The organism is Pseudomonas sp. NFACC32-1, from assembly GCF_900101215.1.
Lineage (GTDB): Bacteria > Pseudomonadota > Gammaproteobacteria > Pseudomonadales > Pseudomonadaceae > Aquipseudomonas.
This window is the reverse complement of the sequence record NZ_FMUL01000003.1, coordinates 1-56,266: the sequence shown is the minus strand read 5'-3', so window position 1 is coordinate 56,266 and position 56,266 is coordinate 1. Positions and strand designations below refer to the sequence as shown.

Here is a 56,266-nt window from a genome sequence, read left to right as displayed (position 1 = left end):
CTTCGCTTTCTCCAGCTACACCTCCGAGTTGATCGAGAAGCGCCAGGCGCAGACCCTGGCCGATGTGCTGGCCAGCGATCCGGGCGTGCGTCAGTCGTTCGGTTTCGGCAACTTCTCCCAGGTGTTCGTCGTGCGCGGGTTCCAGCTGTTCAGCGACGACATTGCCTTCAACGGCCTGTACGGCATTCTGCCGCGCCAGATCATCTCCACCGAGTCGGTCGAGCGGGTCGAGGTATTCAAGGGGGCCAACGCCTTCGTCAATGGCGTATCGCCGTCGGGCAGCGGTGTCGGCGGGGCGATCAACGTGGTCTCCAAGCGTGCCCAGGACACCCCCACGCGCAGCGCCACCCTGGACTATGCCAGCAACAGCCGGGTAGGCGGCCACCTCGACCTGGGCCAGCGCTTCGGCGAGGACAACCGCTTCGGCGTGCGGGTGAACCTGGCCCAGCGCGAGGGCGAGACCGCGGTGGACGATGAACACTCGCGCTTCAGCCTGGCCACCCTCGGTCTGGACTACCGCGGTGACCGTCTGCGCCTGTCTGCGGACTTCGGTTACCAGAAGCAGCGGGTCAACGAAGGGCGCTCGGTGGTCTACCTGACCACGACGGGGCCGACCAGCCGGCTCAATGGCAAGACGCCGTCGGCACCGGACTCCGACCACAACTACGCGCAACCCTGGAGCTGGTCGCAGCTCGAAGACACCTATGGCATGTTCAGCGCCGAGTATGACCTCTCGCCCAGTTGGACGGCCTACCTGAGCGCTGGCGGCAAATACACGCGGGAGAACGGTGTCTACGCCTCCAACTACGTCTATGGCGCGAATGGCGACGCCCGTATCGGCCGCCTCTATTCGCCGCTGGACCAGGAAACCCTCAGCGCTGTCACCGGGCTGCGCGGCGAACTCGCCACCGGGCCGGTCAGCCACCGCATCAACCTGGCCGCCAATGGCATCTGGCAAGAGAAACGCAACGCGTTCGAGTCCACCGCGGCAGGCAGTCGTGGCTTCGGCAACCTGTATGAGGGCCAGCCCGTGGCCGAGCCGCCGGCCACCAGCGTCTCCGGCGATATCCACGACCCGGACACCACCGCCAAGGTGCAGAACCGTAGCCTGGCGGTGTCCGACACCCTGGGCTTGCTCGACGACCGCGTGCTGCTGACCCTGGGCGTACGCCGCCAGTCCATCGGCGCCGATGCCTGGAACGCGGCCAGCGGTGCTCGCACTTCGAACTATCAGGAAAGTATCACCACGCCGGCCTATGGCCTGGTGATCAAACCCACCGAGTACCTGTCGCTCTATGCCAACCGCGTCGAGTCTCTGCAACAGGGCCCGACTGCGCCTGCCGCCGCACTCAACAACGGTGAGATGTTCGCGCCTTATCGCTCCAAGCAGACCGAGGTGGGCGCCAAGCTCGACTGGGGCACCTTCGGCGGCAGCCTCAGCCTGTTCCGCATCGAGCAGCCGCAAGGCGTGCTCGGCGGCGACGGCTACTACCGGGTGGATGCCGAGCAGCGCAATCGCGGCGTGGAATTGAGCCTGTTCGGCGAACCGCTGGACGGCCTGCGCCTGCTGAGCGGCGCCACCTGGACCAAAGCCGAACTGCGCGGCACCGCTGGCGGGCGCGACGATGGCAACCAGGCGGTGGGGGTGCCCAAATTCCAGTTCAATCTGGGCGCCGACTGGGATGTGCCCGGCTTGCCCGGGGTGAGCCTGAACGGCCTGCTACTGCGCACCGGCGGCCAGTTCGTAGACAGCGCCAACGAATACAGCATCCCCGCCTGGACCCGCGTCGACCTGGGCGCACGCTATCGAACAAAGATGGATGGCCGCGCGCTGACCTTCAACGCGATGCTGGAGAACGTCGCCGACGAGAACTATTGGGCCTCGGCCAATGGTGGTTATCTGACCCAAGGGGCGCCGCGTATGCTGAAGGTGTCGGCTACTGTTGATTTCTGAGGTTGCCGGCGATTAACGAGGCGCCGTCGCAAGTTGTGTGATTATGCGAAAGGCGGTTTTGCCAGACGCTCCGAGAGGCTGCATTTGCGGCCTCTGTTGTTATTGATTTGATTGGAGTCTTGCGCGCTAGACAGGAATCGGTCAATAGCGGTCATCAAACGTCTACAAAAGAAAATGAACACTTTTTCATCACAGTTTCGCCCGCATCTTGAGTTGGTTTGGAAGGCGTGAGGCTGAAAACGGAAATAATCAAAGCCTGCATCAATGGCACCAAGACTCGCATTTACAGATCAGATAGACGCTGATGCAAGAAGTCTATAAATCGCTGTGTCTTGGCTGGAAGTAATCGAGTTTCGGTGACTGCATAAACAGGTATCGGCGTTGCTTTCCAGTCTGGCAAAATTCTACGAAGTCGCCCACTAGCAACGTCTTCTACCACGATGCGCTCCGCAAGCATTGCGATCCCCATGTCCAAAGTGGCCAAACGCTGAGTCATGGCTACGCTGTTTACCGTAAGACTGCCATCAACAGAAATCTGAGCCGTTTCGCCCTCATGTTGCAATGTCCATGAACTTTCGCTTGGTGCACGCATACGGAGGCACTTATGTCTCTGTAGCTCATCAGGATGACTAGGCTCTCCGGCAAGTTCCAGATACTTAGGCGACGCATAGAGGTATCGCGGCAGAGAAGCAAGCCGCCTCGCGATCAGATTTGAATTCGCTGGATATCCCATTCGGATGGCAACATCTAGGGGCTCACTGACCAAATCGGCTAGCCTTGACGTTAAATCGAATTCGAAAGTTATTCCTGGATAAAGCAAAGAAAACTCTGCTATCAGCGGGGCTAAAAAAACTATCGCAAAACCTTCCGGTACTGACGCGCGCAACACGCCTCTTGGCTGAGCGAGCATATCGCCCAACTGCTCATGCACCAGCCGCGCCTCTTCCACGATGCGCCTACTGCGCTCGTAATACAGTTGTCCTGCCTCCGTCGGTTCGACCTTGCGTGTGGTGCGATGCAATAGCCGTAACCCTATCGCTTTCTCCAATGCACCAATACGCCTGGACAAAGTCGAGTTGGGTATGCCCAAGGCGTCGGCCGCTCCCCGAAAGCCCTTAGCTTTCACCACTTCGACAAATAGTGCCATGTCATCAAGATGGCTCATGCCTTTGCTCCATTAATGGATCAGTGAATTCCGTAGACACCTATTTATCCCAAAAGAGAGCAGGGTCATCATGAGTTATAGCAATTTCTAGGAACTAGCCATGAGCCAAGATTCGTCCTCCGATACAAGCTATCTTCTCAACCACCGACGGCAGGACTTGGACGACGAGCTCGATACGCTGGCCTTTGCGCAAGCAAAACCTGTTGTCTCTCCGGTAATTTGCCGCCTGCGTCCGATGAACTTGAGCAGTCATTTTCGCGCCTATTCGTTGCGCGGTGATGGACCCAGTGGCGAGCCGATTGACCCGATTCTGGGGGTTGATCATGCGTGGATCAGCGCGCCTCAGTTTCCGGCCCATCCGCATGCAGGTTTTTCCGCAGTGTCCTATCTCTTCCTCGATTCGGAAACCGGCATCGACAACCGTGACTCACTGGGTAATCACAACATAATCCAGCCAGGAGGTCTGCATTGGACCGCCGCCGGCCGCGGGGTAGTGCACGAAGAATTCCCTGTTGAGAAAGGGAAAACTGTCCACACACTGCAGATCTTTGTGAACCTCTCTGAGGAACGGCAGCAAAATGCGCCATTTGCGTTGAGCTTAGAACCGTCGGATGTCCCGGTGGTAGATGGTTCTGGCACCAAGGTGCGAGTACCGCTCGGGACCTTCGGTGGGGCTAAGTCTCCCCTGGAGACCCCGACCGAACTGATCCTCCTTGATATTGCTCTTGAGGACGGAGCTGAACTCTGCGTGCCGATCATCCCCGGCAACACGGCTTTCGTGATGCCGATCCACGGGACATTGGCGGTAAATGGACAAATTTTCGAGCACGCCAAGTTCGCTGTGCCAGCGTTCCCTGAGCAGCAGACTGTACATGAAGTCATCCTTTCGGCACCGAAAGGTAATGCAAAAGCGGTGCTTTTCAGTGGATCGCCATTACGCCAACCGGTCTATTGGCAAGGGCCGATGGCAATGGCATCGACCGCCGCTCTGGCATCCGCGATAGCCGCCTACCAGCACGGCGAATTCGGCACATTGGATTCCCCCATCATGACGACAACTCACCTCTGATTTAGACGGATTCCCCCCAAATTTATCGAGCCACACAAGGAGTACATCATGACTTTCCAACGACTCACCGGCGACAGCTCGGCCTTGCTCCTAATTGACCACCAAGTCGGGACTATGAGCTGGGTAGCGTCTACGACCTTTGATGAAATGAAGAAGAACGCAATCATTCTTGCCAAGGCTGCCAAAATCCTAAAAATACCGACGGTGCTTACTTCGAGCATGGAAGACGCTGCCCAGGGCCCTTTACTGAGCGAATTTGAAGACATCTTGCCCAATGAGTTCGCCGCTCGCATCCAGCGCACAGGCATCGTCAATGCCATGGACGACGAAGCGTTCGCTGCTGCCGTCAAAGCGACAGGTCGCACGAAGTTCATCCTGGCTGGGGTCACAAACGATGTCTGCACGGTGTATCCGGCGCTGAGTCTGGTTGGGCAAGGCTTTGAGGTTCAGGTGGTCGCAGATGCTGGCGGGTCGCCCACCAAAATCGCGGACGACATAGCGCTGCGCCGCATGGAGCGCGCCGGCGTGGTCCTGACGAGCACTAATCAGCTTATTGCTGAATTGGCGGTCAGTTGGAGCACCCCTGAAGGTGGCCAATTGGTTCAGGCATTGAACATCGGTTGAGCGCTTCCCTCCTAACCAACGTCGGGCTGTTGATCTGCGAGGGTCGCAACCGTCCGAAAATGGCCATTGTTTGAGCCCCCCTTCGGAATGCTCAAACAATGTATGGGCGCGACGCATTTCCTCACTCAAGAGCTGGTCGAAGTCTGCGCTGGGACGAGTCTTAACGTGCTCGCTTACAACGTAAGCGAGTCATGAAAATCGTCGGTGTCGAAGGTTTGAGGCTCCGCTCACTATCCAGGGTATCTGGTATGGCGTGGACTGATCGAGAGGACCGCCTGCAGCAACCCGTTGCCTGGGCCTCGAATGGTGGCCTACGGATAGATTTCGTCGATGAATATCGACTGATTGCAGTCACGCTCCGCGGACGTGACGGCTCAATCGAACCTGGTCGCCGACAAATCAAATTTGCCTGGTTCGACGCCCATCTGTCATCGCCAATGACCGGTCGAGGCTTCCTCACAACCGTGGAGGATGCAGCGCTGCTGGCCAGTTTAGTTGCCGAAAGATGCCTGGCGAGTAGATGAGCACCTTGTTCGCGGCTTATGAAACGACTCGATTGCCCTTCATACGACTTGATCACCCATTCGAAGCAGCTTAGCGCCGAGTACCTTCGAGTATCGTCCTTATTTAACTGCCAAGTGCCAGCCGTATATTGATGGCGTGGCGGAGAGAATCCATGGCGTATTCCGATCTTTTGCCGATCCGCTTCGCACTATTTGTTTCCAGCCTCGGCGCCGTTGCAGGCACTACCTTCTCTGTGATGTCGATCCTCACCATCGGTGATGTTGGTGGTGGGTTGTCAGTGAGCAGCGATGACGCTGCATGGTTGAACACGCTATACAACGTGGGCGCGATCTGCGGTTTGCCCATCGTTATGACGATGGCAGAATCATTGGGCAGAGGTCGAGCGATGTTGCTCGCCGGGCTGTTCTACACCCTCAGTTCGATCGCCGTTGCCGTTTCCCCCTTCTACGAATGGGCCTTGGTCGCACGCTTCATTCATGGCTTCTTCGGGGGAATGCTCCCTGTGCTAATGATGCAGCTTGTCATGACCAGCCTTTTTCCTGGGCGCGGTCAGCTCGAAGGTATGACCCTGTTTGCACTTGCCACGTCCATCGGTTCGGGTATAGCGGCTTTCATCGGTGGCTACCTGCTTACCGAATCCGGCTGGCGAGGCCTGTTCTGGATACAAGCAGTGGTCGGTGGCATCTATACCTTGCTGGCGTCCAAGGTACTGCCAGATGAGCGCGGCGATCTCGAGTACCTCAGCAGCAAGGACTGGCCGAGCTATGCCTTTCTAGCCGCTGGACTAAGTGGCCTTATGGTCGTGATGGCAGAAGGTGAGCGTCGGTTCTGGCTGGAAACATGGTGGATTCTTGCCCTATTACTCAGCAGCCTGGTTGGCCTTGCTTACGGTGCACACTCATTGTGGATCGCACAGCGTCCGCTGCTGGTCCTGAAGATCTTCAGAAAACCGACCTTCGCCTGGGCGATCATTCTGTCGTTCATCTTCCGCTTTGGCACGCTGCTTACAGTCTGGATTGCCCCACAATATCTGGCTCGTATGCGCGGCTTCAAAGCGCAGCAGACAGGAGAACTGTTGCTGGTGATGGTGCCCGGTACAGTACTGGGTTTCATGCTGGCATATTGGCTCGTCAGGCGCATGGACGCCCGTGTAGCGCTTTGCATTGGCTTGTTGACGTTTGCCTGGGCCGCTGCACTATGCAGTGACCTGGCGCCCGACTGGGCTCTCGATGAGTTCCGCATCCCTATTGCGCTGGTCGGCTTTGGCCAGGCTTTCGTCCAGGTGGCTTTGCTTCGATACGCTGTGTTTGGAGTCGGCAAGGAGGAAGGGACGACGTGCGGCATTATCTTCAACCTGGCCCGAATGTATGCCCTTTTAGGTGGACTCGGAGGCCTTTGGCATCTGGTCACAGAACGCGAGAAATACCACTACGCGCGTGTAGCTGAAGCGCTGGGTAGCACCGATCCCCTGACGACCCAGCGTATCGCCGAAAGCCAGTCACTCTATACACGATTTGTCACCGATGGCGCTGCTACCCACGGCACCGCTTTGAGCAAGCTGTCAGACAGCGCAATGAATCAGGCTTATACATTGGCTTATGGCGACGCTTTTCTAGTAACCACGCTGGTGATGCTCGTGGGCGCCATCCTGGTATGGGCTTTGCCCACGCTCCCTTTTGCGGCACCCCAGGCTGCTCTCCCCATTCAACCCGCCAAGCCCGAGACCACCCGATGAATGCAATTCCAGAAAATGAACAGAAGCCTGCTACGCGTTGGGCCAGTGGTCGCAGAATACTAATTGCAGGGGTGGTCGCTAATGTGTGCTTTGTCACCGTGGCGTTTTCGTATGCGCAATGGCACAAGGCAGTTGACTTCGAGCGTACCGATAACGCCTACATCAAGGGCAATCTAACCTACGTTTCACCTAAGGTCAGTGGTCACGTGACTGCCGTCGAAACGGAAAACAACCGCCAAGTCGTGCCGGGAGATGTCCTGATCCGTATAGATCCGTCGGACTATCAGGTAGCAGTCCAAACGGCAGCGGCCTCCGTTGCGCAACAAAATGCATCTCTGATGCAACTGGATCAAGAACAACGGCTGCAACAAGCTCAGATCAAGGTTTCAGAAGCCGGCGTGATATCTGCTCAAGCTTCCTTAAGCGAAACGTCAGCGGACTTTAATCGAGCACAAGCGTTGGTCGATAAAGGAGCAATCAGCCGGAAGGTATACGATCAGTCCAAAGCCGCCTGGACACGTGCGCGTGCGGACTTGGCGCAAAACCAGTCTCAGGTCGTTTATGCCCGACAACAAATGGAAGTACTGCGTGCTGAGCGAACCGTCATCGACGCTCAGCTTGATTCCGCACTAGCGACGCTGCAACGGGCTAACAATGATCTGTCCTGGACACAGATCAAAGCGCCGCGTGAGGGGCTTGTGGCTGCGCGTAATGTTCGCTTGGGCGAATATGTAACCGCGGGTACCAGACTTATGGCGATTACACCGACCAATGATTTGTGGATCGAGGCTAACCTGCGAGAAACCCAACTGGCGCGGATGCGCCAGGGGGATCGCGTACAAGTCAAAGTGGATGCCGTGCCAGATCATACGTACTGCGGATATGTGGAAAGCATTTCCGGAGCGAGTGGATCTGAGTTCGCTGTAATACCACCGGACAACGCCTCAGGAAACTTCACCAAGATCGTGCGTCGCTTCCCGATCCGTATCTTGCTGGATGCAGAGCAACCAGGTTTGGAACGGTTGGGGGTGGGTATGTCAGTTGAACCCCGCATTGCTCTGGGGTCAAGCAACGATGGAGAAGCGCGGTTCGGGCTGCTCTCGCGGATCTTTCTAGGGTCTTTTATTTGTAATCGTAAACAGCCCAAGCCTGCTGATTGATCAACATGCACCCTTCATCCAGGCAGGATGGAGAGTGCATGTATTCCGATTAACTTCTGCAGATTGGCGTGGGGACAGGTCAATGCCGCCGATCATGGATCGCACTGAACCGCTGCGTCTTCGCCCCGTACTACTTACGCAAGGCATAGCTGAAGGCTATGCTTGAAGCTCAGTTCGCGAGGCAAGCAGTGGTGGTTATTTGACCCAAGGGGCGCCGCGTATGCTGAAGGTGTCGGCTACTGTTGATTTCTGAGGTTGTTGGCGATTAAAGAAGCGCCGTGGCAAGTTTGTGTTATTACGCTAAAGGCGGTTTCGCTAGGCGCTCTGAGAGGCTGCATTTGCGATCTCTGTTGTTATAAAAAGGGGCAGCCTGTTGTTTTCCAACAAGCCTGCTATTACACGCCACAGGCTCGGCTCAGCCCCGTCAAGCTCGACGAGCACAGGTATTACACGTTCAGTTGAACGGCTACCTCTTTAGCCACTTCGATGAAAACTCGCATCGCTGCGCTCTGAAAGGCATCCTTGCGCCGCATCAGGACGGCGGTGCGTTGCAAGCGCTCGGGCTCCAGTGCGATAGCCACCAGATCATCATGGGCCAACGCGATTTTGGCAGGCAATAAAGTCGATAGATTGGTCCTGCGAACAATTTCGATCACGGCGCCGAGGGCATTGGCCTCCATCTGCACGTGAGGGTGAATCGCGTGTGTGCGGAAGTAGCGGTCGATTTGTTCGCGGGTTGCAAACTCTGGACTGAGCAGAATCAGGGACTCAGCATTCAGGTCCTGCAATCCAATGGACCGCTCCTCGGCCAAGCGGTGTTTGCGACTTACCACCAAGGCAAGGGTTTCGTTCAGCAAGGGGATGGCATCAATGTTCGGTGTATTTATTTCATCGAACGCGATTCCTGCGTCCAACTCGCCTGCCAAAAGCAGCTCCTCAATGCGCTCCTGGGAAATCTCCTTCAGATTGAGGGTGATTCCAGGGTACCGGGAGTGAAATGCTTCGATTACCGGCCCTACCAGATAGGTCGTGAACGTCGGCGTCACGGCCAGGCGCAATGAGCCGCGGGTGAGGTCGCTCACATCATGGATGGCGCTTTTGGCCTCCCGCAGTTGCTGATAAGCACGGCGCGCATACAGAAGATAGACGTCCCCCGCGTCAGTCAGACGGGTGGTGCGTCCTGAGCGGTCGAACAACTGGGCTCCAAGGCTTTCTTCCAACTGCCTCACTTGCTGCGAAAGGGCCGGCTGAGAGACGTGCAGCGCCGCCGCGGCCTTCGTAAAACTGAGATGTTCCGCCACCGCGAGGAAATATTGGACGTGTCGAGCAAGCATGGTTTTGACCATAAGGTAATCTGATCTATCTCATAATAAATGAGACTTTTACCTTATGTAACGCGTTGCTTAGTCTTTGTTTCACACCCGCGACATTGAGACAGCAACGATGAAAGCGATCATCGACGGTTTTCTGAAATTCCAAAAAAACGCCTTCCCTGAGCGGGCCAAACTGTTCAAGGACCTGGCCAATCAGCAGAACCCGAGAGCGCTGTTCATCTCCTGTTCTGATAGCCGCTTGGTGCCGGAGCTGGTCACCCAGCGCGAGCCAGGCGATCTGTTTGTCATTCGAAATGCCGGCAATATCGTGCCGTCGTATGGGCCGGAGCCGGGCGGCGTTTCGGCCTCCGTTGAATACGCAGTCGCCGCACTTCAGGTCGCAGACATCGTGGTATGCGGCCACTCAGACTGCGGCGCGATGACCGCCGTGGCCACCTGCAAGTGCCTGGATCACATGCCTGCCGTCGCCGGATGGCTCCGTTACGCCGACTCGGCCAAGGTCGTCAACGAAGCCCGCAAACACCCGGATCTGCCGAGCAAAGTAGCCTCAATGGTGCGCGAAAACGTCATCGCGCAGTTGGCCAACATCCAGACACACCCATCCGTTCGCCTGGCTCTCGAAGAAGGCCGCCTGACCCTGCATGGTTGGGTCTATGACATCGAGAGCGGGCGTATCGACGCCTTCGATGGCCGTACCGGGATCTTCGTGTCCCTCGCCGAGAACCCCGAAGTTCACGCCGTTTCCCAACAAGCCAGGCACGTTGCCTGAAGCCTGTACCTGCACCGTTGCTAACCCAGGAGATACGCCATGATCCAGACTCAAGCCACCCGCACCGCTCGCCAGGAGCTGACTGAAACCATCATTCTGGCCAAGGCTCGCAAAGACCTGTCCTTCGCCGAGATCGTTGACGGCACCGGCTTGTCCGAAGCCTTCGTCACTGCGGCCTTGCTCGGCCAGCATCCGCTGCCTGCCAGCGCCGCCAATGTCGTGGGCAGGAAACTCGACCTCGATGCCGATCAGATCGCCTTGCTGCAATCGATGCCAATTCGCGGCAGCTTTTTTGACGGCGTACCGTCCGACCCGACCATCTACCGTTTCTACGAGATGATCTCGGTATACGGCACCACCCTCAAAGCTCTGGTTCACGAAAAGTTCGGCGACGGCATCATCAGTGCCATCAACTTCAAGCTGGACATCAAGAAAGTCGAAGATCCGGAGGGCGGCCATCGCGCCGTGATCACCCTGGACGGCAAGTACCTGCCTACCAAGCCTTTCTGATGCAAGTCAGCCCGGCGTCTGGCGACGACCGGGCTACACCCGAAACCTTTATCACGACTGAGCACAAATTGAGTGCTTTGGCCTTCTCACGCCCTCATTACAGGTGATTGCTATGAAACGGTTACTCGTCTTATTCCTGGCCTGCCTTGGCTCTGTCGCCATGGCCGATGAACAGGATACTCGGGCTGCGCAAGTTACAGTCGAGCCCTATCAATACGCTCAGAAACTGGATATCGCGCACATTGTGGCGATGACGCCGATACCCAATATCTGCGATGTAGTGCCGGTGCAGATGACTTACGACGACTCCAGAGGCGATCGGCACATCATGGAGTACCAGGTTATAGGGACGGGCTGTACCAATTGACGCCTCTGCCGCCGACTCCCCTGGCGCTCGATCACTCGGCGCCGGGGGAGGGGGCTCAAACATCCGCCGACCCCTGTGCCTTTTGAGAACAATATACTTCGCTACCTGCACCTCGCGCCAAGCTTTGCTGCTTCTATTCGGACGGTATTCTGGAAAAAGAAACAGATTTGTTTTTCTGATAAAAAATCTGTTTCCTTTTTCGCGGGTGAACTCAAAATCGTGGCTTGTCCCAGCTTCACGTTATCCCTTTCGAAAAACGGTTCAGTCGTACGCTGACTTTCAGGAGAGATCCATCAGAGCCTTATCAATAGTTCGACCCAGTGGCGGTCGAATCGCTTCTGGCGAGAAAACACTTGAAGTTCGTCGTTGGCATCCAGATCTAGATCCCGCCGAGGATCTGCTGATTGTCGAAAACAAACGATTTCTCCACGCCGACGGAGACGAAGATGCTGACGGTATCGCTGTCGCAATCGTGCGCGTTAAAGTCGTGCGTCCTTTCCTCCTGGCTGACATGGAAGCAGCCTGTGCAAGCTATTTTGAAGAGGGCTGGTTAGCCTGGGAGCTGAGTCACGTGAGGCCAGTCGCACACCCTGCCATTGTCCGCGCGGCAAGGGGGATATACGAGGTAGATTTTCTTCTTCCAGGCAAGTACTGAAATATGAGCAAGTTGGGCTTGCGCAGACGCGATGCTGGACCACTGCTCAGCGGCAAACGGGCGGCAGTGAATATGTGTCTCATCCAGTCAGCACGCGAAGGAAAAAGAGGACCAAGTAAGCCCCAGTTCTTTAAGGCTCACAGGGATGATGCAATCAGGAAGTAGCCATAACGATGATTTTGGTTGTTGAAGGTATCAGCGCCAGCGGGAAAACCACGTGGTGCACCAAGCATGGGGGGCCGCATGTCATTCCTGAAAACGGCCGTTTTGAAAACGAGCCGGATCGAAAGCTGGATCCGGCGGGAGCAGCCGCTTTTTGGGCAGAGCGAAACGTGGACCGCTGGCGAGCGGCGCTGGCCATGGAAGAGATTTCTTCGTGGGCTTTGTGTGACAGTGATCCTCTCAAGCTCCACTATATCTGGAGCCTTTGGCAGATCGGCGAGGCGAGCGAACAAGACTGGCGAACAGAGTTGGACGCCACAAGAGAAACTATTTCACAAGGCCGTATTGGCTTCGCTGACCATTACATCATTGGCTGCATAGAACATCAGCTCGCCCGCGAGCGAGCCAAAGCGGACACGACCCGGCGCCGGAGTAGATTCGAGTTACACGTACGCCTGCAACACGCTCTGCTGACTTGGTATTCAGCCATGAGTGAAGTGCTTCCCGGAACCGTGCGATTTGGCTTTCCTTCAGAAATGCCCACCTTGAAAAACGTTGATCGAAGGTGTTCGGTGGAGGCCTTTGATCGAATGATCGCGTCGCTCCCGCAACCGCCTCACTTCTCATAGCGAGACGAAGCTTTATTGAAAGTTAAGCGGATCGACGCACCTGCCAGATTGGATTCATTAATGCGGAGTGGCCCGTGTGGACGCCGCTCTGGCACTTGGGTTAGCTTGCGTATCCGTTTATTTTGGGCTCCACAACCATGACTGATCGTCAGATCATTGTTCCAGATGCCATGAGATTGCTCTGCGAGCAGGCTGGTTATGCACCAGCGGTAAAGGTAGGAAAAACCCTTTACTGCGCTGGTCAGGTAGGCCGGACGCCGGACTTATCAGTTATCGAAGACCCCGAACAGCAGTTTTTGGCTGCATGGGAAAATCTCCGGATCGTCTTGAAAGCCGGCGGTTGCGAATTTGAAGATGTCGTCGAAATGACAACCTATCACGTCGATATGCACCGCCACATGCCGATTTTCAGACGCGTAAAGGATGAGGTCTTTCCCAGGAGCACATGTGCATGGACATGCATAGGTGTCAGTGAACTGGCTCGCCCCGGCCTTCTCGTGGAGATCAAATGTGTCGCTGTAGAGCGATAGCTTTTCTGATAGGCGCCTGATCTTGGATGGAGGTCTATCTATGCGGCAGTAGATCCGGAAAAAATGGGACAGACTTTTCTCTGATAATAAATCTGTCTTCTTTTTTCGTTGTAGATCGAACGTGCTGCTTATGGAGAGTTCGTCCGGCTGTGGAGCCGAGGGGCTTCGAGCAACAGCGACCGGGTCAAGTGTTCTGTGACCATTTCAAACCACACAAACTTACCGGCCAGGCTCCGTTGCGAAGCCTTTACGAGGCAGAAGGCGAAGAAGCTTCGGCTTGATCTTGAGGATTTACACCTTCACTGAGCAGCAGCTACCGACCCATAGCAGGCTTTGGATCCAGCAAAGATTGACCGACCCGATGCAATGATAAGAAAGGCGTTGGATGATGCCGGCGTTGTGCGCACAATCCTAATAATCGGACGTTTTACAATGACGCAGCAGCTACCATCGTATTCATCCGGACAACATTTATGATCAGCGTTTTACCAATGAATGAACTCAATAGGCTGGCGGTGACGGCGGAAGCGGAGGGTTTGGCGCTGAGCGAGATTGTCCCTATTTGTGAAAGGTACTGCGTTGCCCCCACAGACGTCCTGAACGAACTATCCATTGCGGTTGCGGAATGCTATCTGGATGGGTCGCTTACCTACGCATTTTGTGATGGAGTCATGAACGGGATCATAAATGCGATAGTTGACCTGAGCGTCACTGGGGTCATGCCACAGCCCGCCTTTTCGCTTTACCAAGCATTCGATGAAGGTGAGTGGTTACGCAGTGAAGACCCACCGGGGACTGATGCCGGTGCGAAATACACGAAGCCTGTGGTCGTGGAAATAATGCGTGTCCTGAAGGCGAGCTCAGAGGTTGGTTGACCACTTTGTTTAGCTTGGGAAATACGGTACAGACTTATTTTTTTGATAATAAATCTGTCCCGTTTTTCGAAACAAGCCGTCGTTCACTCCTGTGGATAAGGCGCTTCATCTGTCGACTGATGCCAAATAGAGCCATGGGCTCGGCTGAGCTCGACGGAATATCTGTTGCACAACATCTCGATGGCAGATTTATCAAGCGCCTGATCTGAAGAGGAAATCGCCCCACCACAGGTCAGGTACAGGTACAACGCACACAGCGCCTCCAGCCTCGACGAGTCGGACTGCACGGTAAACCTAGAGCCATCTACCTCGCTCGCTTGGATTTCTATGCAAGGGTCATCGCTCTCCCTGTCTTTCACATACAGGCATGTCCAGGAGCGGTTGTTCACAGGGTATGAATTACCCTCTGTGTCTACGTTTCGCCCAGGGCCATATAGCATATCCAGGAAGCACCTGAAGTCGGGTCGTTCGCTAACGACGGTCACTGTGTACATCGATTCTCCTCAGCCTCGTGCGTATCGTCGGCTACAGGTCAACTGTTCGCCAGCCACTCCCTGTCAAATCCAAAACGGGCGCCTTAAGCGCCCATAATCCCTTAACGTCCAACCTGTTCCTGAAGCCGCCGCCCAATCACCTCCAGCAAATCACACCCATCCCGCAACGGAATCACCAAAAGCTGCGCGAAATCCGAAAGCACCACCGTATCGCTTGTAATCTCGGAGCGAAACGCGATGTTTTCCAGTACCTGGGTCACCACACGAATGCGGTAATCGGCTGTCGCGTGTAGGACATCTAGCGGGGCTTCGGTATCGATGAGTAAGGAGGCGGGGGTGCAGTCGATGCCGGTGATGGGGATGTATCTCTGCATGGGATTGCTCCATTTGGTTAGAGGGCTTATCCGATACGCAGGTCGCCAAACCTGATCACCATGGTTGGCGACGGGACTGACTATAGATTTGCGCCCACAAGACGAACAAGGTGAGAGATTCCGACGCCTTCGTAGGAATCATGAGAATTCTCCAAGGAAACCAATCGACGTGATCCATTTCCGTAGGACCAATTGCTCACGCCGGAGAAAACCCCACCCGACCCCTGAGCCCTCCCGACATCGGGTATTCTCCGCCCCCTGAAACACCATCCCGGCCCGAGGCGTTCCGATCGTCTCCCAGCCCCTCGAACGGTCTGCAAAACAACGCACCAGGAGGCATGCATGTTGATAGGACATCGGTTCGAGCGCACCGCGCAGGGTGACTTGCACATCCATTCGCGCAACGTGGTGCAGAGCTTGGTCGTATGGGTGATAGGGGCGTTGGCCTTTATCTTGCCGATGGCGTTTGCCGTGTTCGTGATGGTTGATGGGGCCTCGTCGATGGCTGAGGTGCATCCACTGTCCGCTCTATTGATGGGGCTGCTGTGGCTGCTGATTCCTGCCCTTGGCCTGCTGCTGGTGGTGTACACCGGCGTCCACGAGACGTTGGTGTTGTCGCGGGTCGACGGCGAAGGCAAGCGCCTGACCCGTAACTTTTTCGGGCGCCGCGAGCGTGTGCAATCGGCCTTCCGGATCGACGCTGCCAAATCCCTCGAACTGCGTCGCTCCCCGCAGGTTGAGCGAGCTCGCACCCAGCTGTGGCTGATACTGCGCGATGGCACCGCGCATCGCCTGACCACCGACAACGTTCCGGTGGTGCCGGGCAGTCAGCGCACGGACGTGTGGCTGCGGGAGCTGGCCGACTACCTGGGCGTGGCGTTGCCCAACGAGGTCGTCGAGGGGGCGGCGCAGGTTGTGAAGGTGCCCTACAGGCCAACTCCGGCCCCTAGCAGCGGCAAGGCAGTAAGGGCAGCCCGTCAGCGCCGGGAAAAGGGCGACGCTGCTGCGCCTGAGCCGACCGAGAAACTGGGCGTGCCTGCACGTGCCTTGCTCACGCTATTGGGTGCCTTCTTTGCGGTGCTGGAACTGACCAACGTCATGACCTTGGTGCCGGCCATTTTTACCGGACGGCTGCGCGTCAGTGGTTTTCGAACGGGCTCGACGACGTTTTACTGGGCCGAGCAACCGCTCAGTTTTTCTTTCAACTTGCTGGTGGGTATCGCTGAGGGCGTGATCGTCGGCTTTATTGCCTGGGGTTGCCTGCGCGTGGCGATCCAGGGGCGCATGAATGCCAAGCCTTAAGGGCAGTGTCTAAGGAAACAGGCGTTGGAAACGATGTTGCTTCGAGTGGGTGAGCTGGAAGAACCCAGCCTCGCCGAAGGCACCTGGCTGGATGAGCACTGCCTGGGCTTTCTGGAGAAAGCGGTGGGCGGGCTGATGGGGGAGGCGCATTGACCACGAGGGTCATTGCGCTGATGCTTGCGCAGGCTGCGCCATCGAATGGGTGCGGCCTGCCAGGCTCTTGATCGGGCCGGTCCATTCACAGAACCGAGGGAACCTATGCCTGTGACTGTTCGTGTCGCCGTTGCGGACGACGCACAACACCTGCCCGCCATCGAGGCGTCCGCCGCCCTGGCGTTCGGAAGCATTGATGAGTTGAGCTGGGTGGCGCAGTCGCCGCCGATGTCCATCGAGCGACATCGCCAGCTCATTGCGCTATCGACATGCTGGGTCGCCCTCGATGACGAAAGCGCGCCGCAAGGGTTTCTCAGTGCCGAGCGCTACGGCGAGGCTCTTCATATCCATGAGATATCCGTCGCGCGGCCCTGGCAAGGCCGGGGCGTGGGGCGGCGTCTGATAGAGGTTGCCCAGGAGCATGCCCGCTCCAACGGGCTGCATCTGGTCACCCTCACGACATTCATCGACGTGCCCTGGAATGCCCCGTTTTATGCCCGCATGGGTTTCCAGGCTCAAGCCACCCAAGACCTGCAGCCGCGACTGGCGGCCCTGTTGAGCGCCGAATACCAACGCGGATACGCTCCGGGCAGCCGCTGTGCAATGGTCTGGTCAGTCACCTGAAGACGATTTTTCAAATACCTGCAACGGAGACAAGCATGGAACGCGACAACGACAGCAGCGCCTACATCACCACGACACAAGCGCTGGAAAGCCTCTATGGCGCCGTCGCGACGCCCTCGCTGCTCAAGGAAGTCGACCATATCCATCCGGTCTACCAGCCCTTCATCGAAGCGGCTTGCTTCGTGATCCTCGCTTCCTCGGGGCCCGGCGGGCTGGATGCATCCCCGAGGGGCGACGCGCCGGGATTCGTTCATGTCCATGACAGCAAGACGCTGTATCTGCCCGACCGGCGCGGCAACAACCGTATCGATTCGCTGCGAAATATTGTCGAGGATCCCCGGGTCGCGCTGCTTTTCCTGGTGCCGGGCGTGGGGGAAACCTTGCGGGTGAACGGTACGGCCAGGATATCGGTCGAGCCCGGGCTGCTGGCCCGGTTCGAGGTAAAAGGGCAGCGCCCTCGGACCGTTCTGGAAGTCACCGTTTCCAGCGTCTATTTCCAGTGCAGCAGGGCGGTGGTCAGGGCAGGGTTATGGGATAGGGAACGACAGGTCGAGCGCAACGCCTTGCCCTCGGCAGGCGAAGTGTTCAAACGCATCTGTCCTGCGCAGGTTGATGGCGATGCTTACGACAAGGCCCTGCCGGAGCGTGTCGCCAATACGCTTTATTGAGCGATTGACAATGCACTCGATACCCGGCTCGATAAGGCCTGGGTAGCGCCTGTTGTTTATTCCTGATGACCTTCGGACACTATGAGTGTGTAACGACGATGAGCGGTTTATGTCGGGCCGACACTTTTATGTTGGTTGCCGGCCAGGTCATCGTGAAAAAACTAAATTGACAGGGTGCTGCCGGAGGATTGACAGGCGTAGAAGGCGATCAACTCATCATGCCCAAAGGAGGCTGAACCGCCTCCTTTGGCACCGCCATTCAGACCCCGGCAACTGCCTGGCGCACGAAATCTTCATAGGTGCGCAGCGGGTGGCCGATAAGGGTCTGGAGTCGTTCCACCGTCCCTTCGGCTGCCCGCATGCCGTCTGCCTGGATTCCCTCCATCATCAAGCGCATGTCATAGGCCAGCCAGGCGGGCCCGTGTGATGCCAGTTGCCCTTCGAAAGCGACCACGTCATCCCCTCCATAAGCGACTTCGCGACCCAGCACGGCGCTCCAGATCTTCGCCACGCTAGCACCGGTAAGCGCTTGCGGCCCGATCAACTCCAGCGTGAGCCTATCCAGCGCGGCAGCGGCCTTGTCGCGGCGCAACAGCTCGGCCACGGCGACGTCGGCGATATCCCGCGCATCGATCATGCAGACGCCCGCCGCACCGATGGGCATCGGGTACACCGAATAGTCCTGGATCGTCTGTTGGACCATGCGATCGTTCTGCATGAAATACGCCGGTCGCAGGATGGTGGCGGGGATGTCGAGACGCTCGATCATGCGCTCGACCGTATATTTGCCGGTGAAATGCGGGACATTGCTGAACGTGTCGGCGTGAATCACCGACAGGTAGACGATGCGCTCGATGCCGGCCTCGCGAGCGAGGTTCAGTGTCATGAGGGCCTGGGTGACCTCATCGGGCGTCACGGCATTGAGCAGGAACAGCGTACGCACTGACGACAGCGCGGTGCGCATCGATGCGACATCAGTGAGGTCGGCGACGACTTCGGTGACGCCGGCCGGGAACGCCCGTTTGCCCGCTTGGCGCACGAGGGCCTTGACCTCGACGTTCGCGTTGGCCAGGCCCTGGGTGACGAGTGAACCGATGGTGCCCGTGGCACCGATGACGAGAATGCTCATTTTGACGCTCCTGTAGTGGGTCAGTGGAGCCGCGTTGACGGCGCGGCTCTGGACGCTTCGAACAAGTTCGATGTGGAGAAGGTATTCCGTTGCACTTGAAAAACGAAGACGGCAGAATCCAGACACCTCGTTTCAAAAACGGAACACCATGAACCTGAATGCGTTGCTGGATTTCTTTCTGGTCGCCACCCATGAGGGGTTGGGGAAGGCCAGCCGCGCGAGCGGTATCCCCAAGGCCACCCTGTCGCGGCGTATTGCGGAGCTTGAAGAGCAACTGGGGGTGCGGCTGATCGAGCGTAGCGCCCGCGGCCTGAAACTCACCGAAGCCGGCCAGGGCCTTATGGCTCGGGCCGAGGGGCCACTGGGTGAAGTGGCCGAAGCCATGACGGCAGCTCGGGAAGGCGTTTCGACACCTCGTGGCCGCTTGCGGGTCGCGGCCCCCGTGCTGTTCTCCCAGCTCGCGATGGGACGCATTGGAGCGCAATTCTGTAGGGCCTACCCGCAGGTCGAGATTGAAGTCGTGGCGGAAGATCGGAAGGTGGATCTGGTGGAGGAGCAATTCGATGTCGCCATCCGGATCAACCCGAGTCCGGACAGCAATCTGGTCGGCCGCTGCTTCGCCAGGGACCGGTTGGTGGTCGTGGCCGCGCCGGGCATACCCAAGCCCATGCCCGGGGACGTCAGGGTGGTTCCCGGCATCGTGACCTCGACCTTCCAGCCCACCCAGTGGGTTCTCGATGGTGGGCAGTTGGTGCTGGAGCCGAACCCGAACATGCGATTCTCCTCCTTCTTGATGGTCCGGGATGCCGCTGTGGCCGGTGGCGGTGCAGCGCTCATTCCACAATCCATCGCCTGGAACCAGCTTGCCCGTGGCGAGTTGGTTCAGTGGGGCACGATGGTGGGCGCCGAACCGGCGCTTTGGGTCTTGCATACCTCCAGGCGTCTTGCGCCCCCCAAGGTTCGCGCATTCGTGGACTTCATCTGCGCCCGATACCCGGACCTTTCCCTGACTTTCGAAGGCACCGAGAAGTCTTCAGCCTGACTGTGGCGAGCCGCCGATTCGAGAAACGTCGCCGTCCGCGACTGCATCGACTTGTCGATCACTTGTCCCGCGACCCGGTTTCATGAGGCTTGCCGAAGCACGATGAGCCGATGCGCAGGCTCGACGGTACGCGGTTACTACCTGGGCTGGGCGTACCGGCGCTGGATGCGCTCCAGCTCGCCCGAGCGGCGCAGTTGCTCCAGGGCGCGGGCCCAGGCGGCGACGACGCTGTCATCCGAGTCGCGGCTGAAGGCGATGTACAGGGAGGATCGATAGAGTTCGACAGGCACCTGCCGCAACAGGCCAGGCGGGATTTTCAACTGACGGCTGTAGTAAGCCATGCCCGCCGGGGTATCGCCGACGATGATCTCCGTTCGCCCGGCCAGGAGCATGCGGTAGAGCTGCAGGCTTCCGGTGGCGCTCTTGTCCAGATTCCTGAAGCCGCGTGATTGCAGCACTTCGGGAATCAGGCCGGCATTGCGCGTGGTGATCTGGGGCGCCTGCAACAGTTGCTCCAGTGTATTGACCGGTTGCTGTGCACTGGCCAGTTGATAGGGGTAAATGGATTCCTCGACGATGGGCCCGACCCACTTGTACAGCGGTTCGCGTTCGGCGGTACGGAACATGGAATACAGGATGGTCTTCGGCCGGGTCTTCAAGACCCGTGAACTGCGCATGCTGGGCAGCACTTCGATGGGGAAGTCGTCTGCGGTCAACGTCATGATGGCCCGGACGATTTCCGTGGTCATGCCCGTCAGTTGATTGTTTTCCAGGTAGTTGTACGGCGCCCACTCTTCGGTGACGACCAGGTACGACTCGGCCCTGACCGGCGTGCCGAGCAGTAGGCAGAGCAGCGCAACGGCGAATATGGAATATTTCAAGTGTTCTGCCTGGTGGCCTGGTCGGTATTCAAGAGCGCAGCTGACTGAAGGGACAAACTCAGTATAGACCCTGGAATGTCGCCAGACAGGCGCCCTGCCGCGATGGCGCCTATCCAATCATTCTCCCATCGCCAACCTGGCCGGACTCAGCGCACCCGCTCGCGACTCTGGGCGGCCAGGTCCAATGCCTTTTGCATGTCCAGCCGCGCCGAGCGGCCCACGTCTTTGTCGTTGAGCTGATAACGGCGCTCCGATGGCAGGATGGGCGCGGTGAGATCCTCGCCGTCCATGGCCTCGAAGTCGTGATTATCGCCAATGGTCATGGCGCTGCGGCGCAGCAGCATGCGCAACTGTTCGGGTTGCAGTTGCGGATTGATGGACAGCATCGCCGCCAGCAATCCCGCCACCATGGGGGTGGCATAGGAGGTGCCGCAATGCACCGCGCCTTCCTGGCCGGCCTGGGGCGTCGAGGCGTGGGCGCAGGCGGCGGCTGTGATATCGACACGCATGTCGATGTTGGAGGAGTCGCGCTTGACCGCATAGGCCGGGTCTTGGACGGCGACTCCGGTGCGTTCGCTGCGCTGGTGGCCGCCAACGACCAGCAGTTGCTCAGTGATGAAGGAGGAGGGCAGGCGGTATTCGTCCGTGCCCGAGAACGAAGACCCGTTGCCGGCGGAGTTCACCACCACCACGTCGGGATGGGCCTTGCGTAGCCACAGGAAAAATTCTTCCAACAGTTCCTCGTAGCCTCCCATGGCGATCCCCGAGCGCAGCAGCGAATCCACGTCGTCGCCTTTGACATCCTTGGCGCCGACCCGGTGAATGCCCCAACTCCAGTTGAGTACTCGCACGCCGTCTTCCACGAGGTTGACCGAGGCGGCGATGTTGGCGGTGATACCCGCGTCCGAATTGCGTTCGACGATGACCTCGAAACCACCGCTGGTCTTGTCCAGCCCCCTCAGAAAACCGGTATTGCCGCCGTCGTCCCAGCGTGCGGCGAGGATGCCGGCGACGGTGGTGCCATGGTTATCCGGCTTATCGGCATCGCGTGCGTAGACGCACGTGCGCGGCGCCGAGCAGGGACCGAGGTAATCGGCAAAATCCGCGGTGTCGAAGTCCACGTCGCGCTCGATCAGGCCGATGCGCACCGGCTGCGGCCGGATGGGCGCCTGCTGGCCGGGAATGCGCCGCTGGTAATAATTCACCGCATCGAGAAAGCGGTTCGCCGCCCATTCATCGGAGTCCTGGGCCGGTTTCTTCGGTTCTGCCGGGCGGGCGGTGGCCTGCTCGGTTTCTTCTGCGGCGGATTCTTCCACCACCACGGCATCCACGCTGGTCTCGCTGCCCAGGCGCAGCACCAGCGCGTCGCGCTGCACCAGGTCGCTGGCGGGCAAGCGCAGTTGGTACACGTTCAGCGGCGCGATACTGCCGACCACCTTCGCCCCATACTTGCTGGCCAGGCGCTGGGCCTCCGGCAAGCCTTCGCGATCTTCCTCGATCAGCACGCTGACCAGGTTGACGTAGGTGGTCAGGCCGTCCATGTTCTTCGCCACTTCGTCCGCTGTGGCGGCCAGGACGTGACTGTTGCGCAGGGTCAGCCAGGCTGCGTTGCTGGTGCGCGAACCCTCCTGCAGCCAGAGCGGTCCGCTCTGGTAGTCGGCGCTGTCCAGGCTCAACCGGAGGTTGGCCCCGTCGCGCTGGACGGCTTGCGCCGGTATCGCCTTGTCACCCAGCTTCAGTTGTGGGGCGTCCTGGCCCAGGCCGCGCACGGTCAGGCACCAGTCCTGTCGTTGGCTTTGCAGCAGGTCGCCGCAGCGCTTCAGGGCTTCCAGGCGCAGCGGCTCTTGCGCGGCAGCCAGGGTGTGGGTGGCCAGGGTGAGCAAAGCGGCGAGGGCAGCGGATCGTACGGGCATGAACCAGTGTTCTCTGGCAGGGATTTGTTGTTCCGACTGCCGCAGGGTGCGCTTCGTTCAGCGGCGCATCAGCTGGCGTCCTTGAGTCTTTCCGACATCTTCACCAACGTGGCCAACGAATCGGCGCCCATCTTGCGCATCAAGGCGCCGCGTCGCACCTTCACCGTCACTTCGCTCAACCCCAGCCGCCCGGCCACCTGCTTGTTCAGCAGACCGCAGACCACCAGATCCATCACCTCCCGCTCTCCGTCAGTGAGGGTGCGGTGACGACGTTTCAGCTCATCCATCTTTTCTGCGAGCTGACGTCGCTGCCGATCACGACTCAAGCCCAGGCCGATGGCGTCCAGCAGGTCCTGTTCACGAAACGGTTTGGTCAGGAACTCCAGTGCCCCGCCTTTCATGGCCTTCACCGACATGGGAATGTCGCCATGGGCGGTGATGAAGACAACCGGAACCTGGATGTTTAGGCGGGCCATTTCCTGCTGGAAATCCAGGCCGCTCAAGCCCGGCATCCGCACGTCGAGGATCAGGCACGCCGGCGTATCGGCAAGCGTGGCGTCCATGAATTCCCGCGCCGAGCCGAAGGCCATGCTCGGCAGGCCGACGGAAGCCAGGAGGTCCTGCAGCGAGGCGCGCACGGAACTGTCGTCATCGACGATATAGATCATCGATTCGTTGGGGTCATGGGCTGTCATCGGATTCTCGGGTTACGGCCGGCAGGGTGAAGTGGAAGGTGGCGCCTGACTGTGGATCGCTGCTGACCCAGAGGCGACCGTCATGGGCCTCGATGATGGAACGGCTGATGGCCAGGCCCATGCCCATGCCGTCGTGCTTGGTGCTGTAGAACGCGTCGAATACCCGTTCGTGGTCGTTGCCGCTGAGGCCCTTGCCCTGGTCTGACACACAAAAGAGCAAGCGCTGGGCCGATTCCAGTACGACATTGACCTCCAGGCTGCGCTGCTCGACATCGACCTGCCGCATCGCGTCGATCCCGTTCATCGCCAGGTTCAGGATGACCTGCTGGATCTGTACTTCATCCGCCAGCATCGGCGGCAGGCCTTCCTGGACATGCACCCGTAGGCTGATGTTCTGCTCGTTCAGTTCGCCGGCCAGCAGCCGCAGCGCGGCATTCACCGTGTCGGCGACGTTCAGCCACCGCTTGCTGGGGGCCTGGTGCCGGGCCATGCTCCGCAGGCGGGTAATGATTTCGCTGGCCCGATGGGTGTCGGCGATGATGCGTTCCACGGCCTGGCGGGCCTTGGGCAGGTTGGGCGGGTCGTTGGCCATCCAGCGCAGGCACGCGCTGCTGCTGGTGGCCACCGCGGCCAGTGGCTGGTTCACTTCGTGAGCGATGGACGCGGCCAGCTCCCCCAGCATGTTGACGCGAGCGATGTGCGCCAGGTGCGCGCGGGTTTTGTGCACCGTGCCGATGGCGGCGGACAGGCGCAGCGCCAGGTAGGTGGTACCGGCGATGGCGGCGAGGCTGATCAGGACGTTGACCAGCCCGGCCTCCGTATCGCCGAAGCGGGTGAGCCGATAACTGAGGATCGTCAGGAGCATGCAGGCGACCGACAGGCCGGCGACGGCGCGGGTCGGCAGGATTCGTACGGCAATCAGCACCACGACGATCTGGAAGACGCCCACCGCGATTTCAAGGTCGGTGACGGTGTCTATGGCCGCGATGCCGAGGGACAATCCCAGCAACAGCAGCAGGCGAAGGGTCAATTGAGTGCTTCTCACTGGATATTCATCTCGCATCGCGCAAATGGCCGGCCCAGGCACGCAGTGTATATCGCCTCTGTGCCCGTGGCTCAGGAAGGGTTGTCCAGGCTGAACCGGTCGGCCACTTCGTCGTAGGCGAACAGCTCTGCGTAGCGCCCCCATTGCGTGACGCAATCGAGGGTAGTCGCAGCGTCGTGCTCCGACATGAAGTCCTCCAGTTGGTCCCGGAAGCGCCTGGCGGGTGCCGTGCGGGTGGGACGGTCATCCAGCACCTTGCGCACATGGCCCACCAGGGGAACGTGCCTGAGCAGCTGCTGGGCGAACAATTGCTTGCGCTCGTCGACCGTCGATCGGGCATAGCGCCGCCCGGCCGGCAGCAGTGCGAGATGGCCGTCCTGCAGATCGGCCAGGCGCATCAGTTGCAGCACCTCGGCCACCGGGAAGAGATCGCTGGGGCTATAGCGCAAAGTGTCGGCCAGTTCACGCAGGTCCGCCTGACCGTCGTAGGGCTGCTCGTGCACCGCCTCGATCAGGCCGGCCAGGGCGTTCGTTGAAATCGAAGGCAACACCATGCCCACGCCAGTGCCTGCAAATGCACCCGTATGGGCTGAACCGTCCCGGCCACCGCCGGCCATCTGCACATAGATATGCTCCACCAACGCCTGGAACGCCGGGTCGGCGCGATTGCGCGGCTGGCTGAGGTCGACGACGATTTCCTTCATGATCCGCCCCGGATTGGAGGAGAAAATCAGTATCCGGTCGCACATCAGCACGGCTTCTTCGATGTTGTGGGTGACCATCAGGATGGACTTGATCGGCATCCGGCCTTCGCACCACAGATCCAGCAGGTCGGTGCGCAGGGTTTCGGCCGTCAGCACGTCCAGTGCGGAAAACGGCTCGTCCATCAGCAGCACATCCGGAGCGACCACCAGTGCGCGGGCCAGGCCGACGCGCTGGCGCATGCCACCCGACAGTTCCTTGGGAAAGGCGCTTTCGAAACCGTCGAGGCCGATCATGTCGATGGCGGCCAGGGCCCGTCGGCGCCGCTCGGGCGCCGCCACTTCCAGCGCTTCCAGGCCGACTTCCACGTTCTGCAGCACCGTCAGCCAGGGGAACAGGGCGAAGCTCTGGAAGACCATGCGTACCGAGCTGGCCAGCCCGCGGTCATCGGCAGGGAAGTCGACCACGCCGGCCGTGGGCGCGATCAGGCCAGCGATGGACCGCAGCAAGGTGGACTTGCCCGAGCCCGAACGCCCCAGCAGGCCGACGATCTCGCCATCGTTCAAGCGCATGCAGACGTCGTCCAGTACCAGTCGCTCGGCACCGCCAGCGGTACCGTAGACATGCCGAAGCTGTTGCACATCCACCAGGCAGCGTTTGTCCATGAGTGCTTGCATTGGCTCACCTCCCTCAATCAATTCGAAGCCGACGCTCGGCGAACCCGTACAACGGGCGCCACAGCAGGCGGTTGAAACCCACGACGAAAACCGACATGACCGTCACTCCCAGGGCCACCCGTGGCAGGTCCCCTGCGGTCGTGGCCTGGGCAATGAAAGCGCCCAGCCCGCGGGCGTAGAGATGCTCGTCGCCCCAGGACACGGCCTCGGCGACGATGCTGGCGTTCCACGAACCGCCGGCGGCAGTGAGGGCGCCAGTGACGTAATACGGAAAGATCCCGGGCAGTGCGACCACGCGCCACCACTGCCAGCCGCCCACCCGGAAGTTGCGCGCCGCTTCGCGCAGATCGTTGGGCAGCGCGCTGGCACCTGCGATCACGTTGAACAGGATGTACCACTGGGTGCCCAGCACCATCAGCGGCGACAGCCAGATATCCGGGTCGAGCTTCAGGGTGACGATGGCGATCACGGCAAAGGGAAACAGCACGTTGGCCGGAAAGGCCGCCAGCAACTGCGCGACGGGCTGCAGGCGTTCGGCCCAGCGCGGGTGCAGGCCGATCCAGACGCCGATGGGCACCCAGACCAGGCTGGCGAGGACGATGAGCACCGCGACCCGCAGCAGGGTGACCAGCCCCAGGCCGAAGGCCTCGATGACATCTTCCTGGCCCAAGGTGCTGGCGATGAAACCTGCCAATTGCAGCAGGCCGGCCAGACAGGCCAGGGCCACCAGGGCGATCCAGGCCCGGTCGGCGACACGATTGAAACCCTCGCTGGCCTTGAAGCGAAACGGGGGGAGCCTGGGCAACCTGGGCAGGTACAACGCGGCCTTGATGCTGCCCAGCGCGGTCAACGTCAACGGCACCAGGCGGGTCGAGCGCAACAGGTCGTAGATTCTCGACCGGGGGCGTTTCTGGGCGGCGGTCTGTTCGAAGCGGAACTTGTCCGCCCAGGCCACCACGGGCCGGAAGAACAGCAGGTCGTACAGCATGATCACGGCGACCATGGCCAGCACTGCCCACACGGTCGCAGCGACGTTCTTCTGTTCGATGGCCAGTGCCAGCCAGGAACCGATGCCCGGCAGGCTCACGGTCGTATCGCCGACGGTTATCGCCTCGCATGCCACCACGAAGAACCAGCCGCCGGACATCGACATCATCATGTTCCACACCAGGCCCGGCGTGGCGAATGGCAACTCCAGCCGGATGAAACGTTGCCAGGGCGAAAAGCCGAATTGCCGGCTCACTTCGTAGAGGTCGTGGGGCATGGTCCTGAGCGATTGATAGACGCTGAAGGTCATGTTCCAGACCTGGCTGGTGAAGATGGCGAAGATGGCCGCGCATTCCACGCCGGACTGTTTGCCGGGAAAGACGCCCATGAAGAAGACCACGGTGAAGGTGAGAAAACCCAGTACCGGCACGGATTGCAGGATGTCCAGGGCAGGCAGTATCACCAGGGCCGCCTTGCGACTTTTCGCGGCCAGGCTGGCGATCACCAGCGAAAAGACAAAAGACGCCAGCAGCGCGATGAACATGCGCAAGGTGGTGCGCAGTGTGTATCCCGGCAGATGGGCCAGGTCCAGCGACAGCGGCGACGCATCGAGAGCCCCCAGGGGCTGGTCCATTTGTTCGAGGCCATAGGCGATGAACACGGCCAGCGCTATCAACAGGCCCAGCAGGGCGAGATCGGCCCACCAGCAAACCTGTTGGCTGTACTTGAAAGCAAGCCATGCGGGGGTTGGGATTGAAGGGCGCATAGACCACCTCTCTGATGAGCAAGCTGGAGGACCTGGAGGGACTGCGCTGAACGCCCGGCAAGATTAATCGGAGCCCCCGGGCGGGGCCAGAATGACTAGGGACGGGAAAATATACGTTGGTATATCGCTGATCCGCATTTTTCGCCGGCAGGTGCGTCTGTAATGAGCTCGTACCCCTGGCCAAACTACACAGCGGGTCAATGGCGACAGAAACCTGAAATCACCCCCCGTTGGGAGCGAGCCTGCTCTCGATGGCACACTGGCAGACAGTACAGCGTTGCCTGACACACCATCGCGAGCAGGCTCGCTCCCACAAGGGGCGGGTGGCTTGTTTGAACGCAGCATTCTCGTTCAGGAACAACTCATGACAAAGATGGCGATTTTTCTCGGTGGTTTTCTCGCGCTGACGCTTCTGATCGGCGCTCTTGCGACGATTTCACCGGTGTAGGATCACCTGGGCTATTTCCTGCAAGCCCATGACCCGTTGCGCCGCGTTGAGCTTGATGGCTTCCTTGGGCATGCCGAAGACCACGCAGCTAGCTTCGTCCTGGGCCACGGTGGCGCTGCCGGCGTCGAGCATTTCCTTGAGGCCGCGGGCGCCGTCGTCGCCCATGCCGGTCATGATGATGCCGGTGGCGTTGCGGCCGGCGAACTTGGCCACCGAGCGGAACAGCACATCCACCGAAGGACGGTGGCGGTTGACCAGCGGGCCGTCCACCACCTGCACGTGATAGAACGCCCCGCTGCGGGTCACCATCATGTGCTTGCCGCCGGGGGCGATCAGGGCCAGGCCGGGGTGGATGCGGTCGTTGTTGCGGGCTTCGCGCACTTCGATCTGGCACAGGCTGTTGAGCCGGGCGGCGAACGAGGCGGTGAATTTTTCCGGCATGTGCTGGACGATGACGATACCGGGGCATACCCGCGGCAAGGCGGTCAGCACCGCTTCCAGGGCCTGGGTGCCGCCAGTGGAAGTACCCAGGGCGACGATGCGTTCGGTGGTCTGCGCCATGGCATGGCCGTTGGCGGCGGGCAGCATGGCATCGGCGCTGAGCTTGGCGGCCGGCACCAACGGGGCCGGGGCAGGGCGCCGGCCCAGGTTGCGCACATTGACCTGGGCGGCGGCCCGGATCGCCGTCACCAGTTCCGACGCCGACTCCAGCAGGAAGTTCTTCAGGCCACTGGTGGGCTTGGTGATGATTTCCACCGCGCCGGCCGCCATGGCCTGTGCGGTGGTTTCCGCGCCCGTTGGCGTCAGGGACGAGCAGATCACCACCGGCGTGGGGCGCTCGCTCATGATTTTCTTGAGGAAGGTGATGCCGTCCATGCGTGGCATTTCCACGTCCAGCACGATCACGTCGGGCCACTCGCGGGCCAGTTTGTCCATGGCGAAAATCGGATCTGACGCAGCGCCCATCACATGGATATCCGGTGTCTCGCTGAGAATCGCCAGCATCACCTGGCGCACCACGGCGGAGTCGTCCACCAGCAGAACATTGATCTTTTTTGACATGGTTAATGCCGGGTCCTTATCGGTTGGTGTCTGACCCACACATCGCCGCTGCAAAGGTCGAAAATGATGCTGCGGTAGCCGGTGCTGCCCATGTCCTGGGCGATCAGGTCCAGGCGATAAAGAGAGGCTATTTCCAGCGCCGCGTTGACGTTCTGCCGCGCCACATCGCCGAACGGCACATGGCGTTGCAACTCGGGAAACATCTCGCCGCCGCCGAACAGCTTGAGCTGGTAATCCTCGGGCTCGGTGCGGTGGGCCCGGGCCTGGCGCACGAACAGTTCGATGGCTTCGTCGGCGTACATGCCGTTGAGGGCGGTGGAGCAGCGTACGCGGCTGGGCAGCATGAAGTGGCACATGCCGCCGATCCTGCGCTCGGGATGCCACAGCGTGACCGCCACACAGGAACCCAGGATCGTGCGCAGGCGGGTCGGGCAGGTGGCGAAACGGAATTCCCCCGGCCCCAGGTACACTTCGGCCACTTGCTTGGTTGCGGCGTTCATGGCTTGCGATAGATCGAGGGAGCCACCAGCTTCAACGCATCGCAGACGCCATTGAGGCTTTCCGAATGGCTCACGATGAAATACCCGCCGGGCTTGAGCCGGGGGATCAATCGGGCGACCACTTTGCTTTTGGTGGGCTGGTCGAAATAGATCATCACGTTGCGCAGGAAGATCACATCGAACTCCCCCAGCTCCGGCAAGGTGTCGTTGAGGTTGACCTGGATGAAGTTGACCCGGCTGCGCAGCGACCGGTCGATCAGGAACGTGCCCTGTTGGCTGCCGGTGCCCTTGAGGCAGTATTTCACCAGCAAGGGCTGGGGCAGGGTGCGGGCCCGTTCCATCGGGTAGTGCCCGGAGCGCGCCTTGGCCAGGACCTGGCTGCTGATGTCCGAACCGATCACCTCCCACGGCGTGGTGCCCAGCCCCTCGGCCAGGGTCATGGCCAGGCTGTAGGGTTCTTCCCCCGACGAACTGGCCGCGCTCCACAGGCGAAAGGTCTTCCCTGGCGTTGCATGGGGCAATACATGCTGGCGCAGGAAATCGAAATGCTTGGGCTCGCGGAAGAAATAGGTTTCATTGGTGGTGAGCAGGTCCAGCGCCACCTGCAGTTCATCGCGGCGCTGGCCGTTCATGATCAGCTTGAAGTAATCGCCATAGCTGTCCAGCTCATAGTGCTTGAGACGCTTGAACAAGCGCCCGGCCACCAGGGCTTTCTTGGCCGGCGACAGGTTGATGCCGGCGGCCTGGTACAGCCAGGATTGGAACTGACCGAATTCCCGGTCGCTGAGCGCCAGCCCGTTCGCCGTGCGTTCCGTGCAGGTCTGAGTGTTCACTGTCCTTCGAACTCCAATGCGGGGCCAGCCTCGGCGATCTGGGACATCTCGTCGATAGACAGCACCCTGTCCACTTCCAGCACGATGACGAACTTGCCGTCGACCTTGGCCATGCCGCTGATGAAATCGGCGCGGATCTTCGCGCCGAAACTCGGCGGCGGTTCGATCTGCGAGGCCGGGATTTCCAGCACCGCCGACACGGTGTCCACCAGCAGGCCGATGTCCTGGGCCTGGCCGTCGGCACTGTTGGCCTCGATGATCACCACGCAGGAACGCCGGGTAATCGACGAGTTCTGCCGGCCGAAACGGGCCGACAGATCCACCACCGGCACCACCGCGCCGCGCAGGTTGATCACCCCGCGTACGAACGACGGCATCATCGGCACCACGGTCAGGTTGCCGTACTCGATGATTTCCTTGATGCACAGGATGCCGATGGCGAACATCTCCGTGCCCAACATGAATGTCAGGTATTGCGCTTCTTCCTCGACCGCCATTGCGGTTTGACGAGTGGTCGCGATGGCGCCCATGCCTTTTTCTCCTTTAGCGAGCCAGTGATGACGGCCGTCAGAACCGAGTGAATTCGGATTCGTCCGGTGCGCTGGCCATGTTGTAGGCGAACGACTTGGGCAACACGGTCACCGTGGCCCGGGCCGGCTTGCGGCTGGACGGACTCGGGGTGTTGTCCACCTTCACCGGCAGGACGGCCGACTTGGCCGGCGTGTCCAGGGTGAAGAAACTCATGGCCTGTTGCAGTTGTTCGGCCTGGCTGCTCATTTCTTCGGCAGTGGCGGCCAGCTCTTCGCTGCTGGACGCGTTCTGCTGGGTCACCTGGTTGAGCTGGGTCATGGCGGTGTTGATCTGCGCCACGCCGGCGGCCTGTTCTTCGGAGGCGGCGCTGATTTCCTGCACCAGGTCCGATGTCTTGTTGATCGACGGCACCATCTCGTTGAGCAGGTTGCCCGCCTTCTCGGCCATGTCGACGCTGCTGGAGGACAGCTCGCCGATTTCCTGGGCGGCGATCTGGCTGCGCTCGGCCAGTTTGCGCACTTCGGCGGCGACGACGGCGAAGCCCTTGCCATGCTCGCCGGCGCGGGCGGCTTCGATGGCGGCGTTGAGGGCCAGCAGGTTGGTCTGGTAGGCGATGTCATCGATGATGCTGATGCGCTGGGCGATTTTCTTCATCGCCACTACGGTCTGCTGCACCGACTCGCCGCCGTCGGTGGCTTCCTTGGCGGCTTTGCTGGCCATGCCGTCGGTGACCTTGGCGTTCTCGGTGTTCTGGTTGATGCTGGCGCTCATCTGTTCGATGGAGGCGCTGGTTTCCTCGACGCTGGCCGCCTGTTCGCTGGTAGCCTGGCTCATGGATTGCGCGGTGGCGCTGACTTCTTCCGACGCGCTGGCCAGGTTGTCCGCTGCGTTACGTACCTCGCCGATGATGTGCGAGAGCTTGCCCACCATGTTCTGCATGGCATTGAGCACCATGCCGGTTTCGTCCTTCGAACCCCCTTCGATCTTCGCGTTCAGGTTGCCTTCGGCCAGTTGCTCGGCCACCAGCGCGGCCTGCTTCAACGGACGGGAGATCACCCGGGAAATGAACAGCGCCAGGCCCAGGCCCACCAGCAGGGCGGCGATGAGTACGGCAATGATGGACAGGCGGGATTTTTCGAACAGCGCGGTGCCATGCTCACTGGCCGCGCCGGCGCCGGCGTCGTTGAATTCAACCATTTTCTGCAGGTCGGCGGTGACCAGGTCGAAGTGACGCTTGGACTCGCCCTTGAGCAGCGCCTGGGCTTCCTGGGTCAGGTTCTGCCGGGACAGCGCGAACAGGTCTTTGCTCACCGCCAGGTAAGCGACCCAGTCTGTGCGGGTTGCATCGAGCAGTTGGCGATCCTCGGCACTGGAGAGCAGTTTTTCATAGGTCGCCAGGCGCGTTTCAAAGGCCTTCCTGGCTTCTTCCGCTTCCTGCTCCAGGGTGGTTCGCTCCTGTTCGGAGTCGGCCGCGATGTGCCGGTTTTCCTTGAGGCGATAGCTGGCCGCGAAGAAGCGCATGCCCGAGGCTGCCCGCATGGATGGCATCCAGTTCTCGCGGATCTCGATGGTGGTGCCGTTTACCTGGCCCAGCTGGATGATCGAGAACACTCCCATGATGGCAGTGAGGGCCAACACCACGAGAAATGAAGTGATCAGTTTGGTGGCGATTCTAAGATCGTAGAACCATTTCATTGGGAAGTACCTCTCCATGGAGTTGCTAAAGCGTCAGCGAGCGTTGGCTTGTGATAATTGTGTGGGGGTGTAGCGGTTTTCTATCTGGGCGATCTGGGTGAGCAATGCCGGGACGTCGACGATCAATGCCACGGCGCCGCTGCCCAGGATGGTCGAGCCGCTGATGCCGCGCAGTGCGCCGAACAGCTTGCCCAGGGGCTTGATCACGGTCTGGAATTCCCCCAGCAGGTCATCCACCACCAGCCCGGCCTTGAGGTCGGCGTAACGCACCACCACCACGTTCTGCCGGCGCGCGGCCGGGCCTTCATGGTTGAAGTGATCGCGCAGGTACACCAGCGGCAGCACTTCGCCACGCAGGTCCAGGTAGCCCTGTTCGCGGCTGGCGACACCGTCTTCTTCGCTCAACTCGATGCATTCCTGGACCATGTCCAGGGGAATGACATAGGTGGACTGGCCGATGCCCACCAGGAAGCCATTGATGATCGCCAGGGTCAGCGGCAGGCGGATACGCACCACGGTGCCCTGGCCCGGTTGGCTGTCCAGGTCCACCGTACCGCGCAGCAAGGTGATGTTGCGCTTGACCACGTCCATGCCCACGCCACGTCCCGACAGGTTGGTGACGGACTGGGCCGTGGAAAAGCCGGGCTCGAAGATCAGGTTGTAGATCTCCTGGTCGGTCGGGCTCGCGCCGGGAGCGACCAGGCCGCGTTCCTGGGCTTTTTCCAGGATCCGGTCGCGATTCAGGCCGGCGCCGTCGTCGGCGATTTCCAGGACGATGCTGCCCGAGTCGTGATAGGCATTGAGGTGCAGGTGCCCCTTGGCCGGCTTGCCGGCGGCCAGCCGCGCTTCGGCAGTCTCGATGCCGTGGTCCATGGCGTTGCGCAGCAGGTGCATGAGCGGGTCGCCGATTTTCTCCACCACCGTCTTGTCCAGCTCGGTTTCCGCGCCGCTGATGATCAGGTCGATGTCCTTGCCCAGCTCCTGGCTGACATCACGCACCACCCGACGGAACCGGTTGAAGGTTTCACCGATGGGAATCATGCGCAGGCGCAGGGCGCCGTCGAGGATCTCCTCCACCAGCCCGGACACCGTGGACGTCGATTCCTGCAACGAATCGTTGTGGCAGGTGCGGGCCAGCAGGCTGGCCCCGGCGCTGGCGATGACCAGCTCGCCCACCAGGTTGATCAACTCGTCGAGCTTGTCGGCGTTGACGCGTACATAGGTGCCGTCCCGGGCCTTGCTGTCGCTGGCGACGGATTGTCGCTCGGCAACCGCCTGGGTGGGCACGCGTGGCGTCTTGCGCTGGTCGGGCAGCAAATCGCCACTGGCGACCAGTCCGGTGGACTCGGCGCCTTGCGCGGGAGTGCTTGCCACCAGGTCGGTGTTCGTGGGCGCCTGGGTGTCGGGGCGCTGGTCATCGTCAAGGGCAACGATCTCGATCAGGCAGTCTTCCCGGACGAAATCGAAGACTTCATTGATCGCCCCGTGGCTGGCGGCCGAGCGGAATTCGATGTCGAACCCCAGGTAGCAGGATTCGGCGTCCCAGCTGTCGGCCGCCGGCAGGGTGTCCGTCAGGGTGTCGATGTGGACGATCTCGCCCAGGGTCTGCAAGTAGCGCAGGAACGACAGCGGGTCCATGCCATTGCGGAACACGTCCTGGCCGAAGCGCAGGGAAATGTGCCACAGCCTGGTTTCCGAGGGTTCGTCCGTTGCGGTTCGCGCTTCTGGCCGGGACGTATCGGCGGGCACGGGCGCCTGGTATTCCTGGAGGACCTGGCACAGTTCCATTTCCCGCTTCAGGGCCTGCGGCGCCAGGGTGCCGCCCTGGTTGGCCACCACGTTGATCAATTCCAGCATGTGGTCGCTGGACTTGAGCAGCACGGCGATCAGGCCGGTATCCACCTCGACGCTGCCGTTGCGCAGGCGATCGAGCACGTCTTCGACAATGTGGGTGAAGCTGACGATCGGCTCCAGGCCGAACAGCCCGGCCGAACCCTTGATGGTATGAGCCGCGCGGAAGATGGCACCGATGGCGTCATCGTCGCCCGGGTCGTTTTCCAGTTGCAGCAGGGATTCCTCCATTGCCTGCAACTGTTCCCGTGCCTCGACGATGAACGTCTGTTGTGCCTGGTCGAGATTGATGCTCACGCTCATTTCCTTTGTCGTGTCGGGCCGGTGATGCGGGGCTCAGGCTTTGTATGAAAAATTGCCTTCGCGACTTTTCGTACAAACCCTAGGCCTGCAGGTTGCACAGCTCGAGTGTTTCGGTGACGGCTTTGCTGCGACCGGTCAGGGTCAGTTCGGTGCCGGCCTTCGGTGCTTCGCGCAGCGCCATCAGCAACAGTTGCAGGCCGGCACCGTCCATCTCGGTGATCTGCGACAGGTCCAGGGCCATGCGCGGCGTATTGCCCAGGCTGGGCAGCAACTGCGCGGCCAGCTCGGCGGCGGTGTAGATCGTCAGCTCGCCGTCGATGCGTACCTGGGTGGTGTCATCCTCGGTTTCGAACAGCAACGGCATCACAACCTCCGGCAATCAGGGAAGAATCAGTTTGGACACCGCCGCCAGCATCTGCGCCGGCTGGAACGGCTTGACCACCCAGGCCTTGGCGCCTGCGGCCTGGCCCTCCTGCTTCTTCGCTTCCTGGGATTCGGTGGTCAGCATGATGATCGGCGTGAACTTGTAGCTGGCCAGTTTCTTGACCTCCTTGACGAAGGTGATGCCATCCATGTTCGGCATGTTCACGTCGCTTATGATCAGGTGCACTTTCTGGCCGTTGAGCTTGCCCAGCGCATCCTTGCCATCGCTGGCCTCGATCACGTCGTAGCCGGCACTTTTCAACGCGATGCCGACAACCTGCCGAACGCTCGCGGAGTCGTCGACAACCAATACACTTTTAGCCATGAACGGCTCTCCTAAAAGAAGGTTATTTCCTGTGAAGTCTGCTGCGCGCCGGCGTCGCCGTGGTGATTGCGGCGCTGCTCGTCGGTGGCGTAGGTGGTTTCCATGCGGGCCAGCCATTGGCGGGCATCGATGGGGACAGCCTGGTCGGGCGACTGGGTGGCCTGCTGGATGTGCACATGCAGGTCCTCGATGTTGTCGCGCACGTGGCTGAGGATCTGGCTGACCCGATCCTGGAATTGCAGGCTGACCAGCACTTCGGTGAGCTCGTCGCGGATACCGAAGCTTTCCTGCTGCAGCAGGTCGGCCGATTCGGCGAGTCGTCCGGTCACGCTCTTGAAGCGTTCGAGCACGCGCTGGATGCTGTCCTCGGAAATGGACACCGACTGGCTGTCCTGGTCCGCACCGCTGGACGCGGCCTGGACCAACTGGGTGATGGCGGTATTGATGATGTCGACCTTGGCCGACATTTGCTGGCCGGTCTCGCTGGACTTGCTCGACAGGCTGCGCACGGCATCGGCCACCACCGCGAATCCGCGACCGGCTTCCCCGGCACGGGCGGCTTCGATGGCGGCGTTGAGTGCCAGCAGGTTGGTCTGGGCGGCGATCGCGGCAACATCGGCGGCCATGGTCCGCAGTTCGCCGGTGTAGGCAGTGAGGTTGCGCACCTGGGCCAGGGTTTCGTCGCGGCTGGCCTGGGTAGCCTTCAAGGAGTTGATGACCTGGACCAGTTCGCCTTCGCTCTGGGCCAGTACCTGGACGGCGCCGCCACTGCCGTTGCCGGCCAGCTCACCGGCCGCCAGTTGCGAGGCCTGCACGGTTTCTTCCAGGCGTGACGAGATGCCGGTGAAGCGGCTGGTCAGCGAAACGATCGCGGTTTCGGTCTGCTGCCGGGAGCTTTCCACTTGCCTGGCCCAGATAGGCATGGCACCGAGGATGACTTCGTTGAGCTGCGCGCTGGACGCATGGGCATCGTGTTGGGCCGCCTGCAGTTCGCGTCGGGACGCGTCGGCAGCGATGACGGGGGCGAGCTGACGACCCAGGGCTCGCGCGCTCCACACCCCGGCACCGATACCGAGGACCAGGAGGACCGCGCTCAAGCCAATATTCTGTGCGCCCGCACCGTTGATCAGCAGCACGCCGGCGACTGCGGCGATGGCCACGAGCACGGGGCTCCAGAGGATACGAGGCTGGGTTGGAACAGAGGAATGACCGTGTGGGTACGACGTCATGGTTCGGTCCTTGAACAATATTGCTTGCAGGATGTTGGCGACTAACTGGTTATCTGCGAACTCGGATCCAACTTGAAGACCGGTCGTCCGGTTCCGCAGTCGGCAGCCTGCCAAAGGTGTGGCACTGTGCTACTTCAGATTAGACCCAGTCTGCGAAATGTCGAATCGGACTGACGAAGGTGACCACCGAGGTGAGCGAAACCGCTGGCAAGGGGATTCATCCCCGTTGGGGGCAAAGCTGCCCTCAAGTGCGTCAGGCAGTTTGCAGGGGGGCGCTTCGCGACCCAGCGGGGATGAATCCCCTCGCCACGGTCAGGGATTGAGCTAAATTACCGGCACGGAATTTTCGAACCTGCCATTACGAGCCCCCATGCCTGCCCAGCCACTCTGGAAAACCTACCTGCTGTTCCTGACCCCGATGGTCCTCTCCAATTTCCTGCAATCGATGTCCGGTACGTTCAACAGCATCTACATCGGCCAGATGCTCGGGACCCAGGCATTGGCGGCGGTGTCGGGCATGTTCCCCGTGCTGTTTTTCTTCATCGCGCTGGTGATCGGCCTGGGGGCGGGCGCCGGGGTGTTGATCGGGCAGGCCTATGGCGCCCAGGAAACCGGCAAGGTGAAGGCGATCGCCGGCGCGACGTTGCTGCTGGGGGCGATCATCGGGCTGGTGGCGGCGGTGCTTGGCAGCGTCTTCGCCCGCGATGCCTTGCACGGCCTGGGGACACCGGCGGATGTGCTGGACGATGCCGTGTCCTATGCCCGGGTCATGATGTGGATCCTGCCGATACTGCTGGTGTTCGTGCTGTTCACCCAGCTGTTGCGCGGGGTGAGCGATACGCTGTCGCCCCTGTTGGCCCTGCTGGTATCCACGGGTGTCGGCCTGGTGCTGACACCTGCGCTGATCCGCGGGTGGCTGGGGCTGCCGCAGATGGGAATCCAGAGCGCGGCCATGGCGGGCCTGGTGGGCACGACGGCGGCCATGGCAATGCTGGCCTGGCGCCTGACCCGTCGGCAGAACGTCCTGGCACCCGACCGGGCCCTGTTCGCGGCGATGCGCCTGGACAGGGCCATCCTCGCCAAGGTGTTGCGCATCGGCTTGCCCACCGGGTTACAGATGGTGGTGATCTCGTTGTCCGAGCTGGTGATCCTGGCGCTGGTCAATCGCCACGGGTCCGAGGCCACGGCGGCTTATGGCGCGGTGACGCAGATCGTCAATTACGTGCAGTTTCCGGCATTGTCGATTGCCATCACGGCTTCGATCCTCGGTGCCCAGGCCATTGGCGCCGGACGCCTGGAGCGCCTGGGGCCGATCCTGCGCACGGGTCTGATCATCAACCTCTGGCTGACCGGGGGACTGGTGCTGCTTGGCTACCTGCTGTCTCACTGGCTGCTGGGGCTGTTCATCACCGACCCGACGGCGCGGGTCCAGGCCGAACACCTGTTGCATATCATGCTTTGGAGCCTGCTGGTGTTCGGCTTCCAGGCGATCGTCGGCGGCATCATGCGCGCCGGCGGCACGGTGCTGCTGCCGGTGACGATTTCCATCTTCTGCATCGTGGGTGTGCAGGTGCCGGCGGCTTATCTGCTGGACGCATACTTCGGCCTGCAAGGGGTGTGGATGGCGTTTCCCGTGGCTTACCTGAGCATGCTGTTGTTGCAGACGCTGTATTACAAGCTGGTCTGGCTGCATCAGCCGATTGAGCGGTTGGTGTAATCAACCCGCCACCGGATCCCACAAGGGTTCGGTGCCTGGCGATGTTACAGTGGCCGTTACCCGTACCCGACACTCGACACCGAGGATTCGATGCCTGCCAGTCTTCCCTCCCGCGTTGCCTACCGCGCCTTCCTGTTCGACATGGATGGCACACTGCTCAATTCCATCGCCGCCGCCGAGCGGATCTGGACGCGCTGGGCCATGCGCCATGGCGTGGACGTGACCACGTTCCTGCCCACCATCCATGGCGTGCGCGCGGTCGATACCATTGCCCGCCAGCATTTACCGGGCGTGGATGCCGAGGCCGAGGCCGAGCAGATTACCCGGGAAGAAATCGACGATGTGGAAGGGGTGGTGCAAGTGCCCGGCGCGACGGCGTTCCTTCAGAGCCTGCCGCCAGATCGGTGGGCCATCGTCACCTCGGCGCCCATGGCCCTGGCTTTGCGCCGAATGGCGGCGGCTGGCATCCCGCGTCCTGACGTGATGGTCACCGCCGAGGACGTGAGCGATGGCAAGCCCAACCCTGCCTGCTATCGCCTGGCGGCCGAACGCCTGCAGGTGACGCCTCGGGAGTGCCTGGTGTTCGAAGACGCCGAAGCCGGTATCCGGGCAGGCGACGCCGCCGGGGCTGATGTGATGGTGGTGACGGCAACGCACACGCACCCCGTGGTCACCCTTCATCCGCAGATCAAGGATTACCTCGGGCTAGGCATTGAGGTGGATGAGGCCGGCCTGATGCGACTGCCTTCGATTCTGTGACCGCAGCAGCACTTCTGTGGGAGCGAGCTTGCTCGCGATGGCGGTGGTTCAGCCTGCATCGATGCCGAATGTACCGACGCCTTCGCGAGCCGGCTCGCTCCCACATTGGATCTGTGGTCCTCAGAGAACTCAGGTCACCACGCGGTAGCAGGGCACGTATTCCGCTCCGCCTGGCAGCTTCATCCGATGCTGGGCGACGAATGCCTTGAGCAGGCGGTCGAGGGGTTCCATGATGGCGGCGTCGCCGTGGATTTCGTAGGGCCCGTGTTCTTCGATCAGGCGAATGCCCTTGTCCTTGACGTTGCCGGCCACGATTCCCGAAAACGCGCGGCGTAGGTTGGCGGCCAGTTCATGCGCAGGCAGGTCGCGGCGCAGGCCCAGGCTGGCCATGTTGGCGTGGGTCGGATCGAAGGGGCGCTGGAAGCCTTCGTCGATCTTCAGCAGCCAGTTGAAATGAAAGGCGTCGTTGCGCTCGCGACGGAACTGCTTCACGGCCTTGAGGCCCTGGGTCATCTGCCGGGCCACTTCGGCCGGGTCGTCGATGATGATCTGGTAGTGTTTCTGCGCCGCTTCGCCCAGGGTCGCGCCGACGAATGCATGCAGTTGGTCCAGGTAGGGCGCGGCGCTTTTCGGTCCGGTGAGGACTACCGGGAAGGGCAGGTCCTGGTTGGCCGGATGCATCAGGATGCCCAGCAGGTACAGGAACTCTTCCGCGGTACCGGCGCCGCCCGGGAAGATGATGATGCCGTGGCCCACACGTACGAAGGCTTCCAGGCGTTTCTCGATGTCCGGCAGGATCACCAGCTCATTGACGATCGGGTTCGGCGCCTCGGCGGCGATGATGCCCGGCTCCGTCAGGCCCAGGTAGCGGCCGCCGTGGATGCGCTGCTTGGCATGGGCGATGGTGGCGCCCTTCATCGGACCCTTCATCACACCCGGGCCGCAGCCGGTGCAGATGTCCAGGCTGCGCAGGCCCAGCTCGTGGCCGACCTTCTTGGTGTATTTGTATTCCTCGGTGTTGATCGAGTGACCGCCCCAGCACACGACGATTTTCGGCTCGACGCCGGGACGCAGGGTGCGCGCGTTGCGCAGCAGGTGGAACACGTAGTCGCTGATGCCCTGGGAGGTGCTCAGGTCGATGCGCTGGCTGTCCAGTTCGTTCTCGGTGTAGACGATGTCGCGCAGGGCGCTGAACAGCATTTCCCGGGTGCTGGCGATCATTTCGCCGTCGACGAAGGCGTCGGCCGGGGCGTTCAGCAGTTCCAGGCGCACGCCCCGGTCCTGCTGGTGAATGCGGATCTCGAAGTCCTTGTAGGCTTCCAGGATGGTCTTGGCGTTATCGACATGGGCGCCGGTATTGAGGATGGCCAGGGCGCACTGGCGGAAGAGGGTATAGATACTGCCGGAACCGGCTTCGCTCAGTTGCTGGACTTCGCGCTGGGACAAGGTCTCCAGGCTGCCCTTGGGGCTTACCGAGGCATTGATTACATGTCTTTGAGTCATTCAGCTTTCCTTGAAAACGATGCCATGCACACAACGACGGCATCTTGTAAAAAACGTCCACGCAAGAAGATCGCACGATCCTTGCGCTATCGCCATGGACTTCGATCCGGATCCTTCGGGTCCGTTGCACTGCAAAATGAGCCCCAGCATAGCTAAATCGACCGGGCAGGCGATAATGCGGGACTCTTTTGATGCCGTACAAGGAAATTGCGCCGCGATGTTCGAGATCAAACCGTGGGATGCGGGGCTTTACCGAAAGCAGACCCGCCGCAGCACCCTCATCGTCGCCGTGACGTTCCTGGCGCTGGCGATGTTGCTGTCCAGCCTGGCCGTGATGCTGTTCGGTACCCCCGGGGGGGATAATTTTCGCTTCAATCTCGCAGGGGTGATTGCCGCCGTGCTGGCGATGGCGGCGCTGATGCGCCTGTATTTCTGGTCGCAGCCGTGGATGGCCGCCGCGGTGTATGGCTGGCAGCTCAAGCGCAGCCTGATGAGCGTCACCAACGTGATGCACCAGGTGACGGCCGGTGTGCAGGCCCGGGACCCGGCGGCCATGAAACTGCTGCGGTTCTATCACCTGGGGCTGACCCAGATGCATCGGCTGGACGCCAACTCCAGCGCCCAGGACTCACTGACCCGGGAGGCCGACGAGCATCTGGCGCAGATGCAGGCGCTGGGCCTGGACACCGAACAGTCGCGCCTGGACCCGGCCTGGATCGAGGCGGTGAAACGCAGCTACAGCGAGCGCTGATTGACCCGCTGCGACAGCGCCTGTGCCGACTCCTTGCGTTCGGAGTAACGGTCCACCAGGTCCGGGCGATCACGCAGCAGCACGGTGAATCTCACCAGTTCCTCCATCACGTCCACCACCCGGTCATACAGGGCCGAGGGCTTCATGCGGTCCTGTTCGTCGAACTCCAGGAATGCCTTGGGCACCGATGACTGGTTGGGGATGGTGAACATGCGCATCCAGCGTCCCAGCACTCGTAGCTGGTTGACCGTATTGAACGACTGCGAGCCACCGGACACTTGCATTACCGCCAGCGTCTTGCCCTGGGTCGGACGCACGGCGCCCATGGCCAGGGGCACCCAGTCGATCTGCGCCTTGAACACCGCCGACATCGAACCATGCCGCTCCGGGGAGCACCACACCTGGCCTTCGGACCAGGTCATCAGCTCCAGCAGTTCCTGAACCTTGGGATGGCTGGTGGGAGCGTCATCGGGCAACGGCAGCCCCGAGGGATTGAAAATGCGTGTTTCGGCGCCGAAATGCTCCAGCAGGCGTGCCGCTTCCTGCACCAGCAGACGGCTGAACGAGCGGGGACGGGTGGAGCCGTAGAGCAGGAGGATACGAGGCTTGTGAGGGCCATCGCTGGCGCCGGGGATAGGACGGGACAGCGCGGTATCGAGGTTGGGCAGGTGGTCGGTCATGGGAACTCCGGATCAGAAAGGTACCGATGCGAGCCTTCTCGGGCATAGTGAAGAACCCTCATCTGGCTGTCCCGAGAGACTAGAGGGCAGGTCGTGTCGAGTATATATGGATAATCGAATATATGAAGTTTCATATCTTTGGTCCCGTGTAGGTCGGCCATGCCAGATGCCACCATTCGTCGGTTGCACAATCAGGAAAATCAAACCCGCGGCACCCAGCGTCTTTCTCATGAACAGTCATGCAAAGGAGAGACGACATGTCAGGACGAATGACGCACGGAACCTGGGCTGTGCTGTGGGCTGCGGCTGTGGGGCTTGTTGGTTGTGCCGGTGGCAACAGCCATTCGCCGGTGGATGTGCCAGGTGCCGCGAAGACACCGACCACCGCGATACTGGAGGCGGGGGCGGACATGCTGCAGGACAAACCTCCACTGCAGGCCCTGAACACCTACCTCGATGGCTTTCATTTCTATAACGGGCGGATGTCCGAGCAGATGGAGGCCCATCACTACTGCTCGGCGTTGAACGAAGAGGTGTTCCAGTGCGCCATCTTCGACGGCAATACGGTCGATGCCAAGCTGATGGGGGTGGAGTACATCATCAGCAAGCGTTTGTTCGAGGGCCTGCCGGCCAGTGAAAAACAGCTGTGGCATAGCCATGTGCACGAGGTGAAATCCGGGCAACTGGTGGCCCCGGGTATTGCTCAGGCAGCGGAGAACCGCCTGATGCAGAACCTGGTGAGTACCTATGGCAAGACCTGGCATACCTGGCATGGCAAGGACCTGCCTTACGGCGTGCCGCAATTGATGATGGGTTTCACCGCCGACGGCCAGATCGATCCGCAGCTCGTGCGCGAGCGTGACAGCCGAATGGGCCTGGACAGCGAGGCGAAAAAGCGCGCCCGGGCGGGCATCGTCGCTCCGGCGATAGACCCCGGCGCGGATGCCTGGCGCAATGGAAAGGTGTGGCAGATCGAGGGGCCCACGGGGGAACATGCCCATTAGATTCCGTAGGGGAAGTGTCGGATGGTCCCTCGGTGACTTTCGTTCACAGCCTGAGCAGTAGGTTCTGCCTGAATATATTCCAGGCAGAACCTGCTGCTTATGAATAGAAGGGACAGTGCCCAGAACGCACCAGCGACGAAAGTAATAAAGTTATATCGGAATTGTTAAGAAAACCGGAAGTTGCTCAGGGTTGTTTGAAATGTCCGGGCACGCCATGTTCTTCTTCGGTCGGCCTGGTTCTTTTCTGAACTTGGATATCACTGAGTTCGGCGCTTTTGAGTTCGCTGAAAGAAATCCGCAGCAGCGCTTCGGCTTCGTCGACGCTCAGGGTTTCGGAATCGGCCTCCAGCACCCGGCTGTCGGGTTGACCGTTGGCGATGAAGCTGACGATGAATCGTTCGTGGTTGCCCATGCTGACCTCGGTAGTCAAGCGCCAGGGCGCAGCAGGACTGCGCCCCAACGGTTTTCCGGGTTACGATTTCCTGCCGCCGCCATGGCTGCGTTCGCCACCTTTCCTACCGGCTTCAGAGGCTTTTTCCCGGTCGTTGGCAAAGTTGCCGCCCGAAGCATGTCCGCCTTTCTTGCCGGCTTCGGATGCTTTCTCACGGTCGTTTGCGAAGTTACCTGGGTTTTTGTTTCCGCTATTAGCCATTTCGAGATTCCTCATTTTGGTTAAGCGAGTAACTGCCTCGCATAATTGGGAAAGGAAAGCGCCGTGGGAAGTTTAAAAAAAACGTTTCGCTGGCGACGAACGGTTATTAAAGTTATACAGCCGTTGCGCTTGGAAGTTGTACAGGATTGATTGCTTTTATATAGGCGGCGATAAACATTGGAGATATCAATGTCCTGCGGCGGTTCAGTCATCGCCGCCACTGACTTTCCAATGCTTGGCCTCCACGGGGAATATCACCTGCTCGACCCGGTGCGCAATGCCGAAGGCCAGGGAGTTCTCTGCCGGAATGACTCGCTCCTCGGCGCACAGGCATTTGAAGATATCCAGTTGGGTGGCGGCGCCGGCGGTTTCCTTGACGTAGATTTCCACATACCGCGCCACGTCGTTATCCAGGCTGGACAGGTATTCGCGCAGGCGCGAATGGTCCACCGATTTCTGACCGAAATACCAGTTCATGGGGTGGATCAGAAAGCGTGAGTGAGGCGTGGTGGTGCGGTCGCTGGCGGCCAGGTACATGACGATGCCCATCGATTCGATATTGCCGGCATTCACGGCGCGCACCGGCACGGGCAGGGACTTGATAAAGGTGTAGAGGGTAAAGCCGAAGTTGGTGCTGCCGCCGACGGTAGACAGGTTGAGCATCAGCGAGTCGGCGCCTTTTTCGATGGCTTCAAGGCAATTGTCCCGGAAGCGTTCCGTGGTTCCCTGATCGATCTGGCAATGAAAATGGACAATGTGTTCGGACATCTCAAACTCCTGTCGACTTCATTCGTTGAAGTGTCGGCGGATCGTGGCGCCGTACACTTGGGAGTCCGCTGGCTGTCGGATGTTCCTCTTTTTGTAGCGGGCCACTCGAGGCCTTTCCAGGACTTGGCCGCTTCGGTCAGCAGGCGTTGGCGGCTTGCTGCACGCGCTGCAGATACATTGCCAGGGCGGCTTCCTCTTCGCTCAGGCCCTTGCGAGCACGGGGTCTGGGCAAGTCCCTCAAGGCGCCGAGCAGGAAACCTTCCAGCACGGCAGGGTGGATATAGCATTTACGACAGACGGTCGGCGTGTTGCCCAGTTGCCGGGCGACCTGCCTGACCATCTCGGCGACGTGCCGCTTGGCCTCGGTCTCGGTTTCCCAGCTCAGCGCCCGCAACCCGGCCAGCGCCGCCGCGCTGCCGGCCCAGGTGCGGTAGTCCTTGGCGGTGAAATCGGCGCCGGTGAGGGTCTTGAGCCAGGCGTTGATATCGGAAGAGCTGATGGAGTGGCGCTCGCCGTTTTCGTCCAGGTACTGGAACAGGTTCTGGCCCGGCATTTCCTGGCAGCGCTTGATGATCCGCGCCAGGCGACGGTCCTTTACGGTGATCTGGTGTTCGACGCCGCTTTTGCCTCGGAACTGGAAGGCGATGGCGCTGCCGTTGACCTCGACATGCTTGCTGCGCAGGGTGGTCAGGCCATAGGAACGGTTGTCCCGGGCGTACTGGGTGTTGCCGACGCGGATCAGCGTTACGTCCAGCAGGGTAATGACCGTGGCCATGACCTTGTCGCGGCTGAAGCCGGGTGTCGCCAGGATCGCCTCCAGGCGTTTGCGCAGGCGGGGCAGGGTGCGTCCGAACTCCAGCATCCGGGAATATTTGTCCGCATCGCGCACTTCGCGCCAGCGGGCATGGTAGCGGTACTGCTTGCGCCCGCGAGCATCGCGACCGGTCGCCTGGAGATGGCCGCGCGGGTCGGGGCAGATCCACACATCGGTGTAGGCCGGCGGCACCGCCAGGGCATTGAGACGCTGGATCTCGGCGGCGTCCGTGATGCGTTGGCCCAGGGGATCGAAATAACAGAACTTGCCCCGCAGTTTTCGGCGGGTGATGCCCGGCGTGGTGGTGTCGTCGACATAATGCAGGTCGGCCGGCAAAGCGGGTGGCAGGGTGTCGGGCATGAAGGAAATCCTTGGCGAATCCGGTGGCCTGTGAAGTCATTGACCGCAGCCCGTTGCGGTCGTGCCAGAATTCTGATGCCCCCGCCCCGCTGAAATTCCCGGCCTAGGCCAGTACCGCTACCGCCTTGATCTGGGCCCACAGTTGTTGCCCGGGATGCAGCTGCAACTGGTCGCGAGAGTAACGCGTGATGCGCGCCAGCAATGGCGTGCCGGCGGCTTCCAGGCGAATGAGCACATGGGCGGCGTTGTCGGCGGCCAGTTCGCTGACCACTGTGACCGGCAGGCGGTTGAGGATGCTGGTCTGGGTATCGTTGGCCAGGCTGAGGCTCACATCCCGGGCCTGAACCTTGAAGCGCAGCGCCTGGCCCGGGGCCAGCGGCGTGTGGGCCACGCGAACGTCCAGCTGGCTGTCGGGCAGGGTCAGACTGAGCAGTTGATAGTCGGCATCGTAGCCGCTGACTTCGCCCTGGATCACCACGCCGGCGTCATCCCCCAGGGCCAGAGGCAGGTCGAGCCGCGCCAGGGTTTCGCCGATGGGCCCGCTGGCCAGGGCACGACCGGCGTCCAGCAACACGATATGGTCGGCCAGACGCGCGACTTCGTCCTGGGAATGGCTGACATACAGCAGCGGGATGTCCAGTTCGTCATGAAGCCTTTGCAGATAAGGCAGGATCTCGTTCTTGCGCCGGCTATCGAGGGAGGCCAGAGGCTCATCCATCAGCAACAGGCGTGGGCTGGTCAGCAAGGCCCGGGCGATGCCCACCCGCTGGCGTTCGCCTCCGGACAAGTGCTGCGGGCGCCGATCCAGCAGGTGCCCGATGCCCAGCAGTTCGGTCGCCTGGTCCATGCCCACCTTGCGCTGTGCCGGCGCGATCCGCTTGAGGCCGAACGTCAGGTTGGCCCTTACAGACAGATGGGCGAACAGGCTGGCCTCCTGGAACACATACCCCAGCGCCCGTTGATGGGGCGGCACGAACACGCCGCGATCGGTGTCTTGCCAGACCTGGCCATTGACCTCGATAAAGCCCCGTGCCGGCCGCTCCAGCCCTGCGATGCAACGCAGGCAGGTGGTCTTGCCGGAACCGGACTGACCGTACAGCGCCGTCACGCCACGGCCCGGCAACTGCACATCCAGATCGAAGGAAAAGTCCCCGCGGTCGAGCTGAAAACGCGCTTGAATCATCGATCAGCTCCAGCCGGTCCGGGCTCTGCGACTGGAATACAGCGCCAGCAGCACAACGAAAGAGAACACCAGCATCGCCGCCGCCAGCCAGTGAGCCTGGGCGTACTCCAAGGCTTCGACATGGTCGTAGATCTGCACTGACACCACCCGGGTCTTTTCCGGAATGTTGCCGCCGATCATCAGCACCACGCCGAATTCGCCTACAGTGTGGGCGAAACCGAGAATGGCGGCGGTGATGAAGCCCGGCCGGGCCAGGGGCAGGATGACGCTGAAGAAGGTATCCCAGGGGCCGGCGCGCAGGGTGGCGGCGACCTCCAGCGGACGGCTGCCGATGGCGGCGAAGGCATTTTGTAGCGGTTGCACCACGAACGGCATGGAATAGATCACCGAACCGATCACCAGCCCGGTGAAGCTGAAGGTGAAGGTGCCCAGGCCGAGGGCCTGGGTGAGCTGGCCAAGCCAGCCATTCGGCCCCATCGCCAGCAATAGATAGAAGCCGATGACCGTGGGGGGCAGCACCAGCGGCAGGGCCACCACGGCTCCCACCGGTCCGCGTAGCCAGGAACGGGTACGCGATAGCCACAAAGCGATGGGCGTGCCGATGAGCAGCAGGATCACCGTGGTCACTGAGGCCAGTTGGAGGGTCAGCCAGATGGCGGCGTAGTCGGCATTGTCCAGTGGCATTTAGCGTTGATAACCGTAGGCCTGGAGGATGGCGGCGGCTTGCGGCCCCTTGAGATAGTCCATCAAGGCCGTGGCGGCAGGGTTATCCCGGCCCTTGCCGAGGATGACCGCGTCCTGCTTGATGGGATCATGCAACCGGGCCGGAACGATCCATGCCGAACCGCTGGTGAGCTTGCCGTCCTTGTAGACCTGGGACAAGGCCACGAAGCCGAGCTCGGCGTTGCCGGTGGACACGAACTGGTAGGCCTGGGTGATGTTCTGGCCTTCGACGATCTTGTCCTTGACCTGCGTGGCCAGCCCCAGCCTGTCCAGCACCTGGGTCGCAGCCAGGCCGTAGGGCGCGGCTTTCGGGTTGGCGATGGACAGGTGCCGGAAAGCGTTGTCCTTGAGGGCCTGGCCGTTGTCATCGACATAGCCGGTCCTGGCCGACCACAGGGCCAGTGTTCCGATGGCGTAGGTGAAGCGCGAGCCCTTGACCGTGTCGCCTTCGGTTTCGAGCCTGGCCGGGGCGCTGTCGTCGGCGGCGAGGAAAACTTCGAACGGTGCGCCGTTCTTGATCTGGGTGTAGAACTGCCCGGTGGCGCCGTAGGCCGCGACCACCTTATGGCCGGTGGCTTTCTCGAAGTCGGCGGCGATGGCCTGGAGCGGCGCGGTGAAATTGGACGCCACCGCCACCTGCACCTCGGCCGCCTCGACGGTAGCAACGGTGCAGAGCGTGGTGAGCAGCAGCGCTGCAAGGTGGTTCAGGTGCATGGAGATGGCTCCGTAGGGGCAGGTTCGCTATTTCGCTATATAGCGGAATATATAGCGAACGGCTGGCAAACGGAACGCGGCATATTGTCGGGATCAGCGGCAGCGAGGATGCAAGGGCTGCCGCTCTCGTGAACAGTCGGCCACCAGCCGCTTCAGGCCCGGCCCCTGGCACTGAGCAACGCTAGTGCTTCCTCGGCCAGGCGCCGGGTCAGTTCGGCGCTTGGCAACTCGCGCCCCATGGGAAACGCCTGGCCGGCCCAGAGGTTGCTGAAGTCTGCTTCATCCTTGGCGCGCAGCGGCATCAACGCGCCGCCCGCCAGGGGAAAGGCCGGTGCCATCGGGCTCATCGGGCCCACTTCGCGCATGACCCGGTTGACGATGCCCCGGGCCGGACGACCGGTGAACAGGTTGGTGACGGCGGTCTGGCTTTCCCTGGCCGTGCGCAGCGCACGGTGATGGGAGGCGCTGATCTTGGCCTCGGGTGTGAACAGGTAGGCGCTGCCCAGTTGCACTGCCGAGGCGCCCAGGGCGAACGCCGCGACGATCCCCCGGGCATCGCCGATACCGCCCGTTGCGATCACCGGTACCTTCACCGCATCCACCACCTGGGGCAACAGGGCGAACAGCCCGACCTGGGTATTGAGATCGTCGCTGAGGAACATGCCGCGATGGCCGCCGGCCTCGTAGCCCATGGCGATGATTGCGTCACACCCGTGCTGTTCCAGCCAGATGGCTTCCTCGACGGTGGTCGCCGAAGAGAGGATTTTCGCGCCGGTGGCCTTTACCCGGTCCAGCAGGGATTTTTCCGGCAGGCCGAAGTGGAAGCTGACCACCTTGGGCCGCATTTCTTCCAGCACCCGGCAGGCTGCATCATCGAACGGCGTGCGGTTGGAAACAGGCGTCGGCGCCGCGAAATCGGCGCCCAGTTCCTCGTAGTAAGGCTTGAGTCGCTGCTTCCAGGCCTCGGCCCGCTGCTCATCGAACTGCGGTGGCTGGTGACAGAAAAAATTCACGTTGAACGGCTTGTCGGTCTGTTCGCCGATGGTGGTCAAGGCCTGGCGCAGTTGCTCGACATCCAGCATCGCCGCCGGCATCGAACCCAGCCCACCGGCATTGCAGGTGGCGACCACCATGGCCGGTCCGGTCACGCCGGCCAGCGGCCCCTGGATGATGGGCAGCTCGATACCGAGCAGGTCAAGGATGCGCGTGTCTGGCCATGAGTTCATGTGTGGGGCTCCGGTGGCGGAAGGAAACAGCCTTTTAGCAGGTGCGGCCCGGCCAGGGCCAGTCGAGTTTTTCAATCGAAGACGGCCGCTTGATCCTTGGAGAGGGCGGGTTACCATGCCTGCTTCACCGAAAAGGGAGCCTTAACCATGGACGTAAAACTCAAGGTCGTCGAACCGTTCACCGTGGCCGGTTTGCAGGTGCACACCCGCAACGCCGATGAGGAACGACCCGATACGGCGCGGATCGGCCCGATGTGGCAGCAATTTTTCAACGAGGGGTTGTTCGACAGGATCCCGGCCAGGCTGTCGGAGTCGTTCGTCTATGGGGTGTATTCCAACTACGAGTCAGACGCGACCGGGTATTTCGATGTGACGGCCGGCGTACAGGTCGACGCCACGAGTACCGGTTTTCCCGCCGTGGCGATCGAGGGCGGTGACTACCTGGTGTTTTTCGCCCAGGGACCCATGCCCGACTGCGTGATCCAGACCTGGGGGCTGATCTGGGCGTACTTCGCGGACAATCCGCAGACGCTGCGTCGTTTCGCCACCGATTTCGAGGTGTATAGCGGCCCCGATTCGGTGGCGATCTACATCGGTGTTCAGTCCCCGGCCGAGCGCTCCAGCGCCAGCAACTGACGCTTGCGTTCCACGCCCCAGCGATAGCCCGACAGGTCGCCGTCGCTGCGCACCACCCGGTGGCAAGGGATCGCCACCGCCAGGCTGTTGGCGCCACAGGCCTGGGCCACGGCGCGTACGGCCTTGGGGTGGCCGATGCGCTGGGCGATCTCGGCGTAGCTGGCGGTACTGCCCACCGGGATGTCCCGCAAGGCTTGCCAGACCCGTTCCTGGAACGCCGTACCGCGCAGGTCCAGCGGCAAGTCCAGGCCCAGGGCCGGGGCTTCGACGAAGCCCACCACCTGCGCGACCAACTGCTCGAACGCCCGGTCGGCACCGATGAGGTTGGCGCGGCGGAACTTGTCCTGCAGATCCCGCACCAGCGCGTCGGGGTCGTCCCCCAACAGGATCGCGCACACGCCACGTTCACTTTGCGCCACCAGGATCGAGCCAAGGGAGCATTGGCCGACGGCGAAACGGATGTCGGTGTTCTGCCCGGCGGCGCGGTAGTCGGTGGGCTTCATGCCCAGGACCTTGTCGGCGGCTTCATAAAAGCGGCTGTTGGAATTGAAACCGGCGTCGTACAGCGCTTCGGTGATACTGCCGCCCTCGGCCAGGCGTTCGCGTACCTTGCGTGAACGGTGAGCGGCGGCATACGCCTTGGGGGTCAGGCCGGTCACGGCCTTGAAGACCCGATGAAAGTGAAAGGGGCTCAGGCCTGCGCCGTGTGCCAGTTCGTTCAGGCCAGGCAGTTCTTCGGCCTGCTCGATCTGTCGGCAGGCGGCCGCGACCCTGGCCGCTTGCTGGGCGGCAATCTGGGTCTGGTCCCTGGCCAGGCGCTTGCTGGGACGGTAACCGGCGGCCTGGGCCTGTTCCGGCGTGTCGAAGAATTCTACGTTACGTGGATTGGGCAGGCGCGACAGGCTGCTGGGGTGGCAATAGATGCCGGTGGTTTTCACGCCATAGACAAATTGCCCGTCGGCGCGCGGATCCCGGGCGAGCACGGCGGCCCAGCGTGGGTCCAGTTCAGGGGCGAGGGTATTGGAAGTGTCGTTCATGGTCGGTATGTCCATTGGCCCGTTTTGCCTACGGTAGCGAGCCTGTGATCGGGCGACACTCCGGGTCTTGCGGTTGAATTGCGCACCTTCATCCGGCGGTGCGGAACGTCAGGTTGATGCGCTGGGCGCCCAGGCGCGGATGCTCTCCAGCCTTGAGCGGCAATACGCCGTGGTAACGCAACCGGTCCACGCCACCCCAGACCACGATATCGCCATGGAACAGGGGGATGCGCAGGCTCCTGTCGCTGCGTTCGAACCCGCCGAACTGGAACATCGCCGGCAAGCCCAGGGACATCGAGACGATGGGGGCGGTCAGGGAGCGCTCGTTCTTGTCTTGATGCAACGACATCCGCGCGCCGGGCACGTAGCGGTTGATCAGGCAGGAGTCCGGCTCGAAATGTTCGAACCCTGCCTGCCGGGCGGCGGCCTGGGCCAGTTCGCGAAACGCCGCTGGCATGTCGGGCCAGGGGTGGCCGGTCTGTGGATCAGTGGCGCTGTAGCGGTAGCCGCTGCGGTCGGTGGTCCAGCCCAGGGCGCCACAACTGCTCAAGGCCACTGACATGGTAAAGCCGCCGGGCGTGACCATCTGCCGGAACGGCGCGGCCTGCAGGATCGCTTCCAGGGCCGGCAGCAAGCGGTCGAGCCAGGGCAGGGCAAAGCCACGCAGCACGAACGACTGCTCGCCGATCCGCTCGACCTGACCGGGTGTTGTCGGTGTCTGGCCGGCGAACAGGTCCAGCGTGATCGGGGTATCGTCATTGCGCATCATGAAAAATGATTCCCAAGGTGTGTCGCCTGCCGTCGTTCACGCGGCTGACGCCATGGCGCATGTTCACCCGATAATACCCGCGAACGCCCTTGATGGGCCGCTGATGCACGGCGAACACCACCGCATCGCCCTGTTTCAGATCGATGACCTGGGGGCGCGATTGCATGCGCGGGCGTTGTTCGGTCAGCACGAACTCGCCGCCGGTAAAGTCCTGGCCCGGTGCCGACAGCAGGATCGCCACCTGCAACGGGAACACCTGCTCGCCGTACAGGTCCTGGTGCAGGCAGTTGTAGTCCTGCGGGCCGTATTGCAGCAACAGCGGGGTAGGTCGCAGCTGTCCGGCGGCATGGCAGCGCTGGATGAAATCGGAATGCCGGTCGGGGTATCGCGCTTCGATGCCCATGCAGGCATTCCAGCGGTTCGCCAGGGGCACCAGCCTCGGATACAACGCCTCACGCAGTTGCTGGACGAGGTCGGGCAACGGATAGCGGAAATACTGATATTCACCGCGTCCGAAACCGTGGCGGGCCATGATCACTTTTGAGCGAAAGCGCCCGGGTTCGGCGTATAAGTCGCGGAGTATCCGACATTGGGGAGTGGGCAGCAGGTTGCGAATGACTGCGTTACCTTCCTGGTCGAGATTTTGTTCCAGTAAAGGCCAGTCCAGGCGGTTCATTTGTTCGATTGAAAGGGGCGTATGCACAGAGGAGGGCATATTACATCCTTGCTGGAAAGGAGATCTGCAGTCTGCCAAGCGCACAGGCGGCCGGCACCCCGGAGCTTGCGGTGTATGTTTTCGGGTGTGGGCACCGACCTGAGTCTGACATGTTGGTCAATCCGATCAGCGGAATCGTTTTTCATGATTACCTGTAATGTCTGACAGTAGCCAATGTTCAACTCCCGGGATCCAATAAGGTCATCGTCAATCCTGACCGGGCTTCGTCATGACTCGTCCCACAACTGAAACTTCCAGCACCGTCATCTCCACGGTTGAACTGTTCAAGGGTGGCGACGCCAGAAAGGCGTCCAGCTCCAACGACATTGCCGCAAATAACAAACAAGTGGAAATTTTTGATGGTATCGAGTCCAAAGGCATCACCTCTGTCAACGAAAGCGGCATTTGGACTTATGCCGTCATTGGCCTGGACGTCGGCCCTCATAGTTTCACGGCCAAGGTATTGGGCAGCAATCCGCAGTCATCTGCCTACACATTTACGGTGATAGAACCGCTCAGCTTCGGACCGGACCACAGTCAAGCCGCGTCAGATTATTTTATTGTACGTGGGCGCCCCCCTGGGCAGCCCCCGGATGACGCCAACGCAACCTATACACGTATGGCAACGGGAGGCGTCCCGCCTTATCGATATAATTCCTCCAACGAACAAGTTGCCCTGGTAAATTCGGAGTCCGGACTTGTACGGGCGGCGGGAAACGGCTCGGCTCGGATTACCGCCACCGACGCTGATGGGCGTACGGCTTTCTACATCATTACCTTCTCGGGTGTTCGGTTGGTTGAGCGAGTCGATGGCATGTGGTGGGATCCGAACTTTTCAGATGTGCGACCTTCCCTGGAACTGCATCTCGATCTTGCACAAATGAAGCGGTTCTGGGGGTTGTATTTCCCTTCCGAAGGCCCTGTAGCGGCTGCATTGGGCTGGCCCGTTTCGTGGTATTGGACATCCGATGGAGCGCCTGGCCCGTATGCCTTGGCCTTCCCGCTGAATGAGGTGAATCCTGCCGAGATTGCTCGGCACGGGTCAGAAGTTTTTCCGGCCATAAGAAAACTGTAAATGGCCGGTGCCAAGGCAGTGCGAACAAGCCGAGCAGCATTTGCAGGACGGGGTACGGCACAGGATGGAGGGCGGTTTCGTCCAGGCAATAACCTGACTGTCCGTCTTGAACCCGCAAACCTGTCAGCTCTGACAGTAGCCAGTTTTACCGTGAGGGCGTTCAATAACTTCACCTCGATCCCGACCGGAGTCTGCCATGACTCGTTATCCATCTGACGTGCCCGGTACCGATATTTCCACGGTCGAGCTCTTTGACAATGGTGCCCCCAAGGGTGTGTTCACTACCGCCAATGGTCACTGGAGTACCACACCGATCGACGTGGCACCGGGCTTTCACAGCTTTACCGCCCAGGGCAGATATGGCAGCGAGCCAATATCGCCAGCCCGTACGTTCCAGGTTGCGGCGGTCGTCACTCCAACCCTCACCGACATCCGGGATTCCAGGCGCTCCATAGTCGGAGGAACCACCGTTGACACCGCAGTGATCGTCGAAGGCACAGGTAGCCTGGGCCAATTGATCCAATTGATGGACGGTGCCGAAGCTATCGGCAACCCTTTCAGGGTGCCCGCCGATCAAACAAAATGGAGCACCACGCTCGCCGGTTTGAACGTGAAGGCCTATAACCTCAAGGCGAGGGCTCTCTATGGCAACGGTGTACCGGACTCGACGGCAAAAGGCTTTATCGTTGCGCCTGCCTTGGATTTCGGGGCGACTTATTCCATGGTTACGCAGAATTACATCGTTGCGCGCCATAGAGTTCCGAACCAGCCGATACCTACGAGCAACGCCAGCTATACGCGCGCCGCGACGGGTGGAGTACCGCCCTACCGATATTCGTCGGCAAGTCCCCAGATCGCCGTGGTGGACATCGATACGGGCTATGTGCGTGCCGTTGGCAATGGGAGTGCGCAGATATCGGTCAGCGACCTGAATGGCGACACTGCGGCTTATACCGTCTCTGTCTCGGGGGTCATGCCGGTCGTTCTCCTGGCCGGCGTCACCTGGGGGCAGGGAGGGGTTCTCGAAGAAGCGGCGTACGATATCCTGATCGCCAATTATCGGCCTGAAGGCCATTTATCCGATATCTTGGGATGGCCTAATACGTGGTATTGGGCCAGGCGTGGCCATGTCGATGACAAGTATGGATATGTAAAAAATCTGGCTGGCACAACGGGGGTCGAACTTAAGAGTACCCATTACCCTGCCGTACAGCATGTTGCAGCCCGTGCAGATATGCCGGTAAACATTGACGTTGCCGCAGAGCAGGGGAGCAAAAGCGACGGTGCGTGACTAGATTGGACCCTCGTTTCATTCGGACTGATGGGTTCCGTTTCTCGTCAGCCGACCAGGCCGTTCGTCTTGTCCTCTGCTTACCTGTCAGTACTGACAGTAGCCAGCCCTTTTGCATCGGCGCTCTCATATCTCCACGCCTTGACGCGTCATTTATGAGGACCTCGATCATGCCCCCTTCATCGACACCCGCCGACCAGACCGTCCTTCTGGAAAAACCCGACCTGCCGCGCGCCACTCGCCCCGTGGTGGGGGGCGATTTCGGGGTGCCCAAGCATATCTATGACCAGGAGCCCGCGGGCTGCAAGGTTCTGGTGTTGCCCTATACGAATCAGACAGGTGGGGAGAACGTCTCGATCAACCTCAATGGCGAGACGAACATCGACAACCGGGACACGCTGGGCATCGACGACACGGTGGAGCTCTACATACCGAATGGAAAATTGCGGCCCGGCATGGTCAATCGACTGACTTACACCGTGAGGCGCCTGAGCGGTATCCCCGAAACCTCTGACCCTCCCGTGGAGATTCTGTATAACCAGATCCGCCCTGGTAACGAGGATCGCTCGCCCGGCGATGGTGCACACTCGGAGCTGGAATTGATCCTGCCGGATGAAATCAAGAACGGCATAGGGCCGGGGTTCACCCGGGCGACGGTGTGCGTGAGTTACCCCTATTGCCGGGCGCACGACCGCATCCGGCTCAATTGCAACGGCAAGGATGTGATTCGTACCGTACTGGAAAGCGAGGCTCCTGCGCCGCCGGACCACGGCTCGGCAACGCCTACCACGATCTGCTTCGATGTCACCAGCGCCGACCTGGGCGAGGATCATCCCGAGTTCATGTTTTCCTTCACGGTCACCGACCAGTTGGGCAACTCGCCGGACCTTGACTCACCCTTTTCGGCAATACAGATCGTGGACGTGGACCAGGCCGGCCTTCGACTGCCGGTGCCGATCCCGCGGGAAATCGCCAGCGACGGAACCGACGATCCCAGCACCATCGACCTCGACAAGCTGGGCACCAACCCGCTGTTGTTGATCATCTTGACCGGTGACTCACGCTTCCTGCCGGGGGATACGATCGAGGCGACCTACGTCGCGAAGGTGGCAGGCCAGCCGAATGTCACCCACAGCGAGACGGGAACGGTCGAAACCGATGGTTTTGGGCAGAA

The 56,266-nt window shown here is 60.9% G+C and carries 55 protein-coding genes and 2 pseudogenes (1 of these 57 cut by a window edge); 25 read left to right on the top strand and 32 right to left on the bottom strand.

Annotated features, from left to right (window positions below; genetic code table 11):
- Window positions 1-1,954, top strand: partial view of a TonB-dependent receptor gene (locus BLP99_RS06410; protein ID WP_092180113.1) — the 3' portion only. 446 nt of this gene lie to the left of the window's left edge; the window shows 1,954 of its 2,400 coding nt (coding positions 447-2,400); its start codon lies off the left edge, out of view; its stop codon occupies window positions 1,952-1,954.
- Window positions 1,955-2,237: 283 nt separating this feature from the next.
- On the opposite strand, the gene BLP99_RS06405 is transcribed toward BLP99_RS06410, so the two are convergent.
- Window positions 2,238-3,119, bottom strand: a complete 882-nt coding sequence (locus BLP99_RS06405) for a LysR family transcriptional regulator (RefSeq protein ID WP_092179986.1) — start codon at window positions 3,117-3,119, stop codon at window positions 2,238-2,240.
- Window positions 3,120-3,354: 235 nt separating this feature from the next.
- On the opposite strand from BLP99_RS06405, the gene BLP99_RS06400 reads away from it, so the two are divergent.
- The 4 genes from BLP99_RS06400 (at window position 3,355) to BLP99_RS06380 (ending at window position 8,232) form a co-directional block, all read left to right on the top strand.
- Window positions 3,355-4,188, top strand: coding sequence for a pirin family protein (locus tag BLP99_RS06400; RefSeq protein WP_092180111.1), 834 nt, complete (start codon window positions 3,355-3,357; stop codon window positions 4,186-4,188).
- 48 nt (window positions 4,189-4,236) lie between these two features.
- Window positions 4,237-4,812, top strand: a complete 576-nt coding sequence (locus BLP99_RS06395; RefSeq protein WP_072458370.1) for an isochorismatase family protein — start codon at window positions 4,237-4,239, stop codon at window positions 4,810-4,812.
- A 676-nt stretch (window positions 4,813-5,488) separates the two neighbouring features.
- On the top strand, window positions 5,489-7,072 hold the full coding sequence (locus BLP99_RS06385; protein WP_176776495.1) for an MFS transporter: 1,584 nt from the start codon (window positions 5,489-5,491) through the stop codon (window positions 7,070-7,072).
- Window positions 7,069-8,232 (top strand): HlyD family secretion protein, encoded by a 1,164-nt coding sequence (locus tag BLP99_RS06380; protein ID WP_072458372.1) that lies wholly within the window; start codon window positions 7,069-7,071, stop codon window positions 8,230-8,232. The genes BLP99_RS06385 and BLP99_RS06380 overlap by 4 nt, the downstream gene beginning before the upstream one ends.
- Before the next feature lie 446 nt (window positions 8,233-8,678).
- Here the strand turns inward: BLP99_RS06380 and cynR are convergent, their stop codons facing one another.
- Window positions 8,679-9,566 (bottom strand): transcriptional regulator CynR, encoded by an 888-nt coding sequence (gene cynR, locus BLP99_RS06375; RefSeq protein WP_072458411.1) that lies wholly within the window; start codon window positions 9,564-9,566, stop codon window positions 8,679-8,681.
- Window positions 9,567-9,675: 109 nt separating this feature from the next.
- Here cynR and BLP99_RS06370 point away from each other — a divergent pair, with 109 nt between their 5' ends.
- The 7 genes from BLP99_RS06370 (at window position 9,676) to BLP99_RS06340 (ending at window position 14,063) form a co-directional block, all read left to right on the top strand.
- Window positions 9,676-10,335, top strand: coding sequence for a carbonic anhydrase (locus tag BLP99_RS06370; protein WP_072399128.1), 660 nt, complete (start codon window positions 9,676-9,678; stop codon window positions 10,333-10,335).
- A gap of 39 nt (window positions 10,336-10,374) precedes the next feature.
- The gene (gene cynS / locus BLP99_RS06365) at window positions 10,375-10,845 is read left to right on the top strand and encodes a cyanase (RefSeq protein WP_063320589.1); all 471 of its coding nucleotides are present in this window, start codon (window positions 10,375-10,377) and stop codon (window positions 10,843-10,845) included.
- 112 nt (window positions 10,846-10,957) lie between these two features.
- Window positions 10,958-11,212, top strand: coding sequence for a DUF2790 domain-containing protein (locus BLP99_RS06360; protein ID WP_072399126.1), 255 nt, complete (start codon window positions 10,958-10,960; stop codon window positions 11,210-11,212).
- Window positions 11,213-11,417: 205 nt separating this feature from the next.
- Complete coding sequence (locus tag BLP99_RS06355) at window positions 11,418-11,867, top strand: ASCH domain-containing protein (protein ID WP_231991135.1); 450 nt, start codon at window positions 11,418-11,420, stop codon at window positions 11,865-11,867.
- Window positions 11,868-12,040: 173 nt separating this feature from the next.
- Window positions 12,041-12,658: a hypothetical protein gene (locus BLP99_RS06350; RefSeq protein WP_092179983.1), complete on the top strand. Its 618-nt coding sequence runs from the start codon at window positions 12,041-12,043 to the stop codon at window positions 12,656-12,658.
- 137 nt (window positions 12,659-12,795) lie between these two features.
- Complete coding sequence (locus tag BLP99_RS06345) at window positions 12,796-13,188, top strand: RidA family protein (RefSeq protein ID WP_072430609.1); 393 nt, start codon at window positions 12,796-12,798, stop codon at window positions 13,186-13,188.
- A gap of 473 nt (window positions 13,189-13,661) precedes the next feature.
- Window positions 13,662-14,063, top strand: a complete 402-nt coding sequence (locus BLP99_RS06340) for a hypothetical protein (RefSeq protein ID WP_072399120.1) — start codon at window positions 13,662-13,664, stop codon at window positions 14,061-14,063.
- 595 nt (window positions 14,064-14,658) lie between these two features.
- Here the strand turns inward: BLP99_RS06340 and BLP99_RS06330 are convergent.
- Window positions 14,659-14,931: a hypothetical protein gene (locus BLP99_RS06330; protein ID WP_076406833.1), complete on the bottom strand. Its 273-nt coding sequence runs from the start codon at window positions 14,929-14,931 to the stop codon at window positions 14,659-14,661.
- Window positions 14,932-15,273: 342 nt separating this feature from the next.
- Here BLP99_RS06330 and BLP99_RS06325 point away from each other — a divergent pair, with 342 nt between their 5' ends.
- The 4 genes from BLP99_RS06325 (at window position 15,274) to BLP99_RS06315 (ending at window position 17,678) form a co-directional block, all read left to right on the top strand.
- Complete coding sequence (locus tag BLP99_RS06325; protein WP_092179981.1) at window positions 15,274-16,233, top strand: hypothetical protein; 960 nt, start codon at window positions 15,274-15,276, stop codon at window positions 16,231-16,233.
- Window positions 16,234-16,257: 24 nt separating this feature from the next.
- The gene (locus BLP99_RS26610; protein ID WP_256327682.1) at window positions 16,258-16,386 is read left to right on the top strand and encodes a hypothetical protein; all 129 of its coding nucleotides are present in this window, start codon (window positions 16,258-16,260) and stop codon (window positions 16,384-16,386) included.
- Between the two features lie 105 nt (window positions 16,387-16,491).
- Window positions 16,492-17,010 (top strand): GNAT family N-acetyltransferase, encoded by a 519-nt coding sequence (locus tag BLP99_RS06320; protein WP_072399115.1) that lies wholly within the window; start codon window positions 16,492-16,494, stop codon window positions 17,008-17,010.
- Window positions 17,011-17,045: 35 nt separating this feature from the next.
- Window positions 17,046-17,678: a pyridoxamine 5'-phosphate oxidase family protein gene (locus tag BLP99_RS06315; RefSeq protein ID WP_092179979.1), complete on the top strand. Its 633-nt coding sequence runs from the start codon at window positions 17,046-17,048 to the stop codon at window positions 17,676-17,678.
- Between the two features lie 259 nt (window positions 17,679-17,937).
- On the opposite strand, the gene BLP99_RS06310 is transcribed toward BLP99_RS06315, so the two are convergent.
- Window positions 17,938-18,807 (bottom strand): NmrA family NAD(P)-binding protein, encoded by an 870-nt coding sequence (locus BLP99_RS06310; RefSeq protein WP_092179977.1) that lies wholly within the window; start codon window positions 18,805-18,807, stop codon window positions 17,938-17,940.
- A 148-nt stretch (window positions 18,808-18,955) separates the two neighbouring features.
- On the opposite strand from BLP99_RS06310, the gene BLP99_RS06305 reads away from it, so the two are divergent.
- Window positions 18,956-19,849: a LysR family transcriptional regulator gene (locus BLP99_RS06305; RefSeq protein ID WP_072399107.1), complete on the top strand. Its 894-nt coding sequence runs from the start codon at window positions 18,956-18,958 to the stop codon at window positions 19,847-19,849.
- A gap of 137 nt (window positions 19,850-19,986) precedes the next feature.
- Here the strand turns inward: BLP99_RS06305 and BLP99_RS06300 are convergent, their stop codons facing one another.
- The 15 genes and pseudogenes from BLP99_RS06300 to BLP99_RS06230 form a co-directional block, all read right to left on the bottom strand.
- Window positions 19,987-20,730 carry a substrate-binding periplasmic protein gene (locus BLP99_RS06300; protein ID WP_072399105.1) on the bottom strand — a complete coding sequence of 248 codons (744 nt, stop codon included), beginning with the start codon at window positions 20,728-20,730 and terminating at the stop codon, window positions 19,987-19,989.
- Window positions 20,731-20,876: 146 nt separating this feature from the next.
- Complete coding sequence (locus tag BLP99_RS06295) at window positions 20,877-22,643, bottom strand: S8/S53 family peptidase (protein WP_072399103.1); 1,767 nt, start codon at window positions 22,641-22,643, stop codon at window positions 20,877-20,879.
- A gap of 68 nt (window positions 22,644-22,711) precedes the next feature.
- Window positions 22,712-23,338, bottom strand: a complete 627-nt coding sequence (locus BLP99_RS06290) for a response regulator transcription factor (protein ID WP_072399101.1) — start codon at window positions 23,336-23,338, stop codon at window positions 22,712-22,714.
- Window positions 23,325-24,401: a sensor histidine kinase gene (locus tag BLP99_RS06285; protein ID WP_176776494.1), complete on the bottom strand. Its 1,077-nt coding sequence runs from the start codon at window positions 24,399-24,401 to the stop codon at window positions 23,325-23,327. Before BLP99_RS06285 ends, BLP99_RS06290 begins: the two co-directional genes overlap by 14 nt.
- Before the next feature lie 53 nt (window positions 24,402-24,454).
- A complete protein-coding gene (locus tag BLP99_RS06280; RefSeq protein WP_072399097.1) occupies window positions 24,455-25,762 on the bottom strand; it encodes an ABC transporter ATP-binding protein in 1,308 nt (435 codons plus the stop codon).
- A gap of 13 nt (window positions 25,763-25,775) precedes the next feature.
- On the bottom strand, window positions 25,776-27,515 hold the full coding sequence (locus BLP99_RS06275) for an ABC transporter permease (protein ID WP_092179973.1): 1,740 nt from the start codon (window positions 27,513-27,515) through the stop codon (window positions 25,776-25,778).
- Window positions 27,516-27,951: 436 nt separating this feature from the next.
- A complete protein-coding gene (locus tag BLP99_RS06270; RefSeq protein ID WP_072399093.1) occupies window positions 27,952-29,025 on the bottom strand; it encodes a protein-glutamate methylesterase/protein-glutamine glutaminase in 1,074 nt (357 codons plus the stop codon).
- A gap of 2 nt (window positions 29,026-29,027) precedes the next feature.
- Window positions 29,028-29,525, bottom strand: coding sequence for a chemoreceptor glutamine deamidase CheD (gene cheD, locus BLP99_RS06265; protein WP_072399091.1), 498 nt, complete (start codon window positions 29,523-29,525; stop codon window positions 29,028-29,030).
- Entirely contained in the window at window positions 29,522-30,358 is an 837-nt protein-coding gene (locus BLP99_RS06260; protein WP_072399089.1) for a CheR family methyltransferase, read from the bottom strand. The genes cheD and BLP99_RS06260 overlap by 4 nt, the downstream gene beginning before the upstream one ends.
- Window positions 30,355-30,888 carry a chemotaxis protein CheW gene (locus BLP99_RS06255; RefSeq protein WP_092179971.1) on the bottom strand — a complete coding sequence of 178 codons (534 nt, stop codon included), beginning with the start codon at window positions 30,886-30,888 and terminating at the stop codon, window positions 30,355-30,357. Before BLP99_RS06255 ends, BLP99_RS06260 begins: the two co-directional genes overlap by 4 nt.
- Before the next feature lie 37 nt (window positions 30,889-30,925).
- Window positions 30,926-32,584 (bottom strand): methyl-accepting chemotaxis protein, encoded by a 1,659-nt coding sequence (locus tag BLP99_RS06250; protein WP_072399086.1) that lies wholly within the window; start codon window positions 32,582-32,584, stop codon window positions 30,926-30,928.
- A 33-nt stretch (window positions 32,585-32,617) separates the two neighbouring features.
- Complete coding sequence (locus tag BLP99_RS06245) at window positions 32,618-34,732, bottom strand: chemotaxis protein CheA (protein WP_072399137.1); 2,115 nt, start codon at window positions 34,730-34,732, stop codon at window positions 32,618-32,620.
- Window positions 34,733-34,817: 85 nt separating this feature from the next.
- Complete coding sequence (locus BLP99_RS06240) at window positions 34,818-35,102, bottom strand: STAS domain-containing protein (protein WP_072399084.1); 285 nt, start codon at window positions 35,100-35,102, stop codon at window positions 34,818-34,820.
- A gap of 15 nt (window positions 35,103-35,117) precedes the next feature.
- Complete coding sequence (locus BLP99_RS06235; RefSeq protein WP_072399083.1) at window positions 35,118-35,486, bottom strand: response regulator; 369 nt, start codon at window positions 35,484-35,486, stop codon at window positions 35,118-35,120.
- Between the two features lie 11 nt (window positions 35,487-35,497).
- Window positions 35,498-36,448 (bottom strand): annotated as a pseudogene (locus tag BLP99_RS06230) (methyl-accepting chemotaxis protein); the annotation flags it as partial.
- Window positions 36,449-37,085: 637 nt separating this feature from the next.
- Between BLP99_RS06230 and BLP99_RS06225 the strand changes: the two are divergent.
- On the top strand, window positions 37,086-38,432 hold the full coding sequence (locus BLP99_RS06225; protein WP_072399078.1) for an MATE family efflux transporter: 1,347 nt from the start codon (window positions 37,086-37,088) through the stop codon (window positions 38,430-38,432).
- Between the two features lie 90 nt (window positions 38,433-38,522).
- Window positions 38,523-39,191, top strand: a complete 669-nt coding sequence (locus tag BLP99_RS06220) for an HAD-IA family hydrolase (protein WP_072399076.1) — start codon at window positions 38,523-38,525, stop codon at window positions 39,189-39,191.
- 129 nt (window positions 39,192-39,320) lie between these two features.
- Here the strand turns inward: BLP99_RS06220 and ppnN are convergent, their stop codons facing one another.
- Complete coding sequence (gene ppnN / locus BLP99_RS06215; RefSeq protein ID WP_092179969.1) at window positions 39,321-40,694, bottom strand: nucleotide 5'-monophosphate nucleosidase PpnN; 1,374 nt, start codon at window positions 40,692-40,694, stop codon at window positions 39,321-39,323.
- A 217-nt stretch (window positions 40,695-40,911) separates the two neighbouring features.
- On the opposite strand from ppnN, the gene BLP99_RS06210 reads away from it, so the two are divergent.
- Window positions 40,912-41,445, top strand: coding sequence for a DUF3087 family protein (locus BLP99_RS06210; protein WP_092179967.1), 534 nt, complete (start codon window positions 40,912-40,914; stop codon window positions 41,443-41,445).
- On the opposite strand, the gene arsH is transcribed toward BLP99_RS06210, so the two are convergent.
- Window positions 41,430-42,125 carry an arsenical resistance protein ArsH gene (arsH, locus tag BLP99_RS06205; protein WP_072399070.1) on the bottom strand — a complete coding sequence of 232 codons (696 nt, stop codon included), beginning with the start codon at window positions 42,123-42,125 and terminating at the stop codon, window positions 41,430-41,432. The genes BLP99_RS06210 and arsH overlap by 16 nt on opposite strands.
- A 257-nt stretch (window positions 42,126-42,382) precedes the next feature.
- On the opposite strand from arsH, the gene BLP99_RS06200 reads away from it, so the two are divergent.
- Window positions 42,383-43,129, top strand: coding sequence for an OBAP family protein (locus tag BLP99_RS06200; protein WP_072399068.1), 747 nt, complete (start codon window positions 42,383-42,385; stop codon window positions 43,127-43,129).
- 184 nt (window positions 43,130-43,313) lie between these two features.
- Here BLP99_RS06200 and BLP99_RS06195 read toward each other — a convergent pair whose 3' ends face one another.
- The 8 genes from BLP99_RS06195 to BLP99_RS06160 form a co-directional block, all read right to left on the bottom strand.
- Complete coding sequence (locus tag BLP99_RS06195; RefSeq protein ID WP_072399066.1) at window positions 43,314-43,541, bottom strand: hypothetical protein; 228 nt, start codon at window positions 43,539-43,541, stop codon at window positions 43,314-43,316.
- A gap of 60 nt (window positions 43,542-43,601) precedes the next feature.
- Window positions 43,602-43,781 carry a con-10 family general stress protein gene (locus tag BLP99_RS06190; protein ID WP_003182983.1) on the bottom strand — a complete coding sequence of 60 codons (180 nt, stop codon included), beginning with the start codon at window positions 43,779-43,781 and terminating at the stop codon, window positions 43,602-43,604.
- A 204-nt stretch (window positions 43,782-43,985) separates the two neighbouring features.
- A complete protein-coding gene (locus tag BLP99_RS06185; protein WP_072399064.1) occupies window positions 43,986-44,549 on the bottom strand; it encodes an ATP-dependent Clp protease proteolytic subunit in 564 nt (187 codons plus the stop codon).
- Window positions 44,550-44,685: 136 nt separating this feature from the next.
- The gene (locus tag BLP99_RS06180; protein WP_092179963.1) at window positions 44,686-45,723 is read right to left on the bottom strand and encodes a DNA topoisomerase IB; all 1,038 of its coding nucleotides are present in this window, start codon (window positions 45,721-45,723) and stop codon (window positions 44,686-44,688) included.
- 103 nt (window positions 45,724-45,826) lie between these two features.
- Window positions 45,827-46,906, bottom strand: a complete 1,080-nt coding sequence (gene modC, locus BLP99_RS06175; protein ID WP_076406840.1) for a molybdenum ABC transporter ATP-binding protein — start codon at window positions 46,904-46,906, stop codon at window positions 45,827-45,829.
- Window positions 46,907-46,909: 3 nt separating this feature from the next.
- The gene (gene modB / locus BLP99_RS06170) at window positions 46,910-47,590 is read right to left on the bottom strand and encodes a molybdate ABC transporter permease subunit (RefSeq protein ID WP_072399059.1); all 681 of its coding nucleotides are present in this window, start codon (window positions 47,588-47,590) and stop codon (window positions 46,910-46,912) included.
- Window positions 47,591-48,343, bottom strand: a complete 753-nt coding sequence (gene modA, locus BLP99_RS06165; protein ID WP_092179961.1) for a molybdate ABC transporter substrate-binding protein — start codon at window positions 48,341-48,343, stop codon at window positions 47,591-47,593.
- Between the two features lie 152 nt (window positions 48,344-48,495).
- Window positions 48,496-49,569, bottom strand: coding sequence for an NAD(P)H-dependent flavin oxidoreductase (locus tag BLP99_RS06160; protein WP_072399055.1), 1,074 nt, complete (start codon window positions 49,567-49,569; stop codon window positions 48,496-48,498).
- A 147-nt stretch (window positions 49,570-49,716) separates the two neighbouring features.
- On the opposite strand from BLP99_RS06160, the gene BLP99_RS06155 reads away from it, so the two are divergent.
- Window positions 49,717-50,205, top strand: a complete 489-nt coding sequence (locus tag BLP99_RS06155; RefSeq protein WP_092179959.1) for a GyrI-like domain-containing protein — start codon at window positions 49,717-49,719, stop codon at window positions 50,203-50,205.
- Here BLP99_RS06155 and ada read toward each other — a convergent pair.
- From ada to BLP99_RS06140, 3 genes are all read right to left on the bottom strand, one after another.
- Window positions 50,169-51,242 (bottom strand): bifunctional DNA-binding transcriptional regulator/O6-methylguanine-DNA methyltransferase Ada, encoded by a 1,074-nt coding sequence (ada, locus tag BLP99_RS06150; RefSeq protein WP_072430592.1) that lies wholly within the window; start codon window positions 51,240-51,242, stop codon window positions 50,169-50,171. The genes BLP99_RS06155 and ada overlap by 37 nt on opposite strands.
- Before the next feature lie 88 nt (window positions 51,243-51,330).
- On the bottom strand, window positions 51,331-52,011 hold the full coding sequence (gene alkB / locus BLP99_RS06145) for a DNA oxidative demethylase AlkB (RefSeq protein ID WP_371128584.1): 681 nt from the start codon (window positions 52,009-52,011) through the stop codon (window positions 51,331-51,333).
- On the bottom strand, window positions 51,998-52,726 hold the full coding sequence (locus tag BLP99_RS06140) for a 2OG-Fe(II) oxygenase (RefSeq protein WP_092179957.1): 729 nt from the start codon (window positions 52,724-52,726) through the stop codon (window positions 51,998-52,000). The genes alkB and BLP99_RS06140 overlap by 14 nt, the downstream gene beginning before the upstream one ends.
- Before the next feature lie 229 nt (window positions 52,727-52,955).
- On the opposite strand from BLP99_RS06140, the gene BLP99_RS06135 reads away from it, so the two are divergent.
- The 3 genes and pseudogenes from BLP99_RS06135 to BLP99_RS06125 form a co-directional block, all read left to right on the top strand.
- A complete protein-coding gene (locus BLP99_RS06135) occupies window positions 52,956-53,801 on the top strand; it encodes an Ig-like domain-containing protein (protein ID WP_092179955.1) in 846 nt (281 codons plus the stop codon).
- Between the two features lie 196 nt (window positions 53,802-53,997).
- The gene (locus BLP99_RS06130) at window positions 53,998-55,092 is read left to right on the top strand and encodes a hypothetical protein (RefSeq protein ID WP_092179953.1); all 1,095 of its coding nucleotides are present in this window, start codon (window positions 53,998-54,000) and stop codon (window positions 55,090-55,092) included.
- Window positions 55,093-55,262: 170 nt separating this feature from the next.
- A pseudogene (locus BLP99_RS06125) lies at window positions 55,263-56,266 on the top strand (hypothetical protein); the annotation flags it as partial.

Coding starts and splice junctions, on each gene's coding strand:
- BLP99_RS06180 (WP_092179963.1), bottom strand. CDS start 45,723: ATGCCCGACACCCTGCCACCCGCTTTGCCGGCCGACCTGCATTATGTC.
- BLP99_RS06255 (WP_092179971.1), bottom strand. CDS start 30,888: ATGGGCGCCATCGCGACCACTCGTCAAACCGCAATGGCGGTCGAGGAA.
- BLP99_RS06220 (WP_072399076.1), top strand. CDS start 38,523: ATGCCTGCCAGTCTTCCCTCCCGCGTTGCCTACCGCGCCTTCCTGTTC.
- BLP99_RS06225 (WP_072399078.1), top strand. CDS start 37,086: ATGCCTGCCCAGCCACTCTGGAAAACCTACCTGCTGTTCCTGACCCCG.
- BLP99_RS06275 (WP_092179973.1), bottom strand. CDS start 27,515: ATGCGCCCTTCAATCCCAACCCCCGCATGGCTTGCTTTCAAGTACAGC.
- cheD (WP_072399091.1), bottom strand. CDS start 29,525: ATGAACGCCGCAACCAAGCAAGTGGCCGAAGTGTACCTGGGGCCGGGG.
- modA (WP_092179961.1), bottom strand. CDS start 48,343: ATGCACCTGAACCACCTTGCAGCGCTGCTGCTCACCACGCTCTGCACC.
- BLP99_RS06210 (WP_092179967.1), top strand. CDS start 40,912: ATGTTCGAGATCAAACCGTGGGATGCGGGGCTTTACCGAAAGCAGACC.
- BLP99_RS06160 (WP_072399055.1), bottom strand. CDS start 49,569: ATGAACTCATGGCCAGACACGCGCATCCTTGACCTGCTCGGTATCGAG.
- BLP99_RS06325 (WP_092179981.1), top strand. CDS start 15,274: ATGTTGATAGGACATCGGTTCGAGCGCACCGCGCAGGGTGACTTGCAC.
- BLP99_RS06270 (WP_072399093.1), bottom strand. CDS start 29,025: ATGTCAAAAAAGATCAATGTTCTGCTGGTGGACGACTCCGCCGTGGTG.
- BLP99_RS06280 (WP_072399097.1), bottom strand. CDS start 25,762: ATGCAAGCACTCATGGACAAACGCTGCCTGGTGGATGTGCAACAGCTT.
- BLP99_RS06395 (WP_072458370.1), top strand. CDS start 4,237: ATGACTTTCCAACGACTCACCGGCGACAGCTCGGCCTTGCTCCTAATT.
- ada (WP_072430592.1), bottom strand. CDS start 51,242: ATGAACGACACTTCCAATACCCTCGCCCCTGAACTGGACCCACGCTGG.
- BLP99_RS06130 (WP_092179953.1), top strand. CDS start 53,998: ATGACTCGTTATCCATCTGACGTGCCCGGTACCGATATTTCCACGGTC.
- BLP99_RS06135 (WP_092179955.1), top strand. CDS start 52,956: ATGACTCGTCCCACAACTGAAACTTCCAGCACCGTCATCTCCACGGTT.
- BLP99_RS06340 (WP_072399120.1), top strand. CDS start 13,662: ATGATCAGCGTTTTACCAATGAATGAACTCAATAGGCTGGCGGTGACG.
- arsH (WP_072399070.1), bottom strand. CDS start 42,125: ATGACCGACCACCTGCCCAACCTCGATACCGCGCTGTCCCGTCCTATC.
- BLP99_RS06200 (WP_072399068.1), top strand. CDS start 42,383: ATGTCAGGACGAATGACGCACGGAACCTGGGCTGTGCTGTGGGCTGCG.
- modB (WP_072399059.1), bottom strand. CDS start 47,590: ATGCCACTGGACAATGCCGACTACGCCGCCATCTGGCTGACCCTCCAA.
- alkB (WP_371128584.1), bottom strand. CDS start 52,011: ATGATGCGCAATGACGATACCCCGATCACGCTGGACCTGTTCGCCGGC.
- BLP99_RS06320 (WP_072399115.1), top strand. CDS start 16,492: ATGCCTGTGACTGTTCGTGTCGCCGTTGCGGACGACGCACAACACCTG.
- BLP99_RS06250 (WP_072399086.1), bottom strand. CDS start 32,584: ATGAAATGGTTCTACGATCTTAGAATCGCCACCAAACTGATCACTTCA.
- BLP99_RS06400 (WP_092180111.1), top strand. CDS start 3,355: ATGAACTTGAGCAGTCATTTTCGCGCCTATTCGTTGCGCGGTGATGGA.
- BLP99_RS06370 (WP_072399128.1), top strand. CDS start 9,676: ATGAAAGCGATCATCGACGGTTTTCTGAAATTCCAAAAAAACGCCTTC.
- BLP99_RS06360 (WP_072399126.1), top strand. CDS start 10,958: ATGAAACGGTTACTCGTCTTATTCCTGGCCTGCCTTGGCTCTGTCGCC.
- BLP99_RS06380 (WP_072458372.1), top strand. CDS start 7,069: ATGAATGCAATTCCAGAAAATGAACAGAAGCCTGCTACGCGTTGGGCC.
- BLP99_RS06345 (WP_072430609.1), top strand. CDS start 12,796: ATGACTGATCGTCAGATCATTGTTCCAGATGCCATGAGATTGCTCTGC.
- BLP99_RS06385 (WP_176776495.1), top strand. CDS start 5,489: ATGGCGTATTCCGATCTTTTGCCGATCCGCTTCGCACTATTTGTTTCC.
- BLP99_RS06290 (WP_072399101.1), bottom strand. CDS start 23,338: ATGACAGCCCATGACCCCAACGAATCGATGATCTATATCGTCGATGAC.
- BLP99_RS06330 (WP_076406833.1), bottom strand. CDS start 14,931: ATGCAGAGATACATCCCCATCACCGGCATCGACTGCACCCCCGCCTCC.
- BLP99_RS06315 (WP_092179979.1), top strand. CDS start 17,046: ATGGAACGCGACAACGACAGCAGCGCCTACATCACCACGACACAAGCG.
- BLP99_RS06305 (WP_072399107.1), top strand. CDS start 18,956: ATGAACCTGAATGCGTTGCTGGATTTCTTTCTGGTCGCCACCCATGAG.
- BLP99_RS06235 (WP_072399083.1), bottom strand. CDS start 35,486: ATGGCTAAAAGTGTATTGGTTGTCGACGACTCCGCGAGCGTTCGGCAG.
- BLP99_RS06295 (WP_072399103.1), bottom strand. CDS start 22,643: ATGCCCGTACGATCCGCTGCCCTCGCCGCTTTGCTCACCCTGGCCACC.
- BLP99_RS06285 (WP_176776494.1), bottom strand. CDS start 24,401: ATGCGAGATGAATATCCAGTGAGAAGCACTCAATTGACCCTTCGCCTG.
- BLP99_RS06190 (WP_003182983.1), bottom strand. CDS start 43,781: ATGGCTAATAGCGGAAACAAAAACCCAGGTAACTTCGCAAACGACCGT.
- BLP99_RS06405 (WP_092179986.1), bottom strand. CDS start 3,119: ATGAGCCATCTTGATGACATGGCACTATTTGTCGAAGTGGTGAAAGCT.
- cynR (WP_072458411.1), bottom strand. CDS start 9,566: ATGCTTGCTCGACACGTCCAATATTTCCTCGCGGTGGCGGAACATCTC.
- BLP99_RS06195 (WP_072399066.1), bottom strand. CDS start 43,541: ATGGGCAACCACGAACGATTCATCGTCAGCTTCATCGCCAACGGTCAA.
- BLP99_RS06185 (WP_072399064.1), bottom strand. CDS start 44,549: ATGTCCGAACACATTGTCCATTTTCATTGCCAGATCGATCAGGGAACC.
- BLP99_RS06350 (WP_092179983.1), top strand. CDS start 12,041: ATGATTTTGGTTGTTGAAGGTATCAGCGCCAGCGGGAAAACCACGTGG.
- cynS (WP_063320589.1), top strand. CDS start 10,375: ATGATCCAGACTCAAGCCACCCGCACCGCTCGCCAGGAGCTGACTGAA.
- BLP99_RS06155 (WP_092179959.1), top strand. CDS start 49,717: ATGGACGTAAAACTCAAGGTCGTCGAACCGTTCACCGTGGCCGGTTTG.
- modC (WP_076406840.1), bottom strand. CDS start 46,906: ATGATTCAAGCGCGTTTTCAGCTCGACCGCGGGGACTTTTCCTTCGAT.
- ppnN (WP_092179969.1), bottom strand. CDS start 40,694: ATGACTCAAAGACATGTAATCAATGCCTCGGTAAGCCCCAAGGGCAGC.
- BLP99_RS06310 (WP_092179977.1), bottom strand. CDS start 18,807: ATGAGCATTCTCGTCATCGGTGCCACGGGCACCATCGGTTCACTCGTC.
- BLP99_RS06240 (WP_072399084.1), bottom strand. CDS start 35,102: ATGCCGTTGCTGTTCGAAACCGAGGATGACACCACCCAGGTACGCATC.
- BLP99_RS06140 (WP_092179957.1), bottom strand. CDS start 52,726: ATGCCCTCCTCTGTGCATACGCCCCTTTCAATCGAACAAATGAACCGC.